This window comes from Litorisediminicola beolgyonensis, from assembly GCF_042679605.1.
Lineage (GTDB): Bacteria > Pseudomonadota > Alphaproteobacteria > Rhodobacterales > Rhodobacteraceae > Litorisediminicola > Litorisediminicola beolgyonensis.
Genome location: NZ_JBHTMU010000009.1, coordinates 1 through 55,721, shown reverse-complemented (window position 1 = coordinate 55,721; position 55,721 = coordinate 1). Strand labels below are relative to the sequence as shown.

The 55,721-nt window shown below is 65.5% G+C and carries 52 protein-coding genes (1 of these 52 running past the window's edge); 27 read left to right on the top strand and 25 right to left on the bottom strand.

The genetic code is table 11. From position 1 onward, the window contains the following. Window positions 1-1,166 carry the 3' portion of a FliI/YscN family ATPase gene (locus ACFQ4E_RS07195; RefSeq protein WP_386802263.1) on the top strand. 190 nt of this gene lie to the left of the window's left edge, so the window shows 1,166 of its 1,356 coding nt (coding positions 191-1,356); its start codon lies off the left edge, out of view; the stop codon is at window positions 1,164-1,166. A gap of 47 nt (window positions 1,167-1,213) precedes the next feature. Here ACFQ4E_RS07195 and ACFQ4E_RS07190 read toward each other — a convergent pair whose 3' ends face one another. From ACFQ4E_RS07190 to ACFQ4E_RS07165, 6 genes are all read right to left on the bottom strand, one after another. Continuing rightward, entirely contained in the window at window positions 1,214-2,023 is an 810-nt protein-coding gene (locus ACFQ4E_RS07190) for a DUF1217 domain-containing protein (RefSeq protein ID WP_386802262.1), read from the bottom strand. Next, window positions 2,020-2,427 carry a flagellar biosynthesis repressor FlbT gene (gene flbT / locus ACFQ4E_RS07185; protein WP_386802261.1) on the bottom strand — a complete coding sequence of 136 codons (408 nt, stop codon included), beginning with the start codon at window positions 2,425-2,427 and terminating at the stop codon, window positions 2,020-2,022. Before flbT ends, ACFQ4E_RS07190 begins: the two co-directional genes overlap by 4 nt. Then, window positions 2,424-2,801 carry a flagellar biosynthesis regulator FlaF gene (gene flaF, locus ACFQ4E_RS07180; protein ID WP_386802260.1) on the bottom strand — a complete coding sequence of 126 codons (378 nt, stop codon included), beginning with the start codon at window positions 2,799-2,801 and terminating at the stop codon, window positions 2,424-2,426. The genes flbT and flaF overlap by 4 nt, the downstream gene beginning before the upstream one ends. A 70-nt stretch (window positions 2,802-2,871) precedes the next feature. Beyond that, window positions 2,872-4,191, bottom strand: a complete 1,320-nt coding sequence (locus ACFQ4E_RS07175; protein WP_386802259.1) for a flagellin N-terminal helical domain-containing protein — start codon at window positions 4,189-4,191, stop codon at window positions 2,872-2,874. A gap of 191 nt (window positions 4,192-4,382) precedes the next feature. After that, entirely contained in the window at window positions 4,383-4,706 is a 324-nt protein-coding gene (locus tag ACFQ4E_RS07170) for a hypothetical protein (RefSeq protein WP_386802258.1), read from the bottom strand. Continuing rightward, a complete protein-coding gene (locus ACFQ4E_RS07165) occupies window positions 4,699-4,872 on the bottom strand; it encodes a rod-binding protein (protein WP_386802309.1) in 174 nt (57 codons plus the stop codon). The genes ACFQ4E_RS07170 and ACFQ4E_RS07165 overlap by 8 nt, the downstream gene beginning before the upstream one ends. A 192-nt stretch (window positions 4,873-5,064) precedes the next feature. On the opposite strand from ACFQ4E_RS07165, the gene ACFQ4E_RS07160 reads away from it, so the two are divergent. Both ACFQ4E_RS07160 and ACFQ4E_RS07155 read left to right on the top strand, forming a co-directional pair. Continuing rightward, a complete protein-coding gene (locus tag ACFQ4E_RS07160; RefSeq protein WP_386802257.1) occupies window positions 5,065-6,729 on the top strand; it encodes a flagellar hook-length control protein FliK in 1,665 nt (554 codons plus the stop codon). A gap of 12 nt (window positions 6,730-6,741) precedes the next feature. After that, a complete protein-coding gene (locus tag ACFQ4E_RS07155; protein ID WP_386802256.1) occupies window positions 6,742-7,419 on the top strand; it encodes a flagellar hook capping FlgD N-terminal domain-containing protein in 678 nt (225 codons plus the stop codon). Window positions 7,420-7,421: 2 nt separating this feature from the next. Here the strand turns inward: ACFQ4E_RS07155 and ubiB are convergent, their stop codons facing one another. Together ubiB and ubiE are read right to left on the bottom strand one after the other, a co-directional pair. Continuing rightward, on the bottom strand, window positions 7,422-8,954 hold the full coding sequence (gene ubiB, locus ACFQ4E_RS07150) for a 2-polyprenylphenol 6-hydroxylase (protein ID WP_386802255.1): 1,533 nt from the start codon (window positions 8,952-8,954) through the stop codon (window positions 7,422-7,424). A 4-nt stretch (window positions 8,955-8,958) separates the two neighbouring features. After that, window positions 8,959-9,711, bottom strand: coding sequence for a bifunctional demethylmenaquinone methyltransferase/2-methoxy-6-polyprenyl-1,4-benzoquinol methylase UbiE (ubiE, locus tag ACFQ4E_RS07145; protein WP_386802254.1), 753 nt, complete (start codon window positions 9,709-9,711; stop codon window positions 8,959-8,961). A gap of 337 nt (window positions 9,712-10,048) precedes the next feature. On the opposite strand from ubiE, the gene mutM reads away from it, so the two are divergent. The 8 genes from mutM to ACFQ4E_RS07105 all read left to right on the top strand — a co-directional run bounded on the left by mutM (window position 10,049) and on the right by ACFQ4E_RS07105 (window position 17,603). Beyond that, window positions 10,049-10,900: a bifunctional DNA-formamidopyrimidine glycosylase/DNA-(apurinic or apyrimidinic site) lyase gene (gene mutM, locus ACFQ4E_RS07140; protein ID WP_386802253.1), complete on the top strand. Its 852-nt coding sequence runs from the start codon at window positions 10,049-10,051 to the stop codon at window positions 10,898-10,900. Between the two features lie 65 nt (window positions 10,901-10,965). Continuing rightward, a complete protein-coding gene (locus ACFQ4E_RS07135; RefSeq protein ID WP_386802252.1) occupies window positions 10,966-11,742 on the top strand; it encodes an enoyl-CoA hydratase in 777 nt (258 codons plus the stop codon). Window positions 11,743-11,902: 160 nt separating this feature from the next. Further along, window positions 11,903-12,166 (top strand): 30S ribosomal protein S20, encoded by a 264-nt coding sequence (gene rpsT / locus ACFQ4E_RS07130; RefSeq protein ID WP_386802251.1) that lies wholly within the window; start codon window positions 11,903-11,905, stop codon window positions 12,164-12,166. Window positions 12,167-12,678: 512 nt separating this feature from the next. After that, window positions 12,679-14,049, top strand: a complete 1,371-nt coding sequence (dnaA, locus tag ACFQ4E_RS07125; protein ID WP_386802250.1) for a chromosomal replication initiator protein DnaA — start codon at window positions 12,679-12,681, stop codon at window positions 14,047-14,049. A gap of 159 nt (window positions 14,050-14,208) precedes the next feature. Beyond that, window positions 14,209-15,327 (top strand): DNA polymerase III subunit beta, encoded by a 1,119-nt coding sequence (gene dnaN, locus ACFQ4E_RS07120; RefSeq protein WP_386802249.1) that lies wholly within the window; start codon window positions 14,209-14,211, stop codon window positions 15,325-15,327. After that, on the top strand, window positions 15,328-15,753 hold the full coding sequence (locus ACFQ4E_RS07115) for a type II toxin-antitoxin system PemK/MazF family toxin (protein ID WP_386802248.1): 426 nt from the start codon (window positions 15,328-15,330) through the stop codon (window positions 15,751-15,753). Window positions 15,754-15,885: 132 nt separating this feature from the next. After that, entirely contained in the window at window positions 15,886-16,983 is a 1,098-nt protein-coding gene (gene recF / locus ACFQ4E_RS07110; RefSeq protein ID WP_386802247.1) for a DNA replication/repair protein RecF, read from the top strand. After that, a complete protein-coding gene (locus ACFQ4E_RS07105; RefSeq protein ID WP_386802246.1) occupies window positions 16,980-17,603 on the top strand; it encodes a LysE family translocator in 624 nt (207 codons plus the stop codon). Before recF ends, ACFQ4E_RS07105 begins: the two co-directional genes overlap by 4 nt. On the opposite strand, the gene ACFQ4E_RS07100 is transcribed toward ACFQ4E_RS07105, so the two are convergent. Beyond that, complete coding sequence (locus ACFQ4E_RS07100) at window positions 17,596-18,180, bottom strand: TetR/AcrR family transcriptional regulator (protein WP_386802245.1); 585 nt, start codon at window positions 18,178-18,180, stop codon at window positions 17,596-17,598. The two genes, ACFQ4E_RS07105 and ACFQ4E_RS07100, sit on opposite strands and share 8 nt — an antisense overlap. Before the next feature lie 104 nt (window positions 18,181-18,284). On the opposite strand from ACFQ4E_RS07100, the gene ACFQ4E_RS07095 reads away from it, so the two are divergent. From ACFQ4E_RS07095 to ACFQ4E_RS07085, 3 genes are all read left to right on the top strand, one after another. Further along, the gene (locus ACFQ4E_RS07095) at window positions 18,285-18,878 is read left to right on the top strand and encodes an NAD(P)H-dependent oxidoreductase (protein ID WP_386802244.1); all 594 of its coding nucleotides are present in this window, start codon (window positions 18,285-18,287) and stop codon (window positions 18,876-18,878) included. A 118-nt stretch (window positions 18,879-18,996) separates the two neighbouring features. After that, complete coding sequence (gene gyrB / locus ACFQ4E_RS07090; protein WP_386802243.1) at window positions 18,997-21,414, top strand: DNA topoisomerase (ATP-hydrolyzing) subunit B; 2,418 nt, start codon at window positions 18,997-18,999, stop codon at window positions 21,412-21,414. An 87-nt stretch (window positions 21,415-21,501) separates the two neighbouring features. Beyond that, window positions 21,502-22,005, top strand: a complete 504-nt coding sequence (locus tag ACFQ4E_RS07085; RefSeq protein WP_386802242.1) for a hypothetical protein — start codon at window positions 21,502-21,504, stop codon at window positions 22,003-22,005. Between the two features lie 419 nt (window positions 22,006-22,424). Here the strand turns inward: ACFQ4E_RS07085 and ACFQ4E_RS07080 are convergent, their stop codons facing one another. Together ACFQ4E_RS07080 and ACFQ4E_RS07075 are read right to left on the bottom strand one after the other, a co-directional pair. Next, on the bottom strand, window positions 22,425-23,486 hold the full coding sequence (locus tag ACFQ4E_RS07080; protein WP_386802241.1) for an ABC transporter ATP-binding protein: 1,062 nt from the start codon (window positions 23,484-23,486) through the stop codon (window positions 22,425-22,427). 26 nt (window positions 23,487-23,512) lie between these two features. Beyond that, the gene (locus ACFQ4E_RS07075; protein WP_386802240.1) at window positions 23,513-24,304 is read right to left on the bottom strand and encodes an IclR family transcriptional regulator; all 792 of its coding nucleotides are present in this window, start codon (window positions 24,302-24,304) and stop codon (window positions 23,513-23,515) included. A gap of 204 nt (window positions 24,305-24,508) precedes the next feature. Here ACFQ4E_RS07075 and ACFQ4E_RS07070 point away from each other — a divergent pair, with 204 nt between their 5' ends. From ACFQ4E_RS07070 to ACFQ4E_RS07030, 9 genes are all read left to right on the top strand, one after another. Further along, window positions 24,509-25,708, top strand: coding sequence for an ABC transporter substrate-binding protein (locus tag ACFQ4E_RS07070; RefSeq protein WP_386802308.1), 1,200 nt, complete (start codon window positions 24,509-24,511; stop codon window positions 25,706-25,708). A gap of 159 nt (window positions 25,709-25,867) precedes the next feature. Further along, window positions 25,868-26,728 (top strand): carbohydrate ABC transporter permease, encoded by an 861-nt coding sequence (locus tag ACFQ4E_RS07065; protein ID WP_386802307.1) that lies wholly within the window; start codon window positions 25,868-25,870, stop codon window positions 26,726-26,728. Between the two features lie 3 nt (window positions 26,729-26,731). Then, entirely contained in the window at window positions 26,732-27,580 is an 849-nt protein-coding gene (locus ACFQ4E_RS07060) for a carbohydrate ABC transporter permease (protein ID WP_386802239.1), read from the top strand. Beyond that, complete coding sequence (locus tag ACFQ4E_RS07055) at window positions 27,577-29,661, top strand: alpha-galactosidase (protein WP_386802238.1); 2,085 nt, start codon at window positions 27,577-27,579, stop codon at window positions 29,659-29,661. The genes ACFQ4E_RS07060 and ACFQ4E_RS07055 overlap by 4 nt, the downstream gene beginning before the upstream one ends. Beyond that, the gene (locus ACFQ4E_RS07050) at window positions 29,658-31,373 is read left to right on the top strand and encodes an IlvD/Edd family dehydratase (protein ID WP_386802237.1); all 1,716 of its coding nucleotides are present in this window, start codon (window positions 29,658-29,660) and stop codon (window positions 31,371-31,373) included. The genes ACFQ4E_RS07055 and ACFQ4E_RS07050 overlap by 4 nt, the downstream gene beginning before the upstream one ends. Next, complete coding sequence (locus tag ACFQ4E_RS07045) at window positions 31,373-32,143, top strand: SDR family NAD(P)-dependent oxidoreductase (protein WP_386802236.1); 771 nt, start codon at window positions 31,373-31,375, stop codon at window positions 32,141-32,143. Before ACFQ4E_RS07050 ends, ACFQ4E_RS07045 begins: the two co-directional genes overlap by 1 nt. Beyond that, window positions 32,143-33,054: a 2-dehydro-3-deoxygalactonokinase gene (locus ACFQ4E_RS07040; RefSeq protein ID WP_386802235.1), complete on the top strand. Its 912-nt coding sequence runs from the start codon at window positions 32,143-32,145 to the stop codon at window positions 33,052-33,054. Before ACFQ4E_RS07045 ends, ACFQ4E_RS07040 begins: the two co-directional genes overlap by 1 nt. Beyond that, complete coding sequence (locus ACFQ4E_RS07035) at window positions 33,051-33,659, top strand: 2-dehydro-3-deoxy-6-phosphogalactonate aldolase (RefSeq protein WP_386802234.1); 609 nt, start codon at window positions 33,051-33,053, stop codon at window positions 33,657-33,659. Before ACFQ4E_RS07040 ends, ACFQ4E_RS07035 begins: the two co-directional genes overlap by 4 nt. Further along, window positions 33,656-35,554: a beta-galactosidase gene (locus ACFQ4E_RS07030; protein ID WP_386802233.1), complete on the top strand. Its 1,899-nt coding sequence runs from the start codon at window positions 33,656-33,658 to the stop codon at window positions 35,552-35,554. Before ACFQ4E_RS07035 ends, ACFQ4E_RS07030 begins: the two co-directional genes overlap by 4 nt. Here ACFQ4E_RS07030 and hemA read toward each other — a convergent pair whose 3' ends face one another. The 14 genes from hemA to bchF all read right to left on the bottom strand — a co-directional run bounded on the left by hemA (window position 35,555) and on the right by bchF (window position 51,124). After that, a complete protein-coding gene (gene hemA / locus ACFQ4E_RS07025) occupies window positions 35,555-36,769 on the bottom strand; it encodes a 5-aminolevulinate synthase (protein WP_386802232.1) in 1,215 nt (404 codons plus the stop codon). After that, window positions 36,759-37,562: a putative photosynthetic complex assembly protein PuhE gene (gene puhE / locus ACFQ4E_RS07020; protein WP_386802231.1), complete on the bottom strand. Its 804-nt coding sequence runs from the start codon at window positions 37,560-37,562 to the stop codon at window positions 36,759-36,761. The genes hemA and puhE overlap by 11 nt, the downstream gene beginning before the upstream one ends. A 73-nt stretch (window positions 37,563-37,635) precedes the next feature. Beyond that, window positions 37,636-38,760, bottom strand: a complete 1,125-nt coding sequence (gene acsF, locus ACFQ4E_RS07015; RefSeq protein WP_386802230.1) for a magnesium-protoporphyrin IX monomethyl ester (oxidative) cyclase — start codon at window positions 38,758-38,760, stop codon at window positions 37,636-37,638. Next, entirely contained in the window at window positions 38,757-39,053 is a 297-nt protein-coding gene (locus ACFQ4E_RS07010) for a hypothetical protein (RefSeq protein ID WP_386802229.1), read from the bottom strand. Before ACFQ4E_RS07010 ends, acsF begins: the two co-directional genes overlap by 4 nt. A 15-nt stretch (window positions 39,054-39,068) precedes the next feature. Further along, entirely contained in the window at window positions 39,069-39,530 is a 462-nt protein-coding gene (gene puhC / locus ACFQ4E_RS07005; RefSeq protein WP_386802228.1) for a photosynthetic complex assembly protein PuhC, read from the bottom strand. A gap of 5 nt (window positions 39,531-39,535) precedes the next feature. After that, the gene (gene puhB, locus ACFQ4E_RS07000; protein WP_386802227.1) at window positions 39,536-40,171 is read right to left on the bottom strand and encodes a photosynthetic complex putative assembly protein PuhB; all 636 of its coding nucleotides are present in this window, start codon (window positions 40,169-40,171) and stop codon (window positions 39,536-39,538) included. A gap of 46 nt (window positions 40,172-40,217) precedes the next feature. Next, window positions 40,218-40,991, bottom strand: coding sequence for a photosynthetic reaction center subunit H (puhA, locus tag ACFQ4E_RS06995; protein WP_386802226.1), 774 nt, complete (start codon window positions 40,989-40,991; stop codon window positions 40,218-40,220). Between the two features lie 23 nt (window positions 40,992-41,014). After that, a complete protein-coding gene (locus tag ACFQ4E_RS06990; protein WP_386802225.1) occupies window positions 41,015-42,442 on the bottom strand; it encodes a PucC family protein in 1,428 nt (475 codons plus the stop codon). Beyond that, complete coding sequence (bchM, locus tag ACFQ4E_RS06985) at window positions 42,439-43,101, bottom strand: magnesium protoporphyrin IX methyltransferase (RefSeq protein ID WP_386802224.1); 663 nt, start codon at window positions 43,099-43,101, stop codon at window positions 42,439-42,441. The genes ACFQ4E_RS06990 and bchM overlap by 4 nt, the downstream gene beginning before the upstream one ends. After that, on the bottom strand, window positions 43,101-44,066 hold the full coding sequence (bchL, locus tag ACFQ4E_RS06980; RefSeq protein ID WP_386802223.1) for a ferredoxin:protochlorophyllide reductase (ATP-dependent) iron-sulfur ATP-binding protein: 966 nt from the start codon (window positions 44,064-44,066) through the stop codon (window positions 43,101-43,103). Before bchL ends, bchM begins: the two co-directional genes overlap by 1 nt. Window positions 44,067-44,235: 169 nt before the next feature. Then, window positions 44,236-47,787: a magnesium chelatase subunit H gene (locus ACFQ4E_RS06975; protein WP_386802222.1), complete on the bottom strand. Its 3,552-nt coding sequence runs from the start codon at window positions 47,785-47,787 to the stop codon at window positions 44,236-44,238. Further along, on the bottom strand, window positions 47,777-49,312 hold the full coding sequence (gene bchB / locus ACFQ4E_RS06970) for a ferredoxin:protochlorophyllide reductase (ATP-dependent) subunit B (protein WP_386802221.1): 1,536 nt from the start codon (window positions 49,310-49,312) through the stop codon (window positions 47,777-47,779). Before bchB ends, ACFQ4E_RS06975 begins: the two co-directional genes overlap by 11 nt. Before the next feature lie 40 nt (window positions 49,313-49,352). After that, window positions 49,353-50,639 carry a ferredoxin:protochlorophyllide reductase (ATP-dependent) subunit N gene (locus ACFQ4E_RS06965; protein ID WP_386802220.1) on the bottom strand — a complete coding sequence of 429 codons (1,287 nt, stop codon included), beginning with the start codon at window positions 50,637-50,639 and terminating at the stop codon, window positions 49,353-49,355. Beyond that, complete coding sequence (gene bchF, locus ACFQ4E_RS06960) at window positions 50,636-51,124, bottom strand: 2-vinyl bacteriochlorophyllide hydratase (protein WP_386802219.1); 489 nt, start codon at window positions 51,122-51,124, stop codon at window positions 50,636-50,638. Before bchF ends, ACFQ4E_RS06965 begins: the two co-directional genes overlap by 4 nt. A 291-nt stretch (window positions 51,125-51,415) precedes the next feature. Between bchF and ACFQ4E_RS06955 the strand changes: the two genes are divergently transcribed. The 4 genes from ACFQ4E_RS06955 to ACFQ4E_RS06940 form a co-directional block, all read left to right on the top strand. Further along, a complete protein-coding gene (locus ACFQ4E_RS06955; protein ID WP_386802218.1) occupies window positions 51,416-52,189 on the top strand; it encodes a cobalamin B12-binding domain-containing protein in 774 nt (257 codons plus the stop codon). Further along, complete coding sequence (ppsR, locus tag ACFQ4E_RS06950) at window positions 52,190-53,608, top strand: transcriptional regulator PpsR (protein WP_386802217.1); 1,419 nt, start codon at window positions 52,190-52,192, stop codon at window positions 53,606-53,608. A gap of 82 nt (window positions 53,609-53,690) precedes the next feature. Beyond that, window positions 53,691-54,599 carry a chlorophyll synthase ChlG gene (gene chlG / locus ACFQ4E_RS06945; RefSeq protein ID WP_386802216.1) on the top strand — a complete coding sequence of 303 codons (909 nt, stop codon included), beginning with the start codon at window positions 53,691-53,693 and terminating at the stop codon, window positions 54,597-54,599. After that, window positions 54,596-55,721, top strand: a 1,126-nt coding sequence (locus ACFQ4E_RS06940) for a BCD family MFS transporter (RefSeq protein ID WP_386802215.1), incomplete at its 3' end; no start/stop codon positions are given. The genes chlG and ACFQ4E_RS06940, both read left to right, overlap by 4 nt.

Genomic DNA, 55,721 nt, shown 5'->3' with positions numbered 1-55,721 from the left:
TGACCTCAGAGACCACGGCCTGCCTGCCCGAAGGCCCCGCAGAGGGCGTGTCGCAGGGACTTTCGGTCCTCCATCACGGCGCACCGACGCTCGCGCCATCCGATGGGTGGATCGGCCGCGTGGTCGATCCGCTGGGGCGCCCGCTGGATGGACGTCCGCTGCTGCCGGGTCCGGTCCGCAGGCCCTTCCAGGCCGCGCCGCCGCCCGCCACAGAGCGGCGCCCCCTCGGACCCCGCCTTTCTACCGGGCTGGCCCTCTTCAACACGATTCTGCCGCTCGTGACCGGCCAACGGATCGGTCTTTTCGCCGGGTCCGGTGTGGGTAAATCGCACCTCCTGGCCGACCTTGCGCGCGGGGTGGACAGCGATGTGGTCGTTCTCGGGCTCGTCGGCGAGCGCAGTCGCGAATTGAGGCACTTCACGGAATCGGTTCTCGGACCGGAAGGCATGGCACGCAGCGTCGTCGTTGCCACCACCTCGGATCGCTCGCCGCAGGAACGACGTCGTTGTGCAGACGCGGCAATGACGGTCGCCGAACATTTCAGGGATAGCGGCCGCAATGTTCTCCTCTTGGTCGACTCGGTCACGCGCTTCGCCGAGGCCCATCGCGACGTGGCACTTTCATCCGGCGAGATGGCGTCCCTGCGGGGCTTCCCCGCATCGACAGCGCAGCGCCTGATGAGCCTGTCGGAGCGCGCCGGTCCCGGCGCAGGCGGACAGGGCGACATCACCGCAATCTTCTCGGTTCTCGTCGCAGGGTCCGACATGGATGAACCCGTTGCGGATATCCTCCGCGGTTCGCTGGATGGCCACGTGATCCTGTCCCGCGACATCGCTGAACGCGGGAGGTTTCCTGCAGTCGACGTGCTCCGGTCGGTCTCTCGTGCCCTGCCCGACGCTGCGTCCTCGGCGGAAAACGCCGTGATCCAGAGGGTCAGACAGCTTCTTGGCAGCTATTATGGCGCTGAGGCGATGATCCGAGCTGGCCTGTATCGCGATGGCAGCGACGCTAAGGTCGATGACGCCTTGCGGTCGCATGCGGCGCTAGAGGCGTTTTTCTCACTACGAGAGACTGTCGCCCCTGCCGAGAGTTTCCAGGGATTGCGGCTCCTCCTACGGCGGTCCGGTGTGTCCGACGGCACCGCGCCCGATCGCAGCCGCGGATAGCCCAAGCTGCACAAGGCGTAGAAACAGTGGTTGCCGCGCTCGCGACATCAGAGCCGCGCTGGCTTCGGCGCTGCCTTAAGCAGCGAGAGAGCAATTTGCGCGGGCCGTGCGGCGCTCAGGTCTGACATTTGGTCTCGCAAGAGAAACCGGTCGATCAGGCGACCGAGGGTTGCCGGCTCTGCCAACTTCGCGGGATCCGAACTACCGAACGTTTTTTCGGACCGGTCTCGAAAGGTCGCGAGTTGTCTGTCCAGATCCAGTTGGCCGAACGCCTTTGGCAATCCAAAGGCAGTCTCGAAAACGGTTCGCAGCGGCGGGGTTCCCATGATCCGGAACCAGGTCGCATTTTCGCTTGAACCTTCTGCCGTAAGCTCAGGCAGCGTCCGTTCTGCGTGCAACGCAAGCCTCAAGGCCGGGCTTTGTTCGCCTACGGCTGTTTCGAAGGCATGGGCACGAAAGCGCGACAAGATACTACCCACCGAGACTGGCTGTCGGACACCGCTTCCGAGTGGCTGGGCGAACCCGAACGCCGCCGCAAATTTCTTGTATCTGTCATCGGCAAGCCTGTTCGCGAGAGACCCTGAATCTGTCAAATCGCTCTCTAGTATCTTCTGGATGAAAAATCGGTTCTCGAGGTCCTGATCGAGCCCATACGCTTCTAGGGCAACGGAACGCAGGCCCCGATCCGAAACAAGGCCTTCAGCGCTTCTGATCTCTCTGATCTTCTCAGAAAAATAGGAGGTCCGGCGGGTGATCTGACCCGAAGAGTCGAATGCGCCTTTTTGAGCCTGCAGCGTGGCATTGAGAAAGCGCCAACCCGCCAAGCCCGATCCGACAATAATTGGCTGATAACTCACTTGGTTGCCTTCGTCGCCAGAAGGCGATCCTCTCTTGGGATCAACGCACGCAGTGCCTTGAGCGCCTTGTAAAACTGACGCGCCAAGATTGCTTCGGATGCCTGCCCAAGTAGGCGTCGACTGTCAGCATCGGTCAAGATCCTACTCAACTCCTCAACCCGAGGCAGAAGAGAAATTCTAGTTTCGTCGCAGTCAGTTTCACCGATCAAGACAAGCTGCAGAGCATAGCAGGCACGCCGAACTGGAGTCTTTGCGTCGTCTGGATGAATGGCATCGCGCAAACGCAAGATATGAACATCTGGCGTCAAAACAGAGAGGCGGCCGCGCTTCTCGCCGTTCTCCAGAATTGCCCCGTTGATCAAAAGCCGCTCCTTCGGGGCTAGCTTTAGAACCAGACCTGTCATCCTACTAACTCTACCGTAGCAAGCCCGCGGAGCATGGCGGTATTGATTTCGAGAAGCGGCGCGACATTCGCATCTCCTGTAAGAACACGTCGGCTATGCACCTCAGTGAATTCGGCTAAATAGAAAATCCTGGACCGCAACTCGTTTGGTAGGCCGTTCTCCGCGTCCGAGACACTGGATGCCAGAACAGTCCAAAGGCGACGATTTTCCGCGATCGCTTTTGCGAAAGCCGGATAGTCAGTTTTCCCCTGCCTCGCGGCATCTCGAAGACGGTGAGTGACCAAGGCGATGAGGTCATACTCCACCCCCCGTGCAGTTCTCGTGCTGGTAGAGCAGTCTGCATACCCAGTCTTGGCGAGGCTTAATAAGGTCACTGAGTTCTCCAACCGCTAGTCGTAGGTCATGTCACATATTGGCGGGGCCCGAAGACCCCGCCGCATAGTTTTAACGGAAGAGCGAAAGAAGTGTCTGCGGCGCCTGGTTGGCAATCGACAATGCCTGCACGCCCAACTGCTGCTGGACTTGAAGCGCCTGGAGACGGGCCGAAGCCTCTTCCATGTCCGCATCGACAAGCGTTCCGATGCCGGACCGTAATGCATCTGTCAGACTCGCGACGAAATCGGCTTGAATTTCGATCCGCCCTTGCGCCGAACCAAACGCCGCAGCGGCGTCGATCGAGTTCTGAATCAAACCCTCGATGGCGACCAACCCGGCGGCGGCACCGTCATCGGTGGTCACATCGATTTCGCCGAGAAGCTCCAGGCCGCCAGAAACCTGCCCCCCGGCCGTCAGAGTAATATCCGCCGCTGCCGATGCCGCGAGGGCTGTTCCGGTGTTGTTTGTGACCGTGATCACCGAGCCGCTGACCGAAACAGAGAAATCGTCGCTGAATCCTTGCTCAGCAAGTCGGAAATTGATCGTCGCCGCGAGTCCAGCCGCGATATCTGCGGTCGTGTCACCATCGCGGGCAACGTAGAGCGCTTCTGCCTTCAACGGGCTGGTGCCCGCCAAGGTCGCGTAGGGCGTTCCAGTCAGCGCATCGTCGAAAAACGACATATCGAAGGCGTAGCCATCCCCAGCCATGACGTTCTGGGTCCGTCCGGCGGTCGTGGACTCCCCTACAATCGTGTAAGTAGCGGTCCCGCCGTTTGCAGTCGCGGTGCCTGCAACCGTCCGTGCGGCCGCTGCGAGCGCCAAGCTGCCCTCGGTCGCGGTTTGAATCCCCAAGTCGCTTTTCGATACGGTGATATCGCTCGCCGCAACGCCCGATGCTGAACGGTCGAGCGAAGAAAGAACATCGACCTTACCGGTGCCATCGACGTTGCCTGCTGCAGTATAAGCGCTAGTCGTGTTCGTATTCTGGAGAAGATTCAGGCCGTTGAACTGGGCCGCTCCAACGACAGAATTGATCTGCTCGCGCAGAGCGACGATATCCGTCTGGATCTTGTCCCTATCAACATTGGATTCCTGCGCGGCGACGATCTTGGACTTCAGATCGGTCAGGAGATCAGTAACGGTTTCCGCACCATTTCGCGCAACAGCGACAGTAGATTCGCCAAGGTTCAAGCTGTCGGAAATCGCACGGAATCCTTTGACATCGGACTGCATGACTTTCGAGATCGCCCACACCGCTGCATTGTCTTTTGCGGTCGCAACGGACTTGCCTGTCGAGATCTCCGACTGGGTCATCTCGAGGCTTTTGTTGATCGATTTCAGCGTTTGCAGCGCTACCATCGCGCTGGTGTTGGTCAAAATACTGGACATATCGGCTCCTTTCGCCGAGGTGCCTTCGGGCACCGGAAAGCCGTTTTAACGGCGGTTGTCGGTCTTCTGACCATTGCGACGGATCTACGACCCGACGCGCCACCCGATCCGGATGCAGGGCCACAATGACGATGACGGTCCTAATAAAGCGATAATTCGGTCATCTTAAATGAGCGGCATTTGATCAACATTCAGGCATGTCGCTCCAGTCGGCTGCTGCGCTTCTCAGATATCCTGCGTTTTTGACCATCGCCGAGATAAGTCTCGATCCGCACGTCCTTCAGCAAGGCCATGCGATCAACGGCCGCTTGAATACCATCCAGCGCAGCTCTGAAGAGCTCCTGGTTTCGCCTCAGCATCCGGTTGATTTGCTCTAGCTCGCCGGGATCAGTTGGGAAATTGGCGGACGCCTCAAAAAAATGTGCTTTAATTTGCGACAACCGCTCGATTTCTTCGAAATCGCCAGAGGTTAAAGCGGTGCGCTCTGCGTCAAGCAAGTCTCGGATGTCATCCATCGGACGCCTCCACGAGCGATCGAAAAATATGTTCCGAGAGACCGAAGCCGCGTCGCGATACGAGGGCCTCAGCATGGGCGTCTAGAATAAAGGACGCGAACGCATCTTCGCCCGCACCGCCGCCGAAAGCCTCGCGTGGCGTACCGATCTTCGAAGCGGCCAACATCTCCGCCACAAACTGTTTCTCAAGGTCACCCGCCGCGCGACGCATCTGCGAATGCGAGCCGTTTACGCTAGTTATGGACAATTTCGGCAATCGACTCGCTCCCTAGATAAGATTTTTTGATTTTCGTGTGTGCCGGTAAATATTCCGTAAGCATTCTCGACTTTAGTCACTGCAGCGAATGTGGAGATTGGTATGCTTGTCACTCCTATAATCTACGGTCGAGAGTCGGCTTCAGGGGCACGCACCGACGAGCCAACGGAGAAAGGCACTTCTTTCTTTCAGGAGATACTAGATGAGGAGACCACAGCAGGTCTTCCATCGTATTGCGCTGAGAGCAATGAACCAGAAAAACTCATCATCACAAACCTGTGCGAAGAAAAATCTGATCATGTTTTCCGTGAAGCTATCGCCTTTAAAACTTTAGACACAAAAAAAAATCCGCCATCACAAGAATTCGGGACCGTAAAGCGACTGAAAAATGAGTTACTGCCTTCAAATGAACTCTCCAATTTTTGCAACAACTCCGCAGGCGGGGTTGATAGCATACTGAAATTCACTGAAATCATTAGTGACTGGAGCGAGATAACGCGTTCTTCATTTTTGGAGAAACCCACTTATCATATTAACAGAACGAATCCAAAATCAGGAATCCAAGCAGGAAGCGAAAAACCCGAATATTGCAATTATAATGAGGTAAATCTGGACATATTGGCGCCTCACACTGATGAGATTAGATATTTACTAGGGAACGTCAGTAACCCGAACCGATCCCTCCGGGAAAACGAGACGAGAGAAATATCAAGGCATCTCAGTGCGACCCAAGAGGGAAGTGTGCCCAAGGCCCTTAGCTTACTTAAACACAATTACAGCCTTCCTGGTGCAGAAGAGACCAGCGCGTCACAGGCCGTTGAGGATTCCGAAAGCCGCAGCGCGCTCGGGCCCAAGAACTCTTCAGCGTGCGATGGTTTGGAAAGTGTCAACGATAAGGCTGTTTCTGCGCGAGCTCGTCCTGGCGAAAATGACGATTCTTCTATCATCAAAAGCTCCCGCGGGAACGTTTCCAGTTCGCCTTCGCTCATCCCTGACAACGTCACTCTGCCTAACGCATTGAAACGAGAGACGGATGTCGGTCAGCGCGAAAGGGTAACTGGAGTTTCTCCTTCCGTGGATGACAGCTCGGACGGGAAACTCAGCCTAATGACAGAGCTCCGCCGTGGGCAAGATGGCACTCGGGACTTCATCTCGGCGCTGTCGGACCGATCAACCAATTCTGATCCGCGAGGCTCCGCTCAAAACTCGCAGGTGAGCCTGGAGGACACCGAGTTTCGATCAACTTCAATACCAAGAGATCGCGCGCACAAGACAGATCCTTCTCCAGAAATCGGTAGTTTCGGTCACGATTTCTCCCTCAGAAGCGATTTCCGGCCGCACGCGGCCAGTCCCGATGGCGCACTGAAAAGCACACAGGTCGCGAGGGCAGTGCTCGATCAGGTGTTCGAGGCGCTCCAGCAGCGCGTCGACGGCCGCTTGGAGCTGAGGTTGGAACCCGAGGAGCTCGGTCGCTTGCGTATATCGATTTCCGGGCACGAGACCGCCCAATCGATCCAGATCAGCGCGGAGCGGGCGGATACTGCAGACCTCTTGCGACGGCACTTGACGCTCTTGCGAAGCGAACTGGCCAACGGTGCGTCCGCGCAGCTCGACGTGTCACAGGGTAGGGATTTCGGGCGTAGTGGCGACTCGAAACCATCGAGCGAGCAACCGACAAGCGACCTCGAGATTTCGGAAACCGAAGTGCAGGCACATCCGGTCCGGCGCACTGGGTCAGCTGCCTCCGGCATAGATCTGCGATTATAAGGAAAGTTTGTCATGGATATCGCACCTGCTACACAGGCTCTTACGACTGAGGGAGCAAGCCACGATGCGTCCGGCGCATCCGGCGGCGCGACCAAGATCGGGTCGGATTTCGAGACGTTCCTGCGCATGCTCACCGCGCAGGTGCGAAACCAGGACCCGCTCAACCCCATCGATGCGACCGATTATGCGACGCAGCTCGCGACCTTTTCCTCGGTCGAGCAGCAGGTCCTGACGAACGATCTTTTGCGCGGGCTGGGCGACCGGCTCGGTCAGGGATCGATTCAGTCTCTGACCTCGTGGCTCGATGCCGAGGTGCTGACCGACGACGCCGTTCTGTTCGATGGCGCTCCGATAGACCTGGAGCTTCCTCATCCGCTCCCGCCGGGAGCGCCCGCCTTGATGGTGACCGACGCAACCGGCGCCGCCGTCTCATTGGAATCTCTTCCCGCCAATGGCGGGCGCATCAGTTGGGCCGGGAGCGATTCGAACGGGCGTCCGCTTCCCCGGGGAGCCTATACATTCTCGCTCGTCTCGACGGATGATGCAGGCGAATCGCAGACCCTTCCAGTGGCGGCCTATGACACAGTGGTCGAAGCCACCCGGAACCTTCATGGACATGTTCAATTGAGGCTCGCTGGCGGCGCGGAACTCTCCGCTGAAACTGCGCAAGCGGTGCGCGTGGCGCGGTGATTTTACCCGAGAGCGCCCAGTAAGAGCGCGGCGCCCGCCCCAAGAGCGGCGCCGAACGCGGCCCAGGACATGCAGAGCGGCCAGATGCGTCGCGGCGGCACAGGCTCCGGCTGCGATTGCCTGATCAGCATATCCTCGACCAAAGCCGGGATCCTGGGACCGAAGCGCGAGAAAATCTCTGCGGTCTGCTTCAGATCGCGCAGGACCGCGCGCGGACCGATCGAGTTCTTGATGTAATCCTCGACCACCGGCTGAGCGACGTGCCAGATGTTCATATGCGGATTCAGAGACCGCGCGACGCCTTCGACCACCACCATAGTGCGCTGCAAGAGGATCAGCTCGGTGCGCGTCTCCATCCCGAAGCGCTCGGTCACCTCGAAGAGATAGGCCAAGAGACGAGCCATCGAAATCCGCGTGGCGTCCATCCCGAAGATCGGCTCGCCCACCGCACGCAACGCACGGGCAAATTCGTGCACATCGCGGTCGCGCGGAACATATCCAGCCTCGAAATGGACCTCGGCCACGCGTTGGTAATCGCGGCGGATGAAACCGTAGAGAATCTCGGCGTAGACCCGGCGGGTGTATTCGTCGATATGCCCCATAATGCCGAAATCGAAGGCGACGATCGATCCGTCCGGGCCGACCTTCAGATTGCCCTGATGCATGTCGGCATGGAAAAACCCGTCACGCAAAGCGTGGCTGAGGAAGAGCTGCAGCACGCGTTCGGAGAGATGAACCCGATCGTGTCCGGCGCTGTCGAGCGCGGCATTGTCTCCGAGCGGGACGCCGTCGACCCAATCGAGCGTCATGACGCGCCGCCCCGACAGGAACCAGCGCACGCGGGGCACCCGGAAGCCCGCGTCGTCTTCGGTATTGGCGGCAAATTCCGACGCCGCAGCGCTTTCGAGCCGCAGATCGAGCTCGCCAGACACCACGCCCTCGAAATGTCGGATCACCTCGGTCGGGCGCAAGCGACGGGACGAAGGCGACAGCCACTCGATGGCCCGCGCGGCGAAATAGAATGCGTCGATGTCCCGGCGAAAGGCGCGTTCGATCCCCGGGCGGAGGACCTTTACCGCGACGATCTCACCGGTCTCCGCGAGGCACGCGCGGTGCACCTGCGCGATGGAGGCCGCGGCCACGGGCGCGCTGAACTCCGAGAACACCGCGTCGGGCGACACTCCGAGGTCGCGCTCGATGGCCTCTTTCGCCTCGGTCACCGAGAACGGGGGCAGTTTGTCCTGAAGGACGCGAAGCTCAGCGGCCATCTCGTCGCCCACCACGTCCGGGCGCGTCGACAGGATCTGGCCGAACTTGATATAGGCCGGCCCAAGTGCGGTCAGCGCGCGCGGCGCGGGCGGCATCGAGTTGTCGCCTTCATAGCCGAGCCATTTGAACGGCCATCCCAAGACGCGCGCCGCCACGCGCAACGACCGGGGCGCGTCCATCGCGTCGAGGACCGCGCGCATCGCGCCGGTCCGCTCGAAGGTCGCGCCGGTCCGGATCAGCCGCCAGAGATTGTGGGGTCCACGCATGGCGTCAGATCTTCCAGCCCGAATGCAGACAGGCGATCCCGAGACTCAGATTGCGATAGGCCGCCTGCCCGAACCCCGCGCTGCGCACCATCGACAGGAAGGTGTCCTGATCGGGGAAGCGGCGGATCGATTCGACGAGATACTGATAACTCGCCCGATCTCCGGCGATCGCCTGGCCCATGGCCGGAATCGCGTTGAAAGAATAGAGATCGTAGAGCTTCTGCAGACCCGGGACCGGTATCTGGCTGAACTCGAGAACCATGAGCCGCCCGCCGGGGCGCAGAACGCGATAGGCCTCGGCCAGCGCCTCTTCGGGGCGCGTCACGTTCCGGATGCCAAAGCTGATCGTATAGACGTCGAAGGTCGAATCCGGGAACGGCAACTTCATCGCATCCCCGACCACCCAGTCGAGGCTGTCCGCCATCGCGGCGGCCTCGGCGCGCTTCCGGCCTTCGACGAGCATCGGTTCGGTCAGGTCGAGAACCGTCGCATGGCCCGATCCGGCGCGCTTCAGGAAACGGAAGGAGATGTCTCCGGTGCCGCCCGCCACGTCGAGCAGTTTCTGCCCGGGCCGTGGCGCCAGCCAGTCCATCATCGCGTCTTTCCAGAGCCTGTGGATACCGAGGCTCATCGCGTCGTTCATGACATCGTATTTCGACGCGACCGAATTGAAGACGCCCTGAACGCGGCCAGCCTTCTCCGTCTCGGGGACCGACTCGAAGCCGAAATGGGTGGTCTTGTCATCGGCTTGGGTCATCGCAGGGTCCGGTTCGCTCGCACAGTCTGGCCATTGCGTACTAGAGATGGGCAGGAATGCACAGTCGTCAAACCGCCTCACGCAGGACGTGATCGCGGAGCAGGAATTGCCGCGGTGCGGTCGCCCTGACGGCGGCCCGTCCGCGCATTCGGACACGCGACCCGCGACCTGATATCGGCACGTCGGTGCCCGTCACGCTCCTGTGTCCGTCGGCGAAAAACAGGCGCCGATGGCTTGAACCCCTCCGGGCGCAGTGGCTTATGGGCACGCCACACTCATCGGCCGATCCGGGCTGCAAACCCCAGCCCGACGTGCCTGCCATTCAGCGAAGGTGACCATGCCCGAGTTACCCGAAGTCGAAACCGTCCGCCGCGGGCTCGAACCGGTCATGACCGGCGCGCGCATCTCCCGCGCCGACGTGAACCGTCCCGACCTGCGCTGGCCCTTTCCCGACCGGATGGCCGAGCGATTGACCGGCGCGCGGGTCGACCGGCTGCGTCGACGCTCGAAATACATTCTCGCCGATCTCGATACCGGGGAGACCCTGCTGATCCATCTCGGCATGTCGGGCCGGATGCTGATCTCAGGCGATCCGCTCGGCCGCTTCGTGCATGACCATCCCGCGCCGGAGAAACACGATCACGTCGTTCTGCACATGGACAGCGGCGCAAAGATCACCTTCAACGACCCGCGCCGGTTCGGCGCGATGGATTTGATGGCCACCGACGGGGCGGAGGCGCATCCGCTTCTGCGCGCGCTGGGGCCGGAGCCCTTGGGCAACGGCTTTTCCGAAGGTCATCTGGTGGACGCGCTGAAGGGTCGCACCATGCCGATCAAATCGGCGCTGCTCGACCAGAAGATCGTGGCAGGTCTCGGCAATATCTATGTCTGCGAGGCGCTCTTTCGCGGCGGCATCAGCCCGGCACGGAAAGCCGGGCGCATCTCGTCGGCGCGGGTCGCAAACCTCGTCCCGATCATCCGCGAGACCCTTCAGGACGCGATCGCCGCGGGCGGGTCATCCTTGCGCGACTTCCGGCAGGCCGATGGCGAACTGGGCTATTTCCAGCACAGCTTCGATGTCTACGGGCGCGAGGGTGAACGCTGTCGGCGCGAGAGCTGCGGAGGCACCGTGAGCCGGATCGTTCAGTCCGGCCGGTCGTCCTTCTACTGCCCTCGCTGCCAAAGATAAGCTTGATCGGCGATGCGCAAATGCTAAGGACTCCTGACCGACGATAACAACGGAAAGCGTGTGCCATGGCCTACGAGACGATCATCGTCGAGGTGAGCGATCATATTGCCACCATCAAACTCAACCGCCCGGATGCGCTGAACGCGCTCAATTCGCAGCTCCTGTCCGAGCTGTCCGAGGCGCTGAAGGATGCCGACAGCAACGACAAGGTGCGCTGCATCATCCTCACCGGGTCGCAAAAGGCCTTTGCCGCCGGGGCGGACATTCGCGAGATGTCCGAGAAGACCTTTGTCGAGGCGTTCCTCGGCGATTTCTTCACCGCCGAGCATGATGCCGTCGCCAAGACCCGCAAGCCGGTGATCGCCGCAGTGGCGGGATACGCGCTCGGCGGCGGCTGCGAGCTGGCGATGCTGTGCGATTTCATCATCGCCGCGGACAGCGCCAAGTTCGGCCAGCCCGAAATCAACCTGGGCGTGGTCGCCGGGATCGGCGGCACGCAGCGGCTCACGCGCTTCGTGGGCAAGTCCAAATCCATGGACATGCACCTGACCGGCCGCTTCATGGATGCCGAAGAGGCGGAACGCGCCGGGCTCGTCAGCCGCGTCGTCCCGGCAAAGGCTCTGATGGAAGAGGCGACCGCCGCGGCCGAGAAGATCGCCGAAAAGTCGCTCCTGGTGACGATGGTGGTGAAGGAAGCCGTCAACCGCGCCTACGAGACGACGCTCAGCGAGGGTCTGACCTTCGAGCGCCGGATGTTCCACGCGCTGTTCGCCACCGAGGATCAGAAGGAAGGCATGTCCGCCTTCCTCGAAAAGCGCAGCCCGCAGTTCCGCGATCGCTGAGAAAGCCGACTTTTGTCTTGGCTCCCGGCGGTTTTCGGGTTAGAGGCCGCCGCTACATGCGCGTGATGCCCGCTCAGGCAAGAATCGATCCGGTCGTGACTGGCCCGGGCCCGGCATTTGCCGCGCAACGACATTGAACAGACCGCAAGGGATCGATCACATGGCAAATACGCCGCAGTCCAAGAAGCGCGCCCGTCAGAACGAGAAGCGCTTCGCCATCAACAAGGCGCGCCGCTCGCGCATCCGCACGTTCCTCCGCAAGGTCGAAGAGGCCATTGCCAGCGGAGACAAGGACGCAGCCACCACCGCGCTGCGCGCCGCCCAGCCCGAGCTGATGCGTGGCGTCACCAAGGGCGTCTTCCACAAGAACACCGCGTCGCGGAAAATGTCGCGCCTGTCGGCCCGGGTAAAAGCTCTTTCGTAACAAAGGCTTGATCTCTAAGCCCCTGAAAAAGCGCCGAATTTTCGGCGCTTTTTGCTTTTCTGTTACATTTCAAACGTAGCGAGAGATTCTTTCCGGTTATCTGCGAGTCAAGTGAGAAGAGTCGTTGCCGCTTTCACCGAGGCGTTGGTAATTTCAGTCCTGCGAGTCACCATCGCTTGGGGGGACAGGCTCGCGACTGGCAAAATCGACCTGTAGTGAACGGTTCAAAACGCCTTGTCGCACCCGCGCAAAGATGCAGCGCGGGACCAGCGAACGTGTGTTCGCCCTGTCCGATTTGATACGCGCTGCGGCGTGGCACTGCGAGAGAGACCGGGATTGGGAGTCCGGGCTTTTTTCGTGGGTCTGTGCCGTGGCAAGGATGTGGAACCGTTTCGCTGCGAAACGGCTTCTTCGTGCCATTGTATTGCCCCCGCTCGATGGGATCGTCCGGTTTCGGGAGACCGGTGTGATGTAAAAGCTGTCGAGCAAGCTTGGGAAGCAAACGGGGAAAAATGGCACAAGATCAATGGGGTGATCTGCAGGACGGGCTCTGCAGAACCATCGGAACCAATAATTACAAGACCTGGATCGAGCCACTGCGGTTCGACGGATTCGAAGCGGGCGTGGCGAAATTCAAAGCCCCGACCAACTTCGTCGGAAACTACGTCTCTCAGAATTACGGGGATCTGCTTCTGACCCGCCTGTCCGAGTTGGACAAGGGCGTGCGCCGTCTGCAGTTCCGAGTGGCGCCGCAAGCGGCGGTGAGCACGCCCCTGGATGCGGCTCCGAAACCGACGGCAGCAGCCGCCGAACCAAAGGCTGAGGCCAACTCGGCCGACATCCTGCCCGGCGCACCGCTCGACGCGCGCTTCACCTTCGACAATTTCGTCGTCGGCAAGCCGAACGAGCTGGCCCATGCCGCCGCGCGCCGCGTGGCCGAAGGCGGTCCGGTCACCTTCAACCCGCTGTTCCTCTATGGCGGCGTCGGCCTCGGCAAGACGCACCTGATGCACGCCATCGCCTGGGAGATGCGCGCCCGGAAGCCCGAGCTCAACGTGCTCTACCTCTCGGCGGAACAGTTCATGTATCGCTTCGTGCAGGCGCTGCGCGACCGTCGCATGATGGATTTCAAGCAGCTCTTCCGCTCGGTCGACGTGCTGATGGTGGATGACGTCCAGTTCATCGCCGGCAAGGATTCGACGCAGGAAGAGTTCTTCCACACGTTCAACGCGCTCGTGGACCAGAACAAGCAGGTGATCATTTCGGCCGACCGCGCGCCGGACGAGATCAAGGATCTCGAAAACCGCATCCGCTCGCGGCTGCAGTCCGGCCTCGTCGTGGACCTCCACCCCACCGATTACGAGTTGCGCCTCGGCATCCTGCAGACCAAGGTCGACGCCCAGCGCGCGCATTTCCCCGGTCTCGAGATCGAGAATGGTGTGCTAGAGTTCCTAGCGCATCGCATCTCGACGAATGTGCGCGTTCTCGAAGGCGCCCTGACGCGGCTCTTCGCCTTCGCCTCGCTCGTCGGCCGCCGGATCGACATGGATCTTACCTATGAGAGCCTTGCCGATGTCCTGCGCGCCTCCGAGCGGAAGATCTCGATCGACGAGATCCAGCGCAAGGTGGCCGAGCACTACAACATCCGTCTCGCGGACATGATCGGCCCGAAGCGCGTGCGCAACTTCGCCCGCCCGCGCCAGGTCGCGATGTATCTCTGCAAGCAGCTCACCTCGCGCTCGCTGCCCGAGATCGGGCGCCGGTTCGGGGGCCGTGACCACACCACGGTCATGCACGGCGTGCGCCGGATCGAAGAGCTGAAGATCCAGGACGGGCAGATCGCCGAGGACCTCGAACTGCTTCGCCGGACGCTCGAAGCCTAATCGCTCTGCGCTCAGTCCACCACAATTCATGAGCGGGCCGCCTTGGGCGGCCCGCTGCGCTTGACGCCCCCTGAAAACAATCGGACAAATCAACTCAAACGGTTGGGACCGCTCGGTCCCGGCCCAAGAATCGTCGCCTGCGGCGCGGAGGGAGAGTCGATGAAATTCAGTATGGAACGGGCGGTCCTGCTCAAGGCGGTGAGCCAGGCGCAATCCGTCGTGGAGCGCCGCAACACAATCCCGATCCTCGCCAACGTCCTGATCGAGGCCGAGGGCGACACGGTGCAGTTCCGCGCCACCGATCTGGACATCGAGGTCGTGGACCGCGCCCCGGCCAAGGTCGAGCGCGCCGGGTCAACCACCGTCTCGGCGGTGATCCTGAACGAGATCGTGCGCAAGCTGCCGGACGGCGCGCTGGTGACGCTGTCGGAAGACGGCGCGGCAGGCCGCCTGACGGTCGAGGCGGGACGGTCGAACTTCCAGCTCGCCACGCTGCCCAAGGAAGATTTCCCGGTGATGGCGTCGTCGGAATACAGCGCCAATTTCACCGCCAAGGCCGAGGTGCTGCGGCGCCTTTTCGACAAGTCGAAATTCGCCATCTCCACCGAGGAGACGCGCTACTACCTGAACGGCGTCTACATGCACATCTCCGAGACCGAGGATGGCCGCATGCTGCGCTGCGTGGCCACCGACGGTCACCGGCTCGCGCGCATCGACGCTCCGCTGCCCTCCGGGGCCGAGAACATGCCCGGCGTGATCGTGCCGCGGAAGACCGTTGGCGAATTGCGCAAGCTTCTCGACGAGGACGACCGCGACATCGCGGTGTCCGTCTCGGAAACCAAGGTGCGCTTCGCGACCGAGGAGATCACCCTGACCTCCAAGGTGATCGACGGCACCTTCCCCGACTACACCCGCGTCATCCCGCAGAACAATGCACGCCGGCTCGAGGTCGACGCCGCCGAGTTCGCCAAGGCCGTGGATCGCGTCGCGACGGTCTCCTCCGAGCGCTCGCGCGCGGTGAAGATGCAGCTCGACGAGGATCGGCTGGTGCTGTCGGTCAACGCTCCCGACAGCGGCGCCGCCGAGGAAGAGCTTGCCGTGGCCTATGGCGACGAGAAGCTCGAGATCGGCTTCAACGCCAAGTATCTCCTGGAGATCGCGAGCCAGGTGGATCGGGAAAACGCCGTGTTCCTGTTCAATTCGGCGGGAGACCCCACGCTCATGCGCGAGGGAAACGACACCTCCGCGGTCTATGTCGTGATGCCGATGCGGGTCTGAGTGGGGCTCGAATATCATCCCAGACAGGGCGCGGTGATCCGCGTCCGGTTCGACGATGCGTTCGAAGAACCTGAAATGCAGAAGACGCGGCTCTGTGTGGTGCTGTCGAAGGCCATGAAGGGCCGCGGCGGCTTGGTCACCGTCGTGCCGCTGTCGCTCAGCGCGCCCGAGACGCCGCGCGCCTTTCACATGCAGATCGACATTCCCTTCCGGCTTCCCGAGCGCTGGGGCGAGCGGACGCGGTGGGTCAAGGGCGACATGATCTACTCCGCCGCGTTCTCGCGCTGCGATCTCTTGCGGCTGGGCAAGGACGAGACCGGCAAGCGCATCTACCAGCGCGACGCGCTTCCTGCGGAGCTTCTTGCCAAGGTCCAGCTCTGCGTGTTGCACGGCCTGTCGATGGGCGGATTGACCGGCCGCCTCTGATCGGCGAGGGTCACGACGTTGCGGCGCTGCGAAAGCATCCGCTTAAGACCCCACCAGGGGCCACCGGGCGGCGTGCCGCCCGGTGCTCGGCCGCTCTGGCGCCGGACAGACGCCGCGGATACTCCTGTCGCCATGGCGCTCTTCCTCGAAACCCTCACGCTGTCGCATTTCCGCTCCCACAAGCGCGCCGCGCTTGAGGTCGACGCGCGACCGGTCGCGATCTTCGGGCCGAACGGGGCGGGCAAGACCAATCTCGTCGAGGCGGTGTCGCTCTTCTCTCCGGGCCGCGGCATGCGGCGCGCCTCGGCCGAGGCGATGACCCGCAGACCCGAGGCGCTGGGCTGGAAGATCACCGGCACCCTGAGCGGTCCCGCTGGCCGTCATGAGCTGAGTTTCCTGTCCGAGCAGGGCGGCGCGCGGCAGGTCCGGGTCGACGACAAACCCGCCACGCAGACGCGCCTGGGCGAGCTTGCGCGCGTGCTCTGGCTGATGCCGTCGATGGACCGTCTCTGGATCGAGGGCGCCGAGGGGCGCAGGCGGTTCCTCGATCGCATGACGCTCAGCTTCTTTCCGGCCCATGGCGATCTGAGCCTCGCCTACGAGAAGGCCATGCGCGACCGCAACCGCCTTCTGAAGGACCAGGTGCGCGACCCCGGCTGGTATCGCGCGCTCGAGCGCCAGATGGCCGAGGCCGGCGCGATGATCGACGCCAATCGCCGTGCCGCGCTCGAACGCCTCGACGCCGCGCAGAAGGGCGCGGAAACCGCCTTCCCCTCAGCCGATCTGACGCTCACCCATCCCGAAACGCCGCTGCCCGACGGATCCGAAGCGCTGGCGACGGCCCTCGCCGAGAGTCGCGCGCGCGATCTGCATGCCGGGCGCACGCTCATCGGTCCGCATCGCGCCGATATGGAGGGGGTCTTCGCCGCCAAGGGCGTCCCCGCCGCGGATTGTTCGACCGGCGAGCAGAAGGCGCTCCTGATTTCGCTGATCCTCGCGAATGCGCGCGCCCTGGCCGCGGATATCGGCGCGGCGCCGATCCTCCTTCTCGACGAGGTCGCCGCGCATCTCGACGCCACGCGCCGTGCCGCGCTCTACGACGAGATCATCGCACTCGGGGCGCAGGCCTGGATGACAGGCACCGGTCCGGAGCTTTTCGAAGAGCTGGGAGAGCGGGCGCAGCGGCTCGAGGTCACCGAGACCGCGGGCATTTCGGAGATCCGACCATGACCGTCACCGCGGCTCAGCTCGCGCTCTATGCAGGCGCGCTCTTCGTCCTCTTCCTGACGCCCGGCCCGGTCTGGGTGGCGCTGGTCGCCCGGGCGCTGTCGGGCGGCTTCAACGCCGCCTGGCCCTTGGCACTCGGCGTGGTCGTGGGCGACATCCTCTGGCCCTTCCTGGCCATTCTCGGCGTCACCTGGATCGTGACGGTGTTCTCGGGCTTCCTCGTGGCGCTGAAATGGGTGGCCTGCGCCACCTTCCTGATCATGGGCGCGCTGATCCTGCGCCATGCCGATACCGATCTCGCCCGGGCCGACAGTCGCCTGACCCGGCCCGGCATGTGGGCGGGGTTTCTGGCCGGGATGGCCGCGATCCTCGGGAACCCGAAGGCGATCCTCTTCTACATGGGCATGCTTCCGGGCTTCTTCGACATCGCGCTGCTGACGGCATGGGACATGGCCGCCATCGCACTCCTGTCGGCCATCGTTCCGCTCTGCGGCAACCTGATGCTGGCGCTCTCGATCGACCGGGTGAAGCGGCTCCTGGCCTCACCCGGCGCGGTCCGCCGCACCAACCTGACCGCCGGATGGCTCTTGATCGCGGTCGGGCTGGTGATCCCGTTCACCTGAGGGCGAGCCAGACCTCGAGATAGCCGCGCAACCGCTCTGACCGGTCGACCTGCCCTTCGACCGCGCAATAGGACATCGCGATCGACTGGATGAGGAAGGCCTGCACGCCTTCGGCCAGCAATTCCGCCGGCACGTCCCCCCGCAGCGTATGGCCTTGAAGGGGCGAAATCCAACCTGCGAGCAGATGGATCTGGTCGAGGAAATTCTGCGCGATGGGGCCGATCTCTTCGATCGCCGCAGCGCCGGAATAGCGCAGCACGACGTCGAACACCGTCCGCTCGGCCGACATTACCGAGATGAGCGGGGAAAGCGCGTCGGCGATGCCCCGGGCCGTGGTCGGAACTGGGGCACGAGCGATCTCGACCATGGCCTGCGCGAGGTCCTCTCCGATCAGGACCGCCAAGAGCGCGTCCTTGTCGGCGAAATGAGAAAAGAAGGTGCCCTTCGCCACGCCCGCCCTGAGAACGACCTCCTCCACCCGCATCGCGGCGTAGCCCTCCGCGGCGGCGATCTCGCGTGCGGCGGCGATCAGGCGGTCATGGGTGCGTTGGCGGCGGGCTTGCGGAGCGCGTGTCATGAGACGGTTCTAGCGCCCAAAATGACCGCGGTCAAATTTAACATTGACCGCGGTCTTTTTCTGCGGTTACTAAAGTGACCATGGTCAATTTAAAGGAACCAACCATGGCACATCGCAAAATCCTCGTCCTCGACGGACACCCCGCCGCAACGTCGCTGTCCCGCCATCTGACGGAGAGCTATGCCGAGACCGCGCGCAGCGCCGAACACGAGGTCGCACTCCGCCACCTCTCCGATCTGACATTCGACATGGATTTCGAACACAGCCACTACCGCGACGCGAAACCGCTCGAGCCGGACCTGCAGGACATCATGGACCAGTTGGTCTGGGCTGATCATTTTGTGCTGGTCACGCCGCTCTGGTGGGGTGGTCTGCCCGCCAAGCTGAAGGCCCTCTTCGATCGCGCCTTCCTGCCGGGCCTCGCCTTCGACACGCGCAAGACGAACTGGATGGGCATGCCCGCACCGCTTCTAAGCGGACGCACGGCACAGCTCATCGTTACCGCCGATACGCCGGGATGGTTTCAGAGGTTCGCCTACCAAAGCGCCGTGCAGCGCGCGACGCACCGCCAGATCCTGCGCTTCGTCGGCATGAGACCGCGTCGCAGCCTCTGGTTCTCGGGCGCCTCGCAGGCGAACGAGCGCCAGGTGTCGGGTTGGCGCCGCAAGGTCGAACGGGCCGCTTTGGCGGTCGCCTGAAGCGAATGGCACACCGGGCGCAGCGGCTTGGGCATAAACACAAAATCTTGTGCCCAAGCCGTGACAATCCGGCCCCCGCACCGTATAAATTGCGGGTCGCGATCAAGGACAGGAACGCATGGCAGACGCCCCTCAGGAACAGCCCGCATACGGCGCGGATTCCATTAAGGTTCTCAAAGGCTTGGACGCCGTCCGAAAGCGTCCTGGCATGTATATCGGCGACACCGATGACGGCTCCGGCCTGCACCACATGGTCTACGAGGCGGTCGATAACGGCATCGACGAGGCTCTGGCCGGTCACGCGGATTATGTTGCGGTCAAGATCCACGCCGACAACTCGGTCTCGGTGCGCGACAACGGCCGCGGAATCCCGGTCGACATGCACCGCGAAGAGGGCATCTCAGCGGCGGAAGTGATCATGACCCAGCTCCATGCGGGCGGGAAGTTCGACCAGAACTCCTACAAGGTCTCTGGCGGTCTGCACGGCGTCGGCATCTCGGTGGTGAACGCGCTCTCGGACTGGCTCGAGCTGCGCATCTGGCGCGACGACAAGGAGCATTACGTCCGCTTCGAGAACTCGGTCACGGTCGAGTCCCTCAAAGTGGTCGGCGAGGCTGCGGGCGAAACCGGCACCGAGGTGCGGTTCCTGGCCTCCGACCAGACCTTCTCGAACCTCGATTACGACTACCACACGCTGGAAAAACGCCTGCGCGAGCTGGCCTTCCTGAACTCCGGCGTCCGCATCCTCCTGGAGGACGAGCGCCCCGCCGAGGCGCTCCGGACCGAGTTCTTCTACGAAGGCGGCGTGCGGGAGTTCGTCAAATATCTCGACCGTTCGAAACATTCGATCATGGCCGAGCCGATCTACATGACCGGCGAGCGCGACGGGATCGGCGTCGAGGTCGCGATGTGGTGGAACGACAGCTACCACGAAACGGTCCTGCCCTTCACCAACAACATCCCGCAGCGCGACGGCGGCACCCATATGGCGGGCTTCCGCGGTGCTCTGACCCGGACCCTGACCCGCTACGCGACCGAAAGCGGCATCGCCAAGAAAGAGAAGGTGTCTTTCACCGGCGACGACGCGCGCGAAGGTCTGACCTGCGTGCTGTCGGTCAAGGTGCCCGATCCCAAGTTCTCGTCCCAGACCAAGGACAAGCTCGTCTCCTCCGAGGTGCGCCCCGCGGTCGAGAGCCTGATGAACGAGAAGCTCGCCGAGTGGTTCGAGGAGAACCCGAACGAGGCCAAGCAGATCGTCGGCAAGATCGTCGAGGCCGCGCTGGCCCGCGAAGCCGCGCGGAAGGCGCGCGAACTGACCCGCCGCAAGACCGCTATGGACGTCAACTTCCTGGCCGGGAAGCTCAAGGACTGCTCCGAAAAGGACCCGTCGAAGACCGAGCTCTTCCTCGTCGAGGGTGACAGCGCGGGCGGCTCCGCCCAGACCGGCCGCGACCGCGGCACGCAGGCGATCCTGCCGCTCAAGGGCAAGATCCTGAACGTCGAGCGCGCGCGCTTCGACCGGATGCTGTCGAGCCAGGAGATCGGCAATCTCGTGATGGCGCTCGGCACCGGGATCGGCCGCGACGAGTTCAACCTCGCCAAGCTGCGCTACCACAAGATCGTCATCATGACGGACGCCGATGTCGACGGCGCGCATATCCGTACGCTGCTTCTGACCTTCTTCTATCGCCAGATGCCGGAGCTGATCGAGAACGGGCATCTCTATATCGCGCAGCCGCCGCTCTACAAGGTGACGCGCGGCCGGTCCGAGGTCTATCTCAAGGACCAGGCGGCGATGGACGATTACCTGATCCAGCAGGGCACCGACGGCGCGCTCCTGAGGCAGGGCAATGGTGACCAGATCACCGGGCCCGACCTCATCCGCGTGGTCGAGGAGGCGCGGCAGTTGAAGCGCGTGCTCGACGCTTTCCCGACCCATTACCCGCGCCACATCCTCGAACAGGCGGCGATCGCCGGGGCCTTCGTGCCCGGTGCGGTCGACGCCGACCTGCAGGGCGTGGCCGACAAGGTGTCCCGCCGCCTCGACCTCATCGCGGTCGAATACGAGAAGGGCTGGCAGGGCCGCATCACACAGGATCGCGGCATCCGTCTGGCCCGCATCCTGCGCGGCGTCGAAGAGGTCCGGACGCTCGACGGCCCGATGCTGCGCTCGGGCGAGGCGCGCAAGACCGGCAGCTTCACCCAGGCGCTGCAGGCCGTCTACGAACAGCCCGCCGTCCTGGAGCGCAAGGACCGCCGCCAGGTGATCCACGGCCCGCTGGAATTGCTCCGCGCGATCCTCGAGGAGGGCGAGAAGGGCAACCAGGTCCAGCGCTACAAGGGTCTGGGCGAGATGAACCCCGACCAACTCTGGGAGACGACGCTCGACCCCGACGCCCGCACGCTTCTCCGCGTCGAGGTCGAGGACATGGCCGAGGCCGATGATCTCTTCACCAAGCTGATGGGCGACGTGGTGGAGCCGCGCCGCGAGTTCATCCAGCAGAACGCGCTGTCCGTGGAAAATCTCGACTTCTGATCGAGCGGTTGATAGCCGAATAGGAGCGGCCGGGGCATTGGTCCCGGCCGTTTTTGATTTTGCGATCGTTTTCAGAAAGGATTTTCCATGCCCAGATATTTCATGCTCGCCGCCCCTCTTGTCCTCCTTGCCGGTGCCAGCGCCGCGCAGGAAAGCGGGACATTGGCGCTCGACATCGGCGGAGCCTCTCGCAGCTACACGCTCTGGTCCGAGCAAAGCGACTGGTCGGGTTGGGGCGAGCCGCCTGCGGTCTCGGGCAGCGTGAACATCTACGCAAGGCCCGAGGAAGGTGGCGGAACCTTCGCCACCTTCACGCTGGGGCTCGATTTGATGAGCGGCGCGGTAAACGGCGCCGAGGCGAGCCTTCTGAGCCTCTCGGATGGCGAGACGACCCGGTATTTTTCCACTGACGACCAAGGCGCGCTCGCGGTCGAGCTGTCCGAGCTTTCGGTGGACGGGGAGTTCCTGTCGATCTCCGGGAGCCTCTCGGGTCAGATGGGACCGAGCCCAGACTTCGGGCGGACGGTCGACCTGTCGGAGCCACTGGCGATCTCGGGCGAGTTCGCCGTGACCCTCGGCCCGGTCGAGTGAGCACCGCGGTCCCGTACTTCGCGGACATCCCCTGACCTGCTAGGCTGAGATCTCCGGGACCCGCTCGGTCCCGGGATTTCAGCCAGCGCGCCCAGCGCCATTTCCAAGGATCATTTCATGCGTATTGCCCTGACCGCCTGCCTCGCCGCCGCAACCCTTGCCGCCTGCGAGATGCCGGACCCCGTGCCCGTCACCCCCGACCCCGGGCTGACTTTCGTCCGGCCCTATCGCGGCGACGGCGATGCCTGCCATCTTGTCGGCGAAACCGAGCTGACCGCCAATTATCTCGACCACACCGCCGATCTGGTCGCCTGCCCGACCGGCAGCGCCGCGATGGCGAGCCTGATGGCCGAGACCGCGACGCCCCCGCTCTTCCAGACCGAGAACTTCACGCTCTTCAGCGTCAGCCGGGAAAAGACCTACCGCAGGCGCTTGCCGCTTTCGCCGTCGAAGAACAGCGCGTCCGAGGGATCGAAGCGCAGCTGCACCGTTGCGCCTTCCTCGATCTCCTCGTCGGCGCGGGTCTCGACCACGATCCGCGCGCCCTTGCCGTCGACGAGGTAATCATAGGCGACGCCTCCGAGCCGCTCGCGAATGTCGAGGGTCAGCGGCGACGGGCCCGGCTCGACCGTGAGGTGCTGCGGGCGCAGACCGACATGAACGGCGGTGCCGTCCGCGGGCAGGTTCACAGGCGCATCGACCGGGGTCTCGCCCAGAAGCGGCGCATCGACCTTGCCGCCCCGCACGGTGCCTTCGATGAAGTTCATCGACGGCGAGCCGATGAAACCCGCGACAAAGCGGTTGTCGGGATCGTTGTAGAGCGTCATGGGCGAGCCGACCTGTTCGATATGGCCCGCGCGCAGAACCACGATCTTGTCGGCCAGGGTCATTGCCTCGACCTGGTCGTGGGTGACGTAGATCATCGTCGCGCCGATCTCCTTGTGCAGGCGCGCGATCTCGACCCGCATGTCGACGCGCAGCTCCGCATCGAGGTTCGAGAGCGGCTCGTCGAAGAGAAAGACCTCGGGTCCGCGCACGATGGCGCGGCCGATGGCGACCCGCTGCCGCTGGCCGCCGGACAGCGCCTTGGGCTTGCGTTTCAGGTAGTCGCCAAGCTTCAGGATGCGCGCGGCCTCGGAGACCTTGGACTTGATCTCGTCCTTCGGATGGCCGGTCATGCGCAGGCCGAACCCCATGTTCTCCTCGACCGTCATGTGCGGATAAAGCGCGTAGGTCTGAAACACCATCGCGACACCACGGTCGGCGGCATCGACGCGCGTGACGTCGCGCGAGCCGATGAAGATCTTGCCGTCGGAGGTCTCTTCGAGACCCGCGATCATGCGCAGAAGCGTGGACTTGCCGCAGCCCGACGGCCCGACGAAGACGCAGAACTCGCCCTCGTCGATCTCGAGATCGAGCCCGTGGATCACCTCCACGTCGCCGTATCGTTTCACCGCCTTCTCAAGGGTCACGCCGCTCATTCTGGTCTCCTCCCAGGGGTCAAGGATCAGTCCGGGTACTGCCAATCGGCAGCCGCCGCGGCGATCTGTCGTGCGGTTTCGCAGAGCGCGGGGCGCAGCTCCGCCAGGTCTTCAAGGCTTTTCCGGCGGGTCTGGCCGGTGATCGACAGCGCGCCCCGGACCCGGCCGGATGGCGAGAGGATCGGCGCGGCGATGCAGACGATGCCCGTCTCGTGCTCTTCGCGGTCGAAGGCGATCCCCTCCTCGCGGATCACCTGCGCCTCCGCCTCGAAGGCCGCGGGCGAGGTCAGCGTCGTGTCGGTATATCTGTGCCAGCTCTGCAGCTTGAGCGCCTCGGCGCGCTCGGCTTCGGGCAGATGCGCGAGCATCGCCTTCCCGACGCCGGTGCAATAGCCCGGGCCGATCTTGCCGGCTTCGGAATACATCTCGACCGGATGCACGGCGTTGCGCTTGTCGACATAAAGCACCTGCCCACGGTCGAGCTGCGCAAGGTGGATGGTCTCGCCGACCCGCGCGGAGAGCGCATCGAGGAACGGCCGCGCGATTGGCGCCAGCGTCGCCCGCGACCACGCGATATGGGCAAGCTGCACCAGCCTCAGGCCCGGCGCGTAGGTGCCCGTCTCCTCGTCATGGGCGAGCATTCCCTGGCTCGTGAGGGTCTGCAGCAGGCGGTAGAGCGTGGCCTTGGGCCAGGGCGACACCGCCAGGAGATCGGAAAACCGGACCGGCTTGCCCTGCCGCGCCACGAGCTCGAGCGCGTCGAGCGCCTTGCCGACCGTCCCGTCGCCGCTACCTTTGCGTTCTCCCATGGCGTTCATTCCGCCTCTCCCTTTCGCGCTTAGCCAGATCGAGCCGACCGGAAGCGCAGTGTTGACAGCCATACCCCGACTCGCTCATAGTTTCAATAGTTGGACAACAAGTTTCAAATATTGGAACTTCCAGCATTTGAGCTAAGGGAGGATTTCATGCTCAAGACCCATCGCATCGCCGCAGCGGCGCTTGCGGCCACGACGGCGCTCTCGATGCCGGCCGTGGCGCAGGAGCTGTCTGGCACGCTCAAGATTTTCTCGGACATGTCGAACCCCGCGCCGCGCGCGGTGATGGAGGACATGGCCGCACGGTTCGACGAGATGCATCCGGACCTCACCGTCGAGGTCACGATCATCGACCGCGAAGCCTACAAGACCCAGATCCGCAACTTCCTGACGGCCAACCCGCCGGATGTCGCCAACTGGTATGCCGCGAATCGCATGCGTCCCTATGTCGACGCAGGCCTGTTCGAGGACATCTCCGATCTCTGGGACGAGCCCGAGATCGCCGAGAACCTCGTCTCGACCGAAGGCGCGATGACCATCGACGGCAAGCAGTGGGGCGTGCCCTATACCTACTACCAGTGGGGCGTTTACTACCGCGAGGACATCTATAACGAGCTGGGTCTCGAAGAGCCGCAGGACTGGGAGACCTTCAAGTCGAACTGCCAGGCGATCCTCGATTCGGGCCGGAAGTGCTTTACCATCGGCACAAAGTTCCTGTGGACCGCTGGTGGCTGGTTCGACTACCTCAACATGCGCACCAACGGCTACGACTTCCACATGGCTCTGACCAATGGCGAGGTGGAGTGGACCGACGACCGCGTCCGCCAGACCTTCGCCAACTGGCGCGAGCTGATCGACATGGGCGCGTTCATCGACAACCACCAGTCCTACAGCTGGCAGGAAGCGCTGCCCTTCATGGTCAACGGCGAGGCCGCCGCTTACCTGATGGGCAACTTCGCAGTGGCGCCGCTGCGCGACGCCGGTCTCAGCGACGACCAGCTCGACTTCTACCAGTTCCCCGCGATCAACGCGGATGTGGAGCTGGCCGAGGACGCGCCGACCGACACTTTCCACATCCCCTCGGGTGCCGAGAACAAGGATGCCGCGCGCGCCTTCCTGCGCTTCGTGGTCTCCGCCGACAACCAGACCCAGATCAACGCGGGCGACGCGCTGGGTCAGCTTCCGGTCAACGCCTCGTCCTCGGTCGATGACGACGAGATGCTGAAGCAGGGCTTCGAGATGCTCTCGTCGAACAGCCCCGGCGGCGTGGCGCAGTTCTTCGACCGCGACGCGCCCGCAGAGATGGCGTCGGTCGCGATGGAAGGCTTCCAGGAGTTCATGGTCTTCCCGGACAATCTCGACGACATCCTCGGACGTCTCGAGCAGGCGCGTCAGCGCATCTACTGATCCCTGAACGCGGCGCGGGCGGCCCTCGGGCGCGCCCGCGTTCCAAGCCCGGCGCCGCCCCGGTGCCGTGCGCCCCTTTCCGCGGGAGCCACAGCCATGACCACGGCCACCTTGCCCGACACCGATCCTGACCGGAACGGCTGGATCAAGCGTCACCGGATGATCCTCGCGCCGATGCTGTTTCTCGCCCCCGGCGCGCTCTTCTTCCTGCTCTACGTGATCTTCCCGATCTTCCAGAGCTTCCATGTCAGCTTCTACCGCTGGGACGGGCTGAGCGATCCGGAGTTCGTGGGCTTCGCCAATTACCAGGAGCTCGGCACCGACCGCGCCTTCGAGGTGTCGCTCTGGAACAACCTGAAATGGCTCCTTCTCTACCTTCTGGCCATCCCGGGCGGGCTTTTCATCGCGCTCTTCCTGAACCAGACCGTGACCGGCATCCGCATCTACAAATCGCTGTTCTTCTTCCCGTTCGTGATCAGCCAGGTGGTCGTGGGCCTCGTCTTCACCTGGTTCTACGACCCGACCTTCGGGCTTCTGAACATCCTGCTCGACGGGATCGGGCTCGGGCCGATCAACGTGCTCGGAGACCCGACGCTTGCGACCTACGGCATCATCGCCGCCGGTCTCTGGCCGCAGATCGCCTATTGCATGATCCTCTATCTCACCGGTCTGAACGCGGTCGATCCCGAGCAGATCGAGGCCGCGCGGCTCGACGGTGCCAAGGGGCTGCGCATGCTCTGGCACGTGATCCTGCCGCAGTTGGCGCCTGCAACCTTCATCGCCTTCGTCGTGACGATCATCGGGGCGCTCCGCAGCTTCGACCTGATCTCGATCATGACCAATGGCGGCCCGTTCGGATCGACCCGCGTCCTGAGCTTCTACATGTTCGAAAAGGCGCTCTCCGAATACGGTTTCCGCATGGGCTACGGCGCGGCCATCGCCGTCGTGCTCTTCCTCATCATGCTCGTCTTCATCGCCTACTTCCTGTGGTCGATGTGGCGCCAGGAACGGGGGCACTGAGCCATGTATCCCAGACCCATCCAGCAGGCACCGCGCGGCGCGCAGATCGCCTATCAGTCGATGATCCCGGTGGCGCTGATCCTGTGGCTCCTGCCGCTGATCGCGGTGGCGATCTTCTCCATCAAGCCCGACGGCGATTTCACCACCGGCAATTACTGGGGCTGGCCGTCGCAGTTCGAGGGCGGGGCCAACTACTCCAAGGTCTTCTTCGAAAGCGACATGCCGCGCTACCTCTGGAACTCGGTCCTGATCACGGTGCCGACGGTGATCGGAGCGGTGGCCTTGTCCTGCATGACGGGCTTCGCGCTGGGCGTCTACAAGTTCCGCGGCAACCTGTGGATCTTCTTCATGTTCGTCGCGGGCAATTTCGTGCCCTTCCAGATCCTCATGGTGCCGGTGCGCGACCTGACGCTCGATCTCGGTCTCTACAACACCAAGATGGGGCTCGTGCTCTTCCACATCGCGTTCCAGACCGGGTTCTGCACGCTCTTCATGCGAAACTTCATCCGCGGCCTGCCCTTTGAGTTGATCGAGGCCGCGCGGGTCGAGGGCGTCGCCGAATGGCGCATCTTCGTCTTCGTCGTCCTGCCGCTGATGAAGCCCGCGATCGCGGCGCTCTCGGTGCTGATCTTCACCTTCATCTGGAACGACTATTTCTGGGCGGTCGTGCTGACCCAGGGCGCCGAAAGCCAGCCGGTCACCGCGGGCATCACCAGCTTCAACGCGCAGTATCGCGCCGCCTATCACCTGATGAGCGCGGGCAGCATCGTCGCGGCCCTGCCGCCGGTGGCGATGTTCTTCCTGATGCAGCGCCACTTCATCGCCGGGCTGACGCTGGGCGCCGTGAAATGATCGACACCTATCGTCTCGACGATACGAGGCAGACGCTCATCCTCGCCAGCCGGGGCGGGCGTCTGCCCGAGGTGATCTACTGGGGGCCGCCGGTTGCCTCCGGGCTCGAGGCCGAGATCGCCCGCGCCTCTTTGCGCGACGTGACCGGAGGTATGCTCGACCAGCACCCCGATCTCTCGATCTGCCCGGAAGAGAGCCAGAGCTTCCCCGGCCAGCCGGGCCTCATGGCGCGGTCCCTTGGCGGCGCGCCGCTGCGGCCTGCCTTCCGTCTGATCGAGGCCCGCTGCGACGGCACGCGGCTGGAGATTGCCGCGCGGGACGAGGCCCTCGGTCTGAGCTACTCGGCCGAGCTGGCGCTTGATCCGGACACCGGCATGCTGACCGCGCGCGCGGCGCTCGGTGCGGACGCGCCGATCCTCGTAGACTGGCTGGCCGCACCGGTGCTTCCGGCCTCGGACGCCTGTGCCGAGATGATCGATTTCGCCGGCCGCTGGTGCGGCGAGATGCGCCCGGTCACAACACCCTGGTCCGCCGGTATCCGCCTGCGCGAAAGCCGCACCGGGCGGACCGGGCACGAGCATCTGCCGCTTCTCTACCTGCCCGAACGCGGCACGACCAACACCGGCGGCACCGCCACCGCGCTGCATTACGGCTGGTCCGGCGGACACCGCATGGTGGCCGAAGAGCTTCCCGATGGCCGACGCCAGGTCCAGTTCGGCAACGCCATGGGGTCCGAGACCGCGCCCGGCACCCGGTTCGAGACCGCGACGCTCTATGCCTGCCGCTCCGAGACCGGCCTCAACGGCTGCGCCGCGACCTTCCAGCGCCACCTCCGCGACCGCATCATCACCTGGCCCAAGCCGGACGCGCCGCGCCCGGTGCATTACAACTGCTGGGAAGCGATCTATTTCGATCATTCGCTGCCCGCGCTGAAAGAGATCGCCACCCGCGCCGCCGCGCTCGGGGCCGAGCGTTTCGTGCTCGACGACGGCTGGTTCGGCACCCGCGACGATGATCGGCAGGCGCTGGGCGACTGGGTTGTCGATGCGCGCAAATATCCCGACGGGCTGGGTCCGCTGATCGACCATGTCCATGCCGAGGGCATGAGCTTCGGGATCTGGTTCGAGCCGGAGATGGTAAACCCCGAGAGCGACACCTTCCGCGCCCATCCCGACTGGGCGCTGGGCCCTGCCGAGCAGACGCTCGGACGGCAGCAGATGGTGCTCGACCTGTCGAACCCCGAGGTCACGGACTACCTTTACGACCGGATCGCCGCGGTCCTCTCGGCGCATGAGATCGACTACATCAAGTGGGATCACAACCGGGTCCTGCCCGCGCCCGACGCCGCGCAGACGCGCGGCATCTATGCGCTGCTCGCACGGCTCCGGGCCGATTTTCCGCAAGTCGAGATCGAGAGCTGCGCCTCGGGCGGCGGCCGGATCGATTTCGGCATCCTCGAACAGTGCCAGCGCGTCTGGCTCTCGGACAGCAACGACGCGCTCGAGCGCATCCGCATCCAGCACGATGCCGCGCTGCTCCTGCCGCTCGTTGTCACCGGCAGCCATGTTGGTCCGCGAACCTGCCACAGCTCGGGACGCGTCCTGCCGATGATCACCCGCGCCTGGACCGCCGCCCAGCGCCACATTGGCTTCGAGATGGACCCCCGCGAACTGACCGAGGACGAGGCCGCGACCCTGACCGAGGTCACCGCCTGGTGGAAAGCCAATCGCGACTGGCGCGCCCGCGCCGACATCCTGCGCCTCGACAGCGCCGATCCGTCCGTGACCGCCGAAGAGCAGCTTGCCGAGGACGGGTCCCGCTTCGTCGTCTTCGCCGCAAGGACAGCCACCAGCGACCAGATCTCTCCGCGTCCGCTGCGCCTGACCGGGCTTGATCCCGACGCGCGCTACCGCATCCGGCGGCTCGACACGACCGACACGCCGCCGGGTCTCAGCCGCGGCGAGGTTGCGCTCGCACAAGGCCCGCTTGAACTCGACGGCGCCTATCTCATGGCCCAGGGCGTCACCCTGCCCTGGAGCTTCCCCGACAGACTTCACGTCCTCGAAGGAGAACGTCTATGACCAAGGAACGCCGCAGCCGCGGCTGGTACGGCAAGCTCGACAAGGACGGCTTCATCCACCGCTCCTGGATGAAGAACCAGGGCTTCCCGGACCACGCCTTCGACGGCCGCGCGATCATCGGTATCTGCAACACCTGGTCCGAGCTGACCCCCTGCAATGCCGGTCTTCGCGATCTGGCCGAGGCGGTGAAGCGCGGCGTCTGGGAGGCAGGCGGCTTTCCGGTCGAGTTCCCGGTGACGAGCCTCGGCGAGACGCAGATGAAGCCGACCGCCATGCTCTTCCGCAATCTCCTCGCGATGGATGTCGAGGAATGCATCCGCGCCTACGGCATGGATGGTGTCGTCCTCCTGGGCGGCTGCGACAAGACCACGCCGGGGCAGCTGATGGGCGCGGCCTCGGTCGACCTTCCCGCCATCGTCGTGTCCTCGGGCCCGATGCTGAACGGCAAGTGGAAGGGCGACGATATCGGCTCCGGCACCGATGTCTGGAAGTTCTCCGAGGCGGTGCGCGCGGGCGACATGTCCCTGCAGGACTTCATGGCCGCCGAGTCGGGCATGTCGCGCTCGGTCGGTGTCTGCATGACGATGGGCACCGCCTCGACCATGGCGTCGCTGACCGAGGCGATGGGCCTGTCGCTGCCCACCAATGCCGCGCTTCCCGCGGTCGATGCCCGGCGCAAGGCGCTCGCGCATCTGACCGGCAAGCGTATCGTCGAGATGGTGGACGAGGATCTGAAACCCTCGGACATCCTGACGAAAGAGGCCTTCCTGAACGCCATCCGCGCCAATGCGGCGGTGGGTGGGTCGACCAACGCGGTGGTGCATCTTCTGGCCATCGCGGGCCGGGTCGGCGTCGAGCTGACGCTCGACGATTTCGAGAAGGGCTCCGAGATCCCGCTTCTGGCCAACTGCATGCCCTCGGGCAAATACCTGATGGAGGATTTCTGCTACGCGGGCGGGATGCCGGTGGTGCTGCGCGAGCTTGCCGAACATGGCGCGCTGTCACCTGCGACCACGGTGCTCGGCAAGGACATCTCGGCCTATGCCGAGGGTGCCGAATGCTACAATCGCGACGTGATCCACGCCTGGGACGCGCCGGTGAAACCGGCGGCGGGCCTCCGGGTGCTGCGCGGCAACCTCGCCCCGAACGGCGCGATCGTGAAGCCCTCTGCCGCCACCGACCGACTTCTGGAACACGAGGGCGAGGCCTTCGTCTTCGAGACTATCGAGGACCTCAAAGCCCGGATCGACGACGAGGATCTGCCGGTCACCGCCGACACCATCCTCGTGCTCAAGGGCTGCGGTCCCAAGGGCTATCCGGGCATGCCCGAGGTCGGGAACATGCCGATCCCGCGCAAGCTGGTGCGCGAGGGGGTGCGCGACATGATCCGCGTCTCGGACGCCCGCATGTCCGGCACCGCCTTCGGCACCGTCATCCTGCATGTCTCGCCCGAGGCGCAGGCCGGTGGCCCGCTCGCGCTGGTCAGGACCGGCGACCGCATCCGCGTCTCGGCCAGCGCAGGCGCGCTCGAGCTTCTGGTGTCCGAGGACGAGCTCGAAAAACGCCGCGCCGACTGGCAGCCCGAGCCTCCGCGCTACGAGCGCGGCTACGCGAAGCTTTATGTCGATCATGTCCTGCAAGCCGACCGCGGCGCCGATCTCGACTTCCTGGTCGGCAAGGATACACGACCCGTGACGAGGGAGAGCCACTGATGTCCGCAACCGCCATCTATCCCGATCTCGACGGCGCGTCCGTCTTCATCACCGGCGGCGGCTCGGGGATCGGCGCCGACCTGACCGAAGGCTTCCTGCGCCAGGGGGCGAAGGTCGCCTTTGTCGGACGCTCGGACGCCTCGGATTTCGTCGACAGGATGGAGACCGAGACCGGAAACCGCCCGCTCTTCATCCAATGCGACATCACCGACATCCCGGCGCTTCAATCCGCGATCAACCAAGCAACTGAAGCACACGGACCGATCACCGTGCTCGTCAACAACGCCGCCAACGACAAGCGCCATTCGACGCTCGAGGTCGACGAGGCGTTCTGGGATTGGTCCCAGTCGATTAACGTCAAGGCCTATTTCTTCGCCTGCCAGGCCGTGATCCCGGGCATGAAAGAGGCTGGTGGCGGGTCCATCGTGAATTTCAGTTCGATCAGCTACATGATGGGCAACGCTGGATACCCTGCGTATACAACGGCGAATTCCGGCATCAACGGCATGACCCGGAGCCTCGCGCGTGAGTTCGGCCCGGACCGCATCCGAGTCAACGCGCTGGCACCCGGCTGGGTGCTCACGCAGAAACAGCTCGACCTCTGGGCCGATCCGGACTCGCTTGCGGCGCATCTCGACCGCCAGTGCCTCAAGGATCATCTGAAGCCCGTCGATATCGTCGAGCCGACCCTGTTCCTGGCATCCAAAGCGAGCCGCATGATGACTGGGCAGGCCATGGTGGTCGATGGCGGCGTGGTGGTGACGGGCTGATGCAGACACCGGATTGGATCGCCGTCGATTGGGGGACATCGAACCTCAGGGTCTGGCTGATGCGCGAGGACGGGACGCCGATCGCGGCGCGGACCGGCGATCGCGGGATGAATAGCCTGACCCGCGACGGGTTCGAGCCGGCGCTCCTGGAGCTTGTCTCCGACGATCTGCCCTCCACGGGGCCGGTGCCCGTCATCGTCTGCGGCATGGCCGGGTCGCGCCAGGGCTGGGCCGAAGCGCCCTATCGCGCCGTGCCCTGCCCGCCCCCGGGCCTGGCCGAGGCGACGGCGGTTCAGACCGCCGATCCGCGCCTCTCGGTCCGCATTCTGCCCGGCATCAAGCAGGACAAACCCGCCGATGTCATGCGCGGCGAGGAAACCCAGATCGCGGGTGCCTTGCAGCTGCGCCCGGGCTTCGACGGGGTGATCTGCCTGCCCGGCACCCACACGAAATGGGCGCATGTCAGCGCCGGTGAAGTCGTGAGCTTCCGCACCTTCATGACCGGCGAGATCTTCGCGCTTCTCGCCAAGAGCTCCGTCCTGCGCCACTCGGTCGATACCGACGGATGGGACGACGCCGCCTTTGCCGACGCGGTCTCGGATGGCATGTCGCGCTCGACGCCCCTGAGCGCCGATCTCTTCTCGCTGCGCGCCGAGGCGCTCCTGCACGACCTGTCGCCCGCCCGCGCGCATGCGCGGCTCTCGGGGCTTCTGATCGGGCTCGAACTCGCTGGCGCCCGGCCCTACTGGCTCGGTCAGGAGATCGCGATCTGCGGGTCCGGCGGCCTGTCGCGCGCTTACGCCGCGGCCCTCAAGGCCCAAGGCGCAGAGACCCACATCCTCGATGCCGAGGAAACCACGCTGGCTGGCCTCACCGCCGCCTATCGCTCGCAGAAGGAGCCGTCCACATGAGCCGCCCGATCATCGCGATCCTCCGGGGCGTGACACCCGACGAGGCCGTGCCGATCTGCACCGCGCTGATCGAGAACGGCATCACCCGGATCGAAGTGCCGCTCAACTCGCCGGACCCGTTCGATAGCATCGCCGCGATGATCGAGGCGCATGGGCAAGACGCGCAGATCGGCGCGGGCACCGTCCTCGACACCGACTCGGTCGCGCGGCTCGCCGGGATCGGCGCGCGGCTCGTAGTCTCGCCTGACTGCAATCCTTCGGTCATCGCGGCGACGAAATCGGCGGGGCTTCTTTCGTATCCCGGGGTGATGACCGCGACCGAGTGCTTCACCGCGCTCCGGCACGGTGCCGACGGGCTCAAGTTCTTTCCCGCCTTCAAGCTCGGTCTCGACGGGTTCCAGGCGCTCTCGGCGGTACTGACGCCCGACGCCGAGACCTATGCCGTGGGCGGCGTCGGGCCCGAGGATTTCGCGGCATGGCGGCAGGCCGGGATCTCGGGCTTCGGGATCGGCAGCGGCATCTTCAAGCCGGGTTTCAGCGTCGAGGATGTCGCCGCCCGGGCCCGCGCGCTGGTCGAGGCCTGGGACGCGACGGAGCGGTCATGAAGCGCACTCTCGGCACCTGCTACTACCCCGAACACTGGCCGCGCGACATCTGGGAGGAAGACGCCGCCCGCATGGTCGCCTCGGGCCTGACATGGGTCCGGATCGGCGAGTTCGCGTGGAAGCGGATCGAGCCTGAGCCGGATGTCTTCGACTGGGGCTGGCTCGACGACGCGATCGAGGTGCTGGGTGCAGCGGGCCTCAAGATCATCCTCGGCACGCCCACCGCGACCCCGCCGCGCTGGATGCTCGACCGGCATCCCGACATGCTCGCCGTGGACGCGCAGGGCCATCCCCGCAAGTTTGGCTCCCGGCGGCACTACTGCTTTTCGCATGACGGCTACCGCCAGGACTGCCGCCGCATCGTCACCCATCTCGCCGACCGCTACGGGCGCAACCCGCATATCGCCGCCTGGCAGACCGACAACGAATACGGCTGCCACGACACGATCCTGAGCTGGTCCGACGCCGCGCGCCGCGCTTTCCGCGACTGGCTCGCCCAGCGCTACCAGTCGACCGAGGCGCTCAACCGGGCCTGGGGCAATGTCTTTTGGTCGATGGAGTATGACAGTTTCGACGAGATCGACCTGCCGAACCTGACCGTGACCGAGCCGAACCCGGCCCATGTCCAGGCCTTCCGGCGCTTCTCCTCGGATCAGGTCGTCCGCTTCAACCGCGTCCAGACCGAGATCCTGCGCGCCCGCACCGACGCGCCGCTTCTGCACAATTACATGGGGCGCGAGACCGGCTTCGATCATTTCGACGTCGGCGCCGATTTCGATATCGCCACGTGGGACAGCTATCCGCTGGGGTTTCTCGAGGATCGCGTCGGCGCGACACCCGAACGCCAGCGCCGCTACGCGCGGCAGGGCGACCCAGATTTCCAGGCCTTCCACCACGATCTTTACCGCGCCGTCGGGCATGGCCGCTGGTGGGTGATCGAACAGCAGCCCGGCCCGGTGAACTGGGCGCCCTACAACCCCTCGCCCCTGCCCGGAATGGTGCGCCTCTGGACCTGGGAGGCCTTCGCCCACGGCGCCGAGGCGGTGTGCTATTTCCGCTGGCGGCAGGCCCCGTTTGCGCAGGAACAGCTCCATTCCGGCCTTCTCCGCCCCGACAGCGAAGCCGCACCGGGTCTGGCCGAGGCCCGCCAAGTGGCCGACGAATTGCTCGACGCGCCCGAGGTCGCGCCTCTTCAGGCCACCGTCGCGCTGGTCTTCGACTATGACGCGCTCTGGTCGTGGGAGGTCCAGCCGCAGGGGCGCGGCCTCAGCGGGTTCGACCTGCTTCTCGACACCTATCGCGGATTGCGGCGTCTGGGGATCTCGGTCGATATCCTTCCGCCCTCGGCGGATTTCGACGGCTATCGCGCCATCCTCGCGCCGGGTCTCGTCCGGATGTCGGACGCGCTGAAAGAGCGGCTGGCCTCATTAGGCGCGGCGCTTCTTCTCGGTCCCCGAAGCGCGGCGCGCGATGCCGATTTCACCATTCCCGTGCCCCTGCCCCCGGCCCTGCCCGGGCTCGACGTCACCGTATCGCGGCTCGAAACCCTGCGGCCGGACATGCCGGTGCCGCTCACGGGTGGCGGGCATGCGAAACACTGGCTCGAAGAGCTGGAGGGAACGGCAGAGACGGTTCTCGCCACGGAGACCGGCGCACCGGTCGCGATGCGCCGTGGCGCGACGACCTATCTGGGCGCGTGGCTCGACGAGGCCGCGATGATCCGGTTCGTCGCCGATTGGCTGGCCGAGGCCGGCGTGGAGACGATGACGCTGCCGGAGGACATCCGCATCCGCGACACGGCGACCGAGCGCTTCTGGTTCAACCACGGCCCAGAGACGGTCGAGACCGAGGTCGGCCCGCTTCCACCCGCGGGCGTTCTGCGCCAGCCGCTCTGATCAGGCGACCGCGTGGGCGATGGCGCAGCGCTTCCAGAGTGTTGCGAGGGCCTGCACGAGATACTCGATATCGCGGTCCGAATGCAGCGGTCCGGGGGTGAAGCGCAGCCGCTCGGTGCCCTTCGGCACGGTCGGATAATTAATCGGCTGCACGTAGATCCCGAAATCCTGCATCAGGATGTCGGCCAGCTGGCGGCACTTCACCGGGTCCTTGATCATCACCGGGATGATGTGACTTGCGTTCGGCAGATGCGGGATTCCCAGCTCATCGAGCCGCGCACGGAGCTTTTCGACCTGCTCGCGCTGGCGCATCCGCTCGGTGGCGCTTTCCTTCAGATGCGCAATCGACATCCGCGCCGCCGCGGCGACTGCCGGGGGCAGCGCCGTGGTGAAGATGAAGCCGCTGGCGAAGGAGCGGATGAAATCGCAAAGCGCCGCGGAGCCGGTGATGTAGCCACCGACGACGCCGTAAGCCTTGCCGAGCGTGCCTTCGATCAGCGTGATCCGGTCGGCCAGGCCCAGCTCTTCGCTGACACCGCCGCCGCGCGGGCCATACATGCCGACCGCGTGCACCTCGTCGAGATAGGTCATCGCGCCGTGCCTCTCGGCGACCTCGACGATCTCCTGCATCGGGCAGATGTCGCCATCCATCGAATAGACCGACTCGAAGGCGACGATCTTGGTGGCGTTGCTCGGCAGGGCCGAAAGCTTGCGGTCGAGATCCTCGGGGTCGTTGTGCTTCCAGATCACCTTGTCGGCGCGGGAATGGCGGATGCCCTCGATCATCGAGGCATGGTTCTTCTCGTCCGACAGGATCACCGCATCCGGCAGCCGCGCGCCGAGCGTCGACAGCGCCGCCCAGTTCGAGACATAGCCGCTGGTGAAGAGAAGCGCGCCCTCCTTGCCGTGCAGATCGGCCAGCTCGGCCTCAAGGAGAGCGTGCTGATGGGTGTTGCCGGAGATGTTGCGCGTCCCGCCCGCGCCGCAGCCGTGCTTCTCGACCGCATCGGTCATCGCGGCGACGACCTTGGGGTGTTGGCCCATGCCGAGATAATCGTTCGAGCACCAGACCGTGACCTCGTCGGGGGCATCCTCGTCATGGCTCCGGGCGCGCGGGAAAGCGCCGGCGCGGCGTTCAAGCTCGGCGAAGATGCGGTAATTGCCCTCCTCGCGCAATGCGTCGAGCTGGTCGGTGAACAGCGCGTCAAAGTCCATGGGAATCCTCCGTCGTCTCTTGTCTTGGGCCCGGCGCGGGCAGCATCCAGCGCCAGAGTTTCTCGTCCGGGAGCGGCAGCACCAGGAACCAATGCTCCAGAAGTGCCAGCGCGGTGATCGCCGCGAGCAGCGCGAACTCGAGCTCGCGCATCGGATCGCTCGCCCCCCAGAGCCGCTCGAGCCAGCAGGCCATCGCGAAACTTAGGGCCGTCACCGAGATCGGGAACAGCCAGTTGAGCGGCGCCTGCCGGAAATGGCTGGGAAGATGGGCGAGCGCCCTGGGCAGGAACTCGGTCTGAAATTTCGGCACGCCGAGAAACAGGTTCACCTGCGCCGAAACGCGCGCGAAGAAGAGGACCGCGAAGGTCCAGAAGGCCAGCTGGTTGGCCGCGCCCTGCGCGTGCAGCCCAAGCGCGATCAGCATCGCGGCAAGCGCCATCTCGTGATAGGCGATGGTCCCCCACGCGCGCAGGAAGCGCTCCCATTCCGGGCGGTTCGGCGGGCAGATGCGGGTGTTGGGGCCTGTCATGACGCCGGTCAGGAAGGCCAGCTCGATCCAGCCCCAGAGTGCCAGGGCCGAGAGGAACCCCAGATAGATCGCCACTGGTCCCTGCATCGTCGCGGAGGCGAGAACGCCCCAGGCGCCGAAGGCCAGAAGCGGCGTCGCCGCGAGCGCGGCAAAGGCGCCGCGCCCCTCCCTGTCCGCCCAGCGGACAAGCGCGAGGATCGCGCCGGTGGAGAACCACCAGGCGAAGAGCGCCACGAGCGCTCCGATCCAGGGATCGCTCAGCATCTCCACCGGACCGGATTTTGAACCGAAATCCGCGCGATTTCCGGTCCGGAAATCGGCACCTGGCGGCGCCGGCTCAATAGACCGGCTCCAGCCGGGTGCTCTCGGGCACGCGGTGCTTGACCGACGGGATCGTGTAGAGCGCCGCGAAACAGCCCGCCGCCTTGAGCGAGTTGATCGCTTGGCGCCAGCGCCCGGCGAGCCCGCCATCGCGCTTGCCCTCGGCGATCGCGACATTGGCCCGCTGCAGCGCCTCGAGCGTCCGCTGCCAGCGCGGATGCTCGATATCGAGCGTGATCGGGAAAATCTGCTCGGAGAGCTTCGAGGTCTTGGTGAACACCTCGTGCGCATACCAGTCCGGGTCCACGCCCAGCGCCTTGTGAAAGGCTGGACGCTGATGATCGCGCACATACATGGTCGCGTAGACCGCCGTCAGGAAGAACTTGATCCAGAACACGTTGACCCCCGAGGTCAGCTTGGGATCGGTTTTCATCAGGAGCGCGAAGGCCTCGCCGTGGCGGAACTCGTCGCCGCACCATTCCTCGAACCATTTGAAGATCGGGTGGAAGCGGTGCTCGGGATGGGCCTGCAGGTGGCGGAAGATCGTGATGTAGCGCGCGTAGCCGATCTTCTCGGAGAGATAGGTCGCGTAGTAGATGAATTTCGGCCGGAAATAGGTGTATTTCTTCTTCTGCGTCAGGAAGCCCAGGTTCACCGCCACGCCCGCTTCGCGCAGCGCATCGTTGATGAACCCAGCATGGCGCGCCTCGTCGCGGGCCATGAGCTGAAAGAGCTGGACGATATCGCCGTTCTTGCCGCGCCGCTTCATCTCCTTGTAGAGAACGCAGCCCGAGAACTCGGCAGTGCAGGACGAGATCAGGAAGTCGATGAACTCCTTCTTCAGCTCCGGCTCCATCCCGTCCCAGTCGACGCGATCCCAGTCCTCGTTCTTCTTGAAATGGCCCTTGTTCGGGTCGGCCTCCATCTCCGAGATCAGGCCGTCCCAGTCGCGCCGGACGCCGCTGACGTCGATGGCATCGAGCTCGTCGAAATCGGTGGTGTAGAAGCGCGGGGTCAGGAGCGTGTTCTGCATCGCGACCTCGGTCGCGGCGGCGCTGTCGAATTTCGACTGCTCCTCCTGGATCGCCAGACCTTCCTCGACGGTGGTCGCATCGGCGCTGTGCTTCGGCATCATGTTCATAGCGTGACCTCCTCGGAGAAGGAGAACTCGCAGAGCTCCATCACCTCGAGATCACCGGTCCAGCGGGTCCAGAACCGCTCCAGCGCCGAGGCGCGCAGGATGGTGGCCTGCCGTGCCTCGCGCACGATCTCGCCGAAAGGCGCCATGATCTCGGGGCCCTCGACGGTGACTTCATCACCGGGATGGACCACGGCGCCATTGTCGAAGCGCACATGCGCGTGAAGGCTTTCGAAGCAATGGCTCACCTCGACAGTGCAGGGCACCGTTTCACGTCGTCTCGTCAGTAGTCCCATGGTCTTCCCTCCATGTTACGGCAGCAGCCTGGCGAAGGTCGCCGCATTGTCGGCGCCGAACCCCATGAGGTCCGCGCGCCATCCGGTGCTGGGATCGGTGATCGCCAGCCGTCCGTTTTCGGTCCTGATCAGCCGGATCGGGCCATCGATGGCCACCCGTGCCTTGGTCCGCTCGCGCACCAGCACCCGCTCGATCCCGGCGATGAAGCCGCCTTCCTGCGGGCCCAGATCGGCGATCACCGTGCCGGTCGCATCGAGCACCCGGGCAGCACCCGACAGATCGCCCGACAGGAACAGCACGCGCTCGGACACCACCGCGCTCTCGGGCGGCGTCGCCTCGAGCGGGCGGCCGCTCCAGACCGCGAAACCGGTGATCGCGAGCGACAGAAGGATCATCGCGAAGACGAGCCGGACCATGACCACGGGGACAAGCTCGTCTCCCGAGGTGCGGATGCGGGGGGCGGCGGTGCGCGACATCGCCCTTACTCCGCCGCCATCGCGGCGGCGGGTGCGCGCCGCGAGATGACCGGCGTCGAGACCTGCGCCTCGGCGGCTTCGGCGAGGATCCGGGCGACACGCTCGGCCTCGGGGATGCAGCGCAGCGCCGGCTGGATCGGGTTCAGCTTCCAGGGCCGGACATGCGGCCAGCAGACAAGATAGCTCAGACGGGTGTCGCCCATCGTCGAGAAGGCGATCGTTCCGGTGCCGTCCTTGCGCAGCGCCAGGTCGGCCTTGGCGAGCTGCGCGAAGGGGATGTTCAACGTCACCGTCAGCGCGGCACCGATCCGCATCGCCACCCGGCGGTTGGTGATCGTGTAGACGGTGCAGCGCGACTGGATGAACCCCACGAGACCCAGAAGGCCCAGCACCACCCCGCTCAGAAGCAGGAACGGCACCGCCGAGCCCAGGGCCTGACCGAAGGGCATCACGTCGACGACCGTGCCGAAGCGCCAGAGCGCGAGAAGGGCGAAATATCCCGCGATCCACGGCAGGCTCAGCGCCTCTTTCGAGAGCGCCCAGGCATCGGGTCGCCCCTGCCAGAGAATGCGCTCTCCCTCGGGCGGCGCCTCGGGGAGGCCCCGCACCGGTTCTACGGCGAAATCGTCGTGATGCTGCATCGGTCTTCCCCCCTCTGCGGTCTCGTCTTCAGCTGTCCCGGCAGGCTCAGAGCTGCGGGTTCAGCCGGGCTTCCGTGGCATAGAGCGTCCCACCGCCATAGAAGGCCGAGATCTTCTCTTCCTCGAGTTTGGTGACCTGCCGTGAACTGGCCGTCATCGGAACGCCTTCGAACTGGTCGGCGAAGAGCGATTTGACGATCACCTTGCCGAACCAGATGCGCGCGAAGCCCATCGGCACGAGCCGGGTGCCCGCGCCAAGCGTGCCGTCGAGCTCGATCTGCAGGTAGCGCACCAGCTGTTCGGGCTTGTCGATCCACATGTCGGTGACCATACCGACGGTCTTGCCATCGCCCGAGACCACCGGCAGCCCGCGCGGATCGAAGCCCGCGGAGACGTGGAACTCTTCCTCCGATTCCATCGGCACGATCTTCGGCGAACCATGGCCGTCGAACTCGGCCTCGTCGGCCCGCGGACACCAGGAGCCCGGGCCGACACCCGCGGCCAGCGCATCGCCCGTGGGGTCCCAGGGGAACCCGCCGCTCTCGAACGCGCGCGCCAGGGGCAGATCGGTGCGGTCGGGGTTCTGGCCCGAGGGCACGCTCTTCTCGCCACGGCCATGCGGCAGGATGAAGGTCTTGTCGTCCGGCACCGGGAAGACGCCACCGGCATCGGCCTGGCTGCCGTCATCGTCGACCAGCGGATATCCCTCGCGCTGGTTTTCGCGCTGCAGGTAGATGACCAGCCCGACGAAGAAGAAGAAGAAGATCCAGAGCGCGAGGCTCGCGAGGTCGGTGTTTCCGAGGATGTAGTCTTCAGTCATGGCGTGCTCCTCCTAGGGTCGGCTCATGTCGGGAAGTCCGCGAGGCCGAAGCCCGAGGCGGGCTCCTCCCCTGCGGTCGGGCGGCGGGTCCGCGTGACCAGAGGTCCAAGCGCCGCCAGAGTGATGAAGAGAAGGCCGATCTCGGCGTGGTAGACCACCGAGTAGCCCGTGGCCGGATCGTTGAGCGCCGCGCCGAGGTCCCCGGCCAGCCCGTGGAAGTTGACCCAGTCGCGGGTCGCCCCGCCAATGGCCGTCGACAGCCCCGCCGCGGTCGCCTGCGCCGCGCCCCAGGCGCCCAGCGCAAGACCCCGGCCCGCCAGGCCTTCGGCCGGCATGGTCATCGCGGCGGTCAGCGTCGAGATCGCAAAATAGCCGCCGCCGAAGCCGATCAGCCCCGCGCCCGCGAAGAAGAGGACCGTCGAGCCCATCGGAGCGGCGAAGATCACCAGCGAGAAGGCGACGATGCCGACCAGCACGCCCAGCGCGGCCATCCGGTAGATATTCGCCCGCCGCGCCAGCATCCGCGCCGCCAGCGCGAAGCCGCAGAGCGCCCCGGCGGCCCAAAGCGCGGTCAGGAGTGTCGTGGCGCTGACCGACAGGCCGAGAATCTCGCCGCCGTAAGGCTCGAGCAGTACGTCCTGCATGTTGAAGGCCATGGTGCCCAGGAAGACCACCGCGATCAGCCGCCCGGCGACACCGCCCCGCGCGAAATCCGCCCAGGCGTCGCGGAACTTCGGCCGCGGCGCGGCACGCTCGGCGGCGCTCATCGGACGGACGCGCTCTTGCTTCCAGAGCGCGACGAGGTTCAGCGCCACACCGGCGACAGCCGCGCCCTGCACCACGCGGATTAGCCGCAGGTCGCTGTAATCGCTGAGCAGCCAGCCGATCACCAGCGCCGAGACGCCCATGCCCACTAGGAACATCACGTAGAGAAGCGCAACCACCCGCGGCCGCGTCTCGTCCGTGGCCCGATCCGACGCCAGCGCGAGGCCGGCGGTCTGGGTCATGTGCAACCCGAGCCCGGTCATGAGGAACGCAAGAGCCGCCAGCACCTCGCCCGCGAAAGGCACTTCGTGGACGGTATCGCCCCCGAGCACCAGGAGCGCGAAGGGCATCACCGCCAGACCGCCCATCTGCCAGAGCGATCCGAACCAGAGATAGGGCACCCGCTTCCAGCCGATGGCCGACCGGTGCGTGTCCGACCGGAACCCCAGGAGCGCCCGGAACGGCGCGATCAACACCGGCAGCGCGATCATCGTCGCGACGATGGTCGCCGGAACCGACAGCTCGACGATCATGACGCGGTTGAGCGTGCCCAAAAGCATCACCGTCGCCATGCCGACCGAGACCTGGAACAGCGCCAGCCGCAGAAGCTGGCCCAGCGGCAACTCGTCCGAGGCCGCATCCGCAAAGGGCAGGAAGCGCCGGGATATGCGGGCCAATCCGCTCATCTGGCAAGCTCCAGCGCGTGGCTGATATAGAAGCCCCGCGACACCCGCCCGAGATCGGCAAGACCGGGGATGCGCCGAGCCAGCCGCGCGGGCTCATGCGGCACCATCACCGGCGAGCGATCGCCGCGCGGGAAAAGCTTGCCCGCATACCACATCGCCATCAGCGCCCGAGTCCTGGGCGCCACCGTGAACAGCACCGACCCGGACGTGCGCGCCGCCAACCCCTCGACCGCCTCGGCGATATCGGACTCGCGGTAATAGATGAGCGAGTCCATCGCCACGACATGATCGAAGCCGCCCAGATCGCTGGCCAGCATGTCCCCGGCGACGAAGCGCACACGGGTCCCATAGGCCTCGGGCAGCCGCCGCGCGGCGATCTCGAGAAGCGCGGGCGAGATATCCACCGCCACCACCTCGGCCCCACGCGCGGCAAGCTCGACAGTCAGAGGCCCCGCGCCGCACCCAGCGTCCAGAACCCGCGCGCCCGCCAGATCCTCCGGCAGCGCGGCCAGGAGCGTCGCCCGCATCGCCTCGCGCCCGGCCCGCACCGTCTCGCGAATGCGGCTCACCGGCGCGTCCGAGGTCAGACGCTCCCAGGTCCGGGTCGCGGTTCGGTCGAAATAGGTCTCGACGCGGGAACGGGTCAGCTCGTAGCTCATCAATCGAACCCCAGAAGCTCGAAGATCTCGCGATCGGGCAGCGGCTGCGGTGCCAGCGGATCGGTGCCCGCCATCAGCCGCTCCGCCAGCCGCACATATTCGACACGGGCGGCGACGATGTCCTCCTCGTCCTCCATCTCGAACAGCGTCTTCTTCTTCAGCCGCGAGCGCCGGATCGCGTCGTAATCCGGCATGTGCGCGATGCGCTTGAACCCGACCCGGTCGCAGAAGCGGTCGACCTCATCGGTGTCCTTCGACCGGTTCGCCACGCAGCCCGCGAGCCGCACCTTATAATTGGCCGACTTGGCCTGCACCGCGGCGATGATCCGGTTCATCGCGTAGATCGAATCGAAATCGTTTGCGGTCACGATCACCGCCCGGTCCGCATGCTGGAGCGGCGCCGCGAACCCGCCGCAGACCACGTCGCCCAGCACGTCGAAGATCACCACGTCGGTTTCTTCCAGCATGTGATGCTGCTTCAGAAGCTTCACCGTCTGCCCGACCACGTAGCCGCCGCAGCCGGTCCCGGCGGGCGGCCCGCCCGCCTCGACGCATTTCACGCCGTTGAAGCCTTCGGTCACGAAATCCTCGGGCCGAAGCTCCTCGGCGTGGAAATCCACCTCCTTCAGGATGTCGATCACCGTTGGCTGCAGCTGACCGGTCAGGGTGAAGGTGCTGTCATGCTTCGGGTCACAGCCGATCTGCAGAACCCGGTGACCGAGCGTCGAAAACGCCGCCGAGAGGTTCGACGAGGTGGTCGACTTGCCGATGCCGCCCTTGCCATAGACCGAGAACACCTTGGCCCCGTCGATCCGAGCATCGGCATCCTGGTGCACCTGCACCGAGCCCTCGCCATCCTGGCCGCGCAGCACCGGCGGGCTCTGGACCCGCCGCGCTTCGAGACCCGCCGCCTCGCGCAGCGCCGCACGCCGGGCCGGGGGTTGCTTGTGATCGAGCGGGCTCATCGCGCCAACCTTTCCGCGAAGCACAGCCCCGCATGTTTCTTCTTTTTCCAAATACGCAAAACCGCTGACCGCCCGCGCGCCGCGCCCCGGAGCCTTGCGCCCACGGGACGGCGGGCGGGGCGAGGGGCGTAAGCCCGAGCGCCGATCCGGCGTCCTGAAAGGGTCCCGCTCATTCCGCCGCCACCCCTTCCATCCGGTCTTCCAGCGCATCCGCCGCCGCTTCCAGCGCCGCCAGCGTCTCCGCGTCCGGCGCCCAGTAACTCCGGTCCGAGGCCTCGAGGAGCCGGTTCGCCATCCGGCTCGACGCCACCGGGTTCAGCGCCGACAATCGCGCACGCATCTCCGCGTCGAGCACGAAGGTTTCCGAAAGCCGCTGGTAAACCCAGGGCTCCACGCCCCCGGTCGTCGCCGACCAGCCCATCGTGTTGGTGAAGGCCGCCTCGATCTGGCGCACGCCCTCCGACCCATGCCGGAGCATGCCCTCGAACCATTTCGGATTGAGCGCCCGGCTCCGGGTCTCGAGCGCCACCTGGTCCGACAGCGTCCGCACCTTGCCCGCGCCACGGGTGGTGTCGGAGATATAGACCGCCGCCTCTTCGCCCCGCGCCCGCTTGACCGCCCGCGAGATGCCGCCCAGCGTGTCGAAGTAATGGTCGACCGTCGTGACGCCCAGCTCGACCGATTCCAGGTTCTGATAGGCCAGTTCCACATCGCGCAGCGCCTGCTGCAAGAGCGCGGGATTGGCCTGCGCCTTGCCGTTCGGCCCATAGGCCCAGCTCTTCCGCGCCTCGTAGGCATCGGCCAGCTCATCCTCGTCACCGAAGGACGAGCTCTCGACAAGCTGGTTCACGTTCGACCCATAGGCCCCTTCGGCATTCGAGAAGACGCGCAGCGCGGCCTTCTCGAGCGACACGCCGGCACTCGCCGCGTAATCCTCGGCATGGGCCTTCACGAAGTTCATCTCGCGCGGCTCATCCGCCTGCGCCGCCTTCAACGCCGCCTCCGCCAGCATCCGGGTCTGGAGCGGCAGAAGATCGCGGAAAATGCCCGAGAGCGTCATCACCACGTCGATCCGCGGCCGCCCGAGCGCGTCGAGCGGCACGAGATCCGCCCCTGACAACCGCCCGAAACTGTCGAAGCGCGGCACCGCGCCGATCAGCGCCAGGGCCTGCGCCAGGGGCGCGCCGTCCGACTTGATATTGTCCGACCCCCAGAGCACAAGCGCAACCGAGCGCGGCACCTGACCGTGGGTCTCCAGAAGCAGCGCCGCCTGCCGCCGCCCCTCTTCCATCGCAAAGGCGGTGGGCATGCGGAACGGGTCGAAGGCGTGGATATTGCGCCCGGTCGGCAGGATCTCGGGGCTGCGGATCAGGTCCCCGCCCGGCACCGGTTTCACGAACCGCGCTTCGAGCGCCGCGAGGATCCCGTCGATCTCGCCGGAGCCGCCCAGCGCAATCCGCGCCGCCTCCGCCCGCTCGGATTCCTCGAAATGGGACAGGTAGTCCGCCTGGACCTCCGGGGCGATCTCCCGCCCCACGATGTGCAGACCCTCCGGGATCAGCGCCTCTTCGGTCTCTAGAAGACGCAGCCAGAGATCCTCGGGCGCGCCCGCCATATCCACGGCCGCGGCCTGCTCGGAGATCAGCGCGCGCAACTCCCCGTCGCGCGCATCGCCCGGGGCCAGCCCGCGCCAGCGCGTCAGGCTCTCTTTCAGCTCCATCATCCCCTTGTAGAGACCGGCCTGCGCCAGGGGCGGCGTCAGATGGGTGACCGTGACAGCCCCCGAGCGGCGCTTCGCGAGCGTCGCCTCCGAGGGGTTGTTCGCGGCATAAAGATACACATTCGGCAGATCGCCGATCAGCCGGTCGGGCCAGTCGCCCGGACCCATCCCCGCCTGCCGACCCGGCATGAACTCGAGCGCCCCGTGCATGCCGAAATGCAGAACCGCATCCGCGCCGAAGCGCCTGCGGATCCAGTCGTAGAATCCCACGAAGGCGTGGGTCGGCGCGAAGCTGCGCTCGAAGAGCAGCCGCATCGGATCGCCCTCGACCCCGAAGCCCGGCTGCAGGCCCACGAACACATTGCCGAACTGCTGACCTAGAACGAAGACGCCGCGCCCATCGGACTGGATGCGCCCCGGCGCAGGCCCCCAGGCGGCCTCGACCTCGTCGAGCCAGGCGCAATTGGCGACGATCTCCTCGGCGGGCACATGCGCGCAGATATTTGCCTCCTGGCCGAACTGCGCGGCATTGCCGCCCAGGACCGCAGCGCGTAGCGCGGCCACATCGCCGGGCAGCGCCACCTCATAGCCCCGCGCGCGCATCGCCGAGAGCACGTTCCAGAGGCTCTCGAACACGTCGAGATAGGCCGCCGTGCCCGCGGCCCCGGCATTCGGCGGAAAGCCGAAGAGCACCACCGCCACCCGCGCCTCGGCCCGCGCCTTGCGGCGGAGCGCCACCATCTTCGCGACCCGCGCCACCAATGTCTCGACCCGCTCCGGGCAGGGCGCCATCGCCCGCTCCTCGGCTCCGGGACGACAGGCGCGCGCGCATCCCCCACAACCGTCCGGTCCGTGTCGTCCCGCAAAGACCGTCGGGCAGACCGCCCCGTCAAGCTCGGGAAGCGCGATCAGCATGGTGGTCTCGATCGGCCCGAGCCCCTGGGCGCTCGCCGCCCATTGCCCGAGCGTCTGGAACTCCAGAGGATGCGCCGCGACGTAAGGCAGATCCAACTCGGCGAGGATCTCCACCGCGGCGGCGTTGTCGTTATAGGCGGGCCCGCCCACCAGACTGAACCCGGTCAGGGACACCAGCGCATCGACACGCGCGCCCTCGGGCCCGCGAAAATAGGCCTCGATCGCCGGACGCCCGTCGAGCCCGCCCGCGAAGGCCGGGATGACCCGGACGCCGCGCGCCTCGAAGCCGCGAATGACCGCGTCGTAATGGGCGGTGTCGCCCGAGAGCACGTAAGAGCGCATCATCAGGAGGCCGACGCTGCCTGCCGCACCCTCCGTCCCGGGCAGCGCCGCGGCATCGGTCGTGATCCGGCCCGGCAGATCGGGGTGGTAGAGACCGGTATCAGGATACTCCTGGGGCTCGGGCGCCGAGCCGCCGCGCCACTCTGGGCGCGAAGCATAACGGCCAATCAGGAAGCGGATCATCGCCTCGACATTTTCGTCCGAGCCGCCGAGCCAGTATTGCATGCAGAGGAACCAGGCTCGCAGATCCTGCGCCTTGCCCGGGATCAGCTTGAGGATGCGCGGCAAGCGGCGCAGCATCGCCATCTTCTTCGCGCCGCTCTCGGTGGACGGCTTCGACGACCCGCGCAGACGCTTCAACAGCGCCATCGTGGCGCTTTCAGGCCGCGCCATGTCGAGCGACCCCATCCGCGTCAGCTTCACGACCGCGGCATCCGCGATAACGCCGACCAGCGCATCCATTTCCGCGCGCCGCGCCTCGAGAACCGGCAGGACCGGCCGGATATGCTCTTCCAGGAAAAGCAGGTTCGCGATCACCATGTCGGCGCGCGCCAGACCCGTCAGCGCGGCCTCCAGCGCCTCGGGGCACTCGCCCCATTCCGCCGCCGCATGGACCGTCAGCCGCAGGCCCGGAAACTCCACTGCCAGCCGCTGACCCGCCCGCGCCACCGGTCCGGCGGCATGGGCGTCCAGCGTCAGGATCGCGACCTCGTAAGGCGCGTCAGAGATCGCCTCATCGCGCATAATGGGCCTTTGCCTCGTAGAGAAACTCGACATCGATCTCGGCGCAGCCGCGCTCGGCGGCATAGGCCTCGGTGTTGCGCCGCGCCTTGCCGCGGACGAAGAACGGGATCTTCTTCAGCTCGGTCTCGGCCGCGGGAAGCCAGACCACCGCGACCCCGCCCGGAGCGGCCTGAGCTTCTTCTTTTTCCAAATACGCACGCTCCGGCGCCGCCTGCGGACGGCCGCCGTGATGCGACGGACCCGCCGCATCATTGAACTCGAAATCCTCGCGGAACATCGCCAGAAGATGCTCTTCGAGGCCCATGACCAGCGGATGCACCCAGGTGTCGAAGAGCACGTTCGCGCCTTCGATGCCCATCTGAGGCGCGTAGCGGGCCGGGAAATCCTGCACATGGACCGGGGCGGAGATCACCGCGCAGGGAATCCCGAGGCGCTTGCCGATATGGCGTTCCATCTGGGTGCCGAGGATCAGCTCGGGCGCGGCCGCCTCGATGGCGCGCTCGACCTCAAGGTAATCGTCGGTAACGAGCGCCTCGACGCCCATCTCGCGGGCCAAGGCCCGGACGGGGCGCGCCTGTTCGCGGTTGTAGCAGCCGAGACCGGCGAGCTCGAAGCCCATCTCCTCGGTCGCGACCCGGGCCGCGGCCATCGCATGGGTGCCGTCGCCGAAGACGAAGACGCGCTTGCCGGTGAGGTAGGTGCTGTCGACCGAAGCGGCGTACCAGGGTGCCCGCAGGCGATCCTCGTCAAGCGCGGGCGCGATGTTCAGAAGTCCCGCCAGCTCCGCCACCCAATCCCGGGTGGCACCGACGCCGATCGGCACGGTTTTGGTGAAGGGAAGACCCAGCGCCCGCTCCATCCAGCGGCAGGCGCTTTCCCCGGTCTCGGGATACATCAGGACGTTGGCATGGGCGGCCCCGAGCCGGGCGATATCGGCGGGGCGCGCGCCGTAAGGCGCGCAGACATTCACCGCGACGCCCATATCCGCGAGCATCGCCGTCAGTTCGGTGATGTCGTCGCGATGCCGGAAGCCCAGCGCGGTCGGCCCGATCAGGTTGACGCTCGGCCGCTCGGTCCGGTCGCAGGGCCCGGCGAGCCTGCGGCAGATCTGGTAGAAGGTCTCGTCAGCGCCGAAATTCTCCTTGCGCTGGTAGGAGGGCAGCTCGAGCGGGATCACCGGGCAGTCGAGGCCCAGCGTCTCGGCCATGCCGCCGGGATCGTCCTGGATCAGCTCGGCGGTGCAGGAGGCCCCGACGATCATCGCCTCGGGCTGGAAGCGGGCATGGGCCTCGAGACAGGCGCGGCGGAACAGGTCGGCAGTATCGGCACCGAGATCGCGGGCCTGGAAGGTCGTGTAGGTGACCGGAGGACGGGCGCCGCGGCGCTCGATCATGGTGAAGAGCAGATCCGCATAGGTGTCGCCCTGGGGCGCGTGCAGGACGTAATGCAGGCCCTCCATCGCGGTGGCGACCCGCATGGCGCCGACATGGGGCGGTCCCTCATATGTCCAGACCGTCAGCTTCATGGCCGACCGGCTTTTTGCGTATTTGGAAAAAGAAGAAGCCTCATGCGCGGTGCTCCCTTGCCAGGAGCGCGCGGCGCCGGAGGGGGCGGGCGAAGAGCTGCGCCAGATCGCCGGCCTGTTCGTAGAAATGTACCGGCGTGAAGACCAGTTCGATGGCCCATTTGGTGGCCATGCCCTCGGCCTCGAGCGGGTTGGCAAGGCCGAGGCCGCAGACCGTCAGATCGGGCGCGGCGGCGCGGCAGCGGTCGAGCTGGCGCTCGACATCCTGTCCCTCCGACAGGGTCGGGCCGTCCGGGAGGAGGTCCAGTTCGGGCGTGAGGATTTCGCGGTGCAGGAAGGGCGTTCCGATCTCGAGCGCGCGCATGCCGCATTCGCGGGTGAGAAAGCGCGCGAGGGGGATTTCGAGCTGGCTGTCGGGAAAGAAGAAGACCGAGCGACCGTTGAGGGCCTCGGCAGCGCGGGAGACGGCGGCGCGCGCTCGCGCCCGCGGCGCCGAGGTCACCTCGTCGAAGCGGCTCTCGGATACGCCGAAGGCCTGCGCGATGGTGCGGAGCCAGAGCGTCGTGCCCTCTTCGCCGAAGGGCAGCGGTGCGGCCAGATGCTGCGCGCCGCGACGGCGCAGGGCGGCCAGCGTATCGCCGAGGAAGGGCTGGGCCAGGATCACCCTGGTGTTCGGGCCAACCCCGAAGGCGTCATCGGCGCGGCGGGTCGGCAGGACGCGGACCGGACCGACGCCCAGGCCGTCCAGAAGCGCGCGCATCTGGTCCTCGACCACGTCCGGCAGCGCGCCCACAACCAGAAGCTCGCGCGCGTCGGTCGCGGGCAGGTCCGGCACCATGGCCGCGAGGCAGGCATCCTCGCCTTGCGTGAAGGTGGTCTCGATGCCCGAGCCCGAGTAGTTCAGCACCCGCACATGCGGGGCATGCGCGGCGCTCAGCCGTTCGGCGGATTTCGCCAGATCAAGCTTGATGACCTCGGACGGGCAGGAGCCCACGAGGAAGAGGCGACGGATATCGGGGCGGCGGTCCAAGAGCTCGGCCACCACGCGGTCGAGCTCTTCCTGGGCGCAGGCGAGCCCGGCGAGATCGGTCTCTTCGAGGATCGCGGTGGCGAATCTGGGTTCGGCGAAGATCATCACACCTGCCGCCGATTGCAGCAGATGCGCGCAGGTGCGCGAGCCGACCACCAGGAAGAACGCGTCCGGCATCTTGCGATGCAGCCAGACGATGCCGGTCAGGCCGCAGAAGACCTCGTGCTGGCCGCGCTCCTTTAGGACTGGCGCGGTGCGGCAGCCGCCGCCTGCGGGAGGGGCGAAGCGCTCGGTCATGGCGCCCCCTTGCGGGCCTGGCGGAGCTTCCAGAGGAACTGCCCGGCATTGATCACATAGGTGGCGTAGGCCGCCAGGGCGAGGACCATGAGGCCGCCCTGCGTCAGCGTGCCCTGCCAGAGCGCCCAGAGATAGGCGCTGTGCAAACCGATGACGAGAAAGGAGAAAACATCCTCCCAGAAGAAGGCTTGCGCGAAAAGATACTGGCCGAAGACCACCTTCTCCCAGATCGCGCCAGTGACCATGATGAGGTAGAGCACGGCGGTCTTGAGAACGATCGACCAGGTGGCGGCGAGGTAGCCCTCGCCGGTCGCGAGGAAGCGCAGCACCAGCACCAGTGAGACCAGGAACACCGTGAATTGCAGCGGCGCCAGGATGCCCTGCACCAAAGTCCAGCGCGTGGCGTCCCGCCGGGCGCGCTGTTCTGGGGTGTAAAGCGGGGCTGACGGGGCCGCGCTCATCCTGGCATCGGCGGTGTGCGACATGGGCGATTCCGTTCGGATGGACAAAACCGAGGGTAGGTTTTCGCCTGGCCAAGTGTCAATTGTAACTTACAGTTTGGCCAATTTCATCGATTTTTCGACCCGAGCAGGCCATTCAAGCCTTTGTTTTTACTTGTTACCACCTTGAGTTGCTCAAAACTGCCGAGTCAAATTGACGGATCACGACCCCAAAGATGTCCATATCGTTTGACATTGCGCAAATGAAAGGACACCCTTGCGTGCAGTCCGATGCGGTCGTCGCGAGAGGCATCGGAGCCCAGGAGGGCTGGCATCATGTCGCAGTTGTATTCGGCCCCATGGGCTGGTCGCTCGGAGATCGCAACGCTGGCGGAAGCCGCGCTGTCGGAACTGACGGCACGGGCCCAGCGCGATCGCGATTATGCCAAGACCGCAAGCGCCGCCTGGCTGGCGGATGCCCTTCTCAGCAGACACGAATATTGCCCGAAGCGCGTCACCACGGCGCTCGACAAGCGCAAGCTTAAGCCGCGCGAGATCATCGACGACGTGTTCCCCGCCACCGCCCGCAGGCTCGGGGAGCTTTGGCGCACCGACGCGATCACCTTCGCCGAGAACTCCGTCGCCTCCGCGCGGATGCAGGCGCTGCTGGTGCATCTCGCGCCGCTCTGGGAATGCGCCGAGGACGCGCCCGGCAGCGGGCTGGCGGTCCTCTTCACCATTCCGGAACAAAGCCATCACACGCTCGGCTCGCGGATCGCCGAAGCGCAGCTGCGCGCGCTCGGGGTGTCGCTCAAACGGCTCAGCGATCCAGGCGTGGACCTGTTTTGCAAGACAGTGGCCGCGGATCCCTATGACGCCATTCTCTTCTCCTGCACCTCCGGCGGCAGCCTTGCATCCGTCCGCAGGATGATTACTCAGGCGCGCAAGCAGATCGGCGGACTGCCTCCGACCCTTCTCGGCGGGCTGGTTCTGGACCATGCGGACCAGATATGCACCCGAGCCGGAGTGACGGAAGTCTCCTCCGATCCGCGCCACGTCCTGTCCCTCTGCGCCGCAGAGAACCGCCGAAGAGAGAAAGCAACCCCCTAGATGGCCCAACGCGATATCAGCTTCTGGAATGGCGTCTCAGGCCTGGATACGGCCCCGGCCCTCCTGAGCGAGATCGTCTCCGCCGCGGCGGATGTCTCTCTCCTGGTCGCGGCCAACGACCGGGTGATCTCCGTTCAGGGCGGGCGCGAGGGCGAGCTCGGTCATCGCCTGTCCCATGCCGAGGGCCAGCCGATCACCGCCTATCTCGCCGAAGACAGCCGGGCCAAGATGACCTCCGCGCTGAAGCAGCTTCGCGAGGACGGGCAGTTCGACCGCGCCGTCGAGGTCAACCACACCGATACGAGCGGTCCGCATATCCCGGTCCGCTACCGCCTGCTGAAGATCGACCCCGACGGGACCGCGCTGCTTCTGGGGCGCGACCTTTCGGCGATCTCCGAGACGCAGGCGCAGCTGGTCGAGACGCAGATGTCGCTCGAGCAGGGCTACGAGGCCCGGCGCGAGTTCGACGCCCGCTATCGCCTGCTCCTGCGCACCGTGCGCGACGCCATCGTTTTCATGTCGGTCTCCGACGGGCGCATCCGCGACCTCAACGAACCGGCGGCGTCGATCCTCGGATCGACGCGGTCCGAGCTGCTAGACACGGTCTTCGCCGAGACGTTCGAGGACCGTAGCAAGGAAGAGTTCGCCGAGGCCGTGATGGGCGCGGCCATGTCGGAAAAGGCCGCCGGCCTGAAGCTGCGCGCGCGGCGCGTCCGCACGCCGGTTCGGGTCGAGCCGCAGGTGTTCCGCGCCGCCGGCGAGCGCGTCGTGATCGCCCGCTTGATGCGCGAGGACGACGTGGGCGCCCAGCGCGACGGCCTGGCCATCGACCTCTCGGCGCTCTTCGACAAGAGCTCGGACGCGCTCGTCTTCGCCTCGACCGGCGGGACGATCATGCATTGCAACGACGCCTTCCTCGACATGATCGACGCGGCGCATATGTCCGATGTCGCCGGGACCTCGCTGTCGCAGTTCCTCGGGCGTGGCCAGGTCGACCTCAACGTCCTGGCTGAGAACGCCAAGCGGCACGGCCAGATGCGGCTCTATTCCAGCAAGATCGTCAACGATCTCGGCGCCTCTACCGCGGTCGAGATGTCCTGCACCTATCTCAACGACCGGGCCGAGCCGGAGCTGGGCTTCGTCATCCGTGATGCCTCGCGGTCCGAGGCCGCGCGGCGCCCGTCCCTGCAGCCGACCGAGGAATCGAGCCGGAACGTCATGGAGCTCGTGGGCTCCGCGACGCTGAAGGAGATCGTCGCCGAGACCACCGACGTGGTCGAGAAGATGTGCATCGAGACCGCCGTCAGCCTGACCCGGAACAACCGGGTGGCCGCTGCCGAGATGCTGGGGCTGTCGCGTCAGTCGCTCTATGTGAAGCTCCGCAAATACGGGCTTCTGAGCCGCGAAACCGACAACTGAGCCCGCCAACCCTGTAAACAAAAGCTGACAGCGGGCGCCAGTTAGGCTTGCTCCGACTCGCGTTCCGGTGTTTTATCGGCGCATGTCTGTCAGCGAAAGTTTACATTCCCGGCAGTATCCAGAGCCCGCAGCCATGCTGAGGCTCATCAAACCCGTCACCTGGTTTCCGCCGATGTGGGCGTATCTCTGCGGGATCGTCTCGGCCGGCGTATCACCCTCGGGGCACTGGCACCTCGTGATCCTCGGCGTCCTTCTCGCAGGCCCCGTCGTCTGCGGGATGAGCCAGGCCGCGAACGATTGGTGCGACCGCCATGTCGATGCCATCAACGAACCCGACCGTCCGATCCCCTCGGGGCGCATCCCCGGTCGTTGGGGCCTCTGGATCGCCCTGGCAATGACCGTGCTCTCGCTCCTGCTCGGAGCCGCGCTCGGGACCTGGGGTCTGATCGCGACCATCGCCGCCGTTCTGTCCGCCTGGGCCTATTCGGCCGAGCCGGTCCGGCTCAAGCGCTCGGGTTGGTGGGGGCCGGGTCTGGTCGGGCTGTCCTACGAGACGCTGCCCTGGCTGACCGGAGCCGCCATCCTGTCGCAGAGCCTGCCGTCCGGTCCCGTCCTGATCTGCGCGCTTCTCTACGGAATCGGCGCGCATGGCATCATGACGCTCAACGATTTCAAGGCGCTCGAAGGCGACCGGGTGTCGGGCATCGCCTCGCTCCCGGTGACGCTCGGCCCGGTCCGCGCCGCGCGGCTGGCCTGCGCCGTGATGCTCGCGCCCCAGATCGCGGTCGCGGCACTGCTTTTCGGCTGGGACAGAGCCTTTTTCGCCGCTGCCATCCTTGTCCTGATCGCCGCACAGCTCTGGGCAATGCGGGTGCTGCTGACCGACCCCAAGGCGCGCGCGCCCTGGTATAACGGCACCGGCGTCCTGTTCTACGTCTCCGGCATGATGATCACCGCCTGGGCGATCCGGTGTCTCGAGGCGCTGCCATGACGCTCTCCTGGGCGCAGATCCTCAGGCTCGGCCTCGTGCAGATGGCGCTGGGCTCCGTCGTGGTTCTGACAACATCGACCCTGAACCGGCTGATGGTCGTCGAACTGGCGCTGCCCGCGCTCCTGCCCGGCATTCTCGTGGCGCTGCATTACGGCATCCAGATCACCCGCCCGAACTGGGGCTTCCGCTCGGATACCGGCGGCAATCGCACCCGCTGGATCATCGGCGGGATGGCGGTTCTCGCACTGGGTGGCGTCGGGGCCGCCTTGGGCGTGATCGTGCTGGAACAGAGCCTTGCTCCGGGTCTCCTGATCTCGGTCCTCGCCTATGCGCTGATCGGTCTCGGCGTTGGCGCGTCGGGTACCTCGCTCCTGGCGCTCCTTGCCACCGCGACCGCGCCGCACCGGCGTGCCGCGGCGGCGACGATCACCTGGCTGATGATGATCTTCGGCATCGCCGTGACGGCGGGCGTCGTCGGCGGGCTTCTCGATCCCTACACGCCGGCGCGGCTTCTGACGATCGTCAGCGGCGTCGCGATCGGAGCGATCCTCCTGACCGCCCTCGCCATTCACGGCATCGAGGCCCGCGTCACGCAGGCCCCCGAGCCCGAAAGCCTGCCCTTCCGCGAAGGATTGGCGCAGGTCTGGCAGGAGCCTCGGGCGCGCAATTTCACCCTCTTCGTCTTCCTGTCGATGACCGCCTATTTCATGCAGGAGCTGATCCTCGAGCCTTATGCGGGCCTCGTCTTCGGCTACACGCCCGGCCAGTCCACGCAGCTTTCGGGCGCGCAGAATGGCGGCGTGTTCCTCGGGATGGCGCTCACCGGTCTCTGCGCCACCGGTCTGCGCCTCGGCAGCCTAAGGACCTGGGTCGTCTCCGGATGTCTCGGCTCGGCGCTGGCCCTGATGAGCATCGCGCTTCTCGGTCAATCGAACGCCCCGCATCTCTTCCTGCCCGCGACCGTCGCGCTCGGCGTCTTCAACGGCATGTTCGCCGTGGCTGCCATCGGCTCGATGATGGCGCTGGCCGGAGAGGGCCGCGCCGCGCGCGAAGGCACCCGCATGGGCCTCTGGGGCGCCGCGCAGGCCATCGCCGCCGGGTTCGGCGGGCTGACCGGCGCGG

What these genes read in the sequence shown, in the direction of transcription:
- bchM (WP_386802224.1), bottom strand. Translation starts at nt 43,101, where the DNA reads ATGAGCTACGAGCTGACCCGTTCCCGCGTCGAGACCTATTTCGACCGA.
- bchL (WP_386802223.1), bottom strand. Translation starts at nt 44,066, where the DNA reads ATGAGCCCGCTCGATCACAAGCAACCCCCGGCCCGGCGTGCGGCGCTG.
- ACFQ4E_RS07065 (WP_386802307.1), top strand. Translation starts at nt 25,868, where the DNA reads ATGATCCTCGCGCCGATGCTGTTTCTCGCCCCCGGCGCGCTCTTCTTC.
- mutM (WP_386802253.1), top strand. Translation starts at nt 10,049, where the DNA reads ATGCCCGAGTTACCCGAAGTCGAAACCGTCCGCCGCGGGCTCGAACCG.
- hemA (WP_386802232.1), bottom strand. Translation starts at nt 36,769, where the DNA reads ATGGACTTTGACGCGCTGTTCACCGACCAGCTCGACGCATTGCGCGAG.
- ACFQ4E_RS07095 (WP_386802244.1), top strand. Translation starts at nt 18,285, where the DNA reads ATGGCACATCGCAAAATCCTCGTCCTCGACGGACACCCCGCCGCAACG.
- ACFQ4E_RS07085 (WP_386802242.1), top strand. Translation starts at nt 21,502, where the DNA reads ATGCCCAGATATTTCATGCTCGCCGCCCCTCTTGTCCTCCTTGCCGGT.
- ppsR (WP_386802217.1), top strand. Translation starts at nt 52,190, where the DNA reads ATGGCCCAACGCGATATCAGCTTCTGGAATGGCGTCTCAGGCCTGGAT.
- ACFQ4E_RS07100 (WP_386802245.1), bottom strand. Translation starts at nt 18,180, where the DNA reads ATGACACGCGCTCCGCAAGCCCGCCGCCAACGCACCCATGACCGCCTG.
- ACFQ4E_RS07135 (WP_386802252.1), top strand. Translation starts at nt 10,966, where the DNA reads ATGGCCTACGAGACGATCATCGTCGAGGTGAGCGATCATATTGCCACC.
- ACFQ4E_RS07055 (WP_386802238.1), top strand. Translation starts at nt 27,577, where the DNA reads ATGATCGACACCTATCGTCTCGACGATACGAGGCAGACGCTCATCCTC.
- dnaA (WP_386802250.1), top strand. Translation starts at nt 12,679, where the DNA reads ATGGCACAAGATCAATGGGGTGATCTGCAGGACGGGCTCTGCAGAACC.
- flbT (WP_386802261.1), bottom strand. Translation starts at nt 2,427, where the DNA reads ATGACAGGTCTGGTTCTAAAGCTAGCCCCGAAGGAGCGGCTTTTGATC.
- puhB (WP_386802227.1), bottom strand. Translation starts at nt 40,171, where the DNA reads ATGCAGCATCACGACGATTTCGCCGTAGAACCGGTGCGGGGCCTCCCC.
- ACFQ4E_RS07030 (WP_386802233.1), top strand. Translation starts at nt 33,656, where the DNA reads ATGAAGCGCACTCTCGGCACCTGCTACTACCCCGAACACTGGCCGCGC.
- ACFQ4E_RS06965 (WP_386802220.1), bottom strand. Translation starts at nt 50,639, where the DNA reads ATGACCGAGCGCTTCGCCCCTCCCGCAGGCGGCGGCTGCCGCACCGCG.
- ACFQ4E_RS07105 (WP_386802246.1), top strand. Translation starts at nt 16,980, where the DNA reads ATGACCGTCACCGCGGCTCAGCTCGCGCTCTATGCAGGCGCGCTCTTC.
- ACFQ4E_RS06990 (WP_386802225.1), bottom strand. Translation starts at nt 42,442, where the DNA reads ATGAGCGGATTGGCCCGCATATCCCGGCGCTTCCTGCCCTTTGCGGAT.
- puhA (WP_386802226.1), bottom strand. Translation starts at nt 40,991, where the DNA reads ATGACTGAAGACTACATCCTCGGAAACACCGACCTCGCGAGCCTCGCG.
- ACFQ4E_RS07175 (WP_386802259.1), bottom strand. Translation starts at nt 4,191, where the DNA reads ATGTCCAGTATTTTGACCAACACCAGCGCGATGGTAGCGCTGCAAACG.
- bchB (WP_386802221.1), bottom strand. Translation starts at nt 49,312, where the DNA reads ATGAAGCTGACGGTCTGGACATATGAGGGACCGCCCCATGTCGGCGCC.
- ACFQ4E_RS07035 (WP_386802234.1), top strand. Translation starts at nt 33,051, where the DNA reads ATGAGCCGCCCGATCATCGCGATCCTCCGGGGCGTGACACCCGACGAG.
- ACFQ4E_RS07045 (WP_386802236.1), top strand. Translation starts at nt 31,373, where the DNA reads ATGTCCGCAACCGCCATCTATCCCGATCTCGACGGCGCGTCCGTCTTC.
- ACFQ4E_RS07080 (WP_386802241.1), bottom strand. Translation starts at nt 23,486, where the DNA reads ATGAGCGGCGTGACCCTTGAGAAGGCGGTGAAACGATACGGCGACGTG.
- ACFQ4E_RS07075 (WP_386802240.1), bottom strand. Translation starts at nt 24,304, where the DNA reads ATGAACGCCATGGGAGAACGCAAAGGTAGCGGCGACGGGACGGTCGGC.
- ACFQ4E_RS07160 (WP_386802257.1), top strand. Translation starts at nt 5,065, where the DNA reads ATGCTTGTCACTCCTATAATCTACGGTCGAGAGTCGGCTTCAGGGGCA.
- puhE (WP_386802231.1), bottom strand. Translation starts at nt 37,562, where the DNA reads ATGCTGAGCGATCCCTGGATCGGAGCGCTCGTGGCGCTCTTCGCCTGG.
- ACFQ4E_RS06975 (WP_386802222.1), bottom strand. Translation starts at nt 47,787, where the DNA reads ATGCGCGATGAGGCGATCTCTGACGCGCCTTACGAGGTCGCGATCCTG.
- ACFQ4E_RS07070 (WP_386802308.1), top strand. Translation starts at nt 24,509, where the DNA reads ATGCCGGCCGTGGCGCAGGAGCTGTCTGGCACGCTCAAGATTTTCTCG.
- puhC (WP_386802228.1), bottom strand. Translation starts at nt 39,530, where the DNA reads ATGTCGCGCACCGCCGCCCCCCGCATCCGCACCTCGGGAGACGAGCTT.
- ACFQ4E_RS06955 (WP_386802218.1), top strand. Translation starts at nt 51,416, where the DNA reads ATGTCGCAGTTGTATTCGGCCCCATGGGCTGGTCGCTCGGAGATCGCA.
- recF (WP_386802247.1), top strand. Translation starts at nt 15,886, where the DNA reads ATGGCGCTCTTCCTCGAAACCCTCACGCTGTCGCATTTCCGCTCCCAC.
- dnaN (WP_386802249.1), top strand. Translation starts at nt 14,209, where the DNA reads ATGAAATTCAGTATGGAACGGGCGGTCCTGCTCAAGGCGGTGAGCCAG.
- bchF (WP_386802219.1), bottom strand. Translation starts at nt 51,124, where the DNA reads ATGTCGCACACCGCCGATGCCAGGATGAGCGCGGCCCCGTCAGCCCCG.
- ACFQ4E_RS07170 (WP_386802258.1), bottom strand. Translation starts at nt 4,706, where the DNA reads ATGGATGACATCCGAGACTTGCTTGACGCAGAGCGCACCGCTTTAACC.
- acsF (WP_386802230.1), bottom strand. Translation starts at nt 38,760, where the DNA reads ATGAACATGATGCCGAAGCACAGCGCCGATGCGACCACCGTCGAGGAA.
- ACFQ4E_RS07040 (WP_386802235.1), top strand. Translation starts at nt 32,143, where the DNA reads ATGCAGACACCGGATTGGATCGCCGTCGATTGGGGGACATCGAACCTC.
- gyrB (WP_386802243.1), top strand. Translation starts at nt 18,997, where the DNA reads ATGGCAGACGCCCCTCAGGAACAGCCCGCATACGGCGCGGATTCCATT.
- ACFQ4E_RS07060 (WP_386802239.1), top strand. Translation starts at nt 26,732, where the DNA reads ATGTATCCCAGACCCATCCAGCAGGCACCGCGCGGCGCGCAGATCGCC.
- ubiE (WP_386802254.1), bottom strand. Translation starts at nt 9,711, where the DNA reads ATGACCCAAGCCGATGACAAGACCACCCATTTCGGCTTCGAGTCGGTC.
- chlG (WP_386802216.1), top strand. Translation starts at nt 53,691, where the DNA reads ATGTCTGTCAGCGAAAGTTTACATTCCCGGCAGTATCCAGAGCCCGCA.
- ACFQ4E_RS07010 (WP_386802229.1), bottom strand. Translation starts at nt 39,053, where the DNA reads ATGGGACTACTGACGAGACGACGTGAAACGGTGCCCTGCACTGTCGAG.
- rpsT (WP_386802251.1), top strand. Translation starts at nt 11,903, where the DNA reads ATGGCAAATACGCCGCAGTCCAAGAAGCGCGCCCGTCAGAACGAGAAG.
- ACFQ4E_RS07155 (WP_386802256.1), top strand. Translation starts at nt 6,742, where the DNA reads ATGGATATCGCACCTGCTACACAGGCTCTTACGACTGAGGGAGCAAGC.
- ACFQ4E_RS07050 (WP_386802237.1), top strand. Translation starts at nt 29,658, where the DNA reads ATGACCAAGGAACGCCGCAGCCGCGGCTGGTACGGCAAGCTCGACAAG.
- ACFQ4E_RS07165 (WP_386802309.1), bottom strand. Translation starts at nt 4,872, where the DNA reads ATGTTGGCCGCTTCGAAGATCGGTACGCCACGCGAGGCTTTCGGCGGC.
- ubiB (WP_386802255.1), bottom strand. Translation starts at nt 8,954, where the DNA reads ATGCGTGGACCCCACAATCTCTGGCGGCTGATCCGGACCGGCGCGACC.